The following is a 56,736-nucleotide window of genomic DNA, read 5'->3' as shown; positions in this document are numbered from 1 at the left end:
GGTTTGATGATCAGGGCGCGGGCAATGGCAATACGCTGGCGCTGGCCGCCGGAAAATTCATGAGGGTATTTGAACGCATCATCCGGTGTCAGCCCGACCGAGCGCAAGGCTTCGGCAATCCGGTCCGCACGATCTGACGGTGCGGAATCGAGCAGGTGAAACGGTTCCGTTATGAGCCGGTCCACGCGGTGGCGCGGGTTAAAACTGCCGTAAGGGTCCTGAAACACCACCTGCATCTTGCGCCGCACAGCGCGGTTGGGTTTCTTTCCGGTAAACACAGGTTCGCCGGACAGAAGTATTTCACCGCCCTGAATTTCTTCCAACCCCAGAATGGCCCGTGTCAGGGTGGATTTGCCACAACCGCTTTCGCCCACCAGTCCGAGGCTTTCGCCCTTGCGGATTGTGAAGGACACATCGTTCACAGCACGGAAGCTTTCGGGTTTGGCAAAGAGTTTGGTGCGGGGCAGGGGATAATCCCGCAGCACGTTTCGCACTTCAAGCAGAGGCGTCTCCCCTTGGGGCTGTTCACGGTCCGGTACATGGGACGATGCCGCCAGCAGCGCCTTGGAATAGGGGTGCTGCATGGTCTGGAACAGCCGGTCGGCGGGGCCGTGTTCAACGATCTGTCCCTTTTGCATGATGTGGATGTGATCGGCCATATCCGCCACCACGGCGAGGTCATGGGTGATGATCATCAGTCCCATACCGTCCTCGCGGACAAGGCGGGTCAGAAGGGTCAGGATTTCCGCTTGCGTTGTCACATCAAGGGCGGTGGTCGGCTCATCCGCGATCAGAAGTTTGGGACGCAGGGCTATGGCCATTGCAATAACAACCCTCTGACGCTGACCACCCGACATCTCATGCGGGTATCGGGATAGAGGGAAGCGGCTTTCCGGCAGTTCCACACGGTTAAGCGCATCCCGTGCGCGCTCCAATGCCTCGGACTTGGAAGTTTCCGGTTCATGGATCAAAATGGTTTCCGCGACCTGCTGCCCGATAGTATGCACAGGGTTCAGCGCGGTCATCGGTTCCTGAAAGACCATAGACACCTCGGCGCCACGAATGGCGCACATATCCGCTTCACTGGTTTGCAGGATGTCCTTGCCGTTAAACCGGATGTTCCCTGACGGCTCCAGCCCCTCGGGCAGAAGCTGGGTCACACAATAGGCTGTCATGGATTTGCCCGAACCGCTCTCGCCGATGATACCAACGATCTGGCCTGCATCCACCGTAAGGGACACATCCCGCAGGATCGGCTTCTTGCGGATCGAAAGGTTCAGGTTTGAAATGGACAGTAAGCTCATCGTTTTTCCCGCCGGATACGTGGGTCAAAAATATCCCGCAGCCCGTCACCCATCAGGTTCAATCCCAGAACGGTAAAGACGATGGCAAGGCCGGGCAGCAGGGCCATGTGGGGGGCAAAGGAAATCATGGTCTGGGATTCTGCCAGCATACGCCCCCATGACGGGATCGGCGGCTGCGCGCCAAGGCCCACATAGGACAGACCGGCTTCGGCCAGAATGCCAAGCGAGAACTGGATGGTTCCCTGAACGATCAGCAGGTTGGTGACATTGGGCAGGATGTGTTCAAAGGAAATCCGTGCTGGTCCCTTACCCGCAACTTGTGCTGACAGGACATAATCCCTTTGCCACAGGGAAAGCGCCGCGCCGCGGGTCAGTCGTGCAAAGACCGGTATATTGAAAATTCCGATGGCGATGATTGCATTCACTGCGGAGGGTCCGAAAATCGCGGTAATCAGGATGGCGATCACCAGAGAGGGAAAGGCAAAGACCAGATCGTTGGAGCGCATGATAATCTCGTCCATCAACGATCCTTTTGACGCGGCTGCTGCCAGCCCCAAAGGGACGCCGATAACAATCCCGATCCCAACAGCCACGAAAGCCACAGCAATAGAGGTACGCGCCCCCACCATGATCATCGACAGGATATCCCGCCCGAAATGATCCGTCCCCAGCAGGTATCCCTCGCTCAGCGGTTTCTTCAGTTTGTTGGCAATATCGACGCCGCTGGTGTCATGGGGGGTCCACAGAAAGGAAATCAGCGCGCCGGCCACAAAGACGCAGGTCAGCAGCAGACCGATAGCAAAGTTCCGGTTGGTCAGTAAGGCTCTCATCGGTTGCCCCGCAGTCTAGGGTCCACAATGGCATAGGCAATGTCGACGGCGAAATTCACGATAATCACGGCAAAGACCAGCAGCATCACCACGCTCTCTACTACGATAAGATCCCGCTGGCTGATGGCCTGAAACACCAGCCGCCCGAGACCGGGCAGGAAGAAGACGTTTTCAATAATAATGGCGCCTGCCATCAGGAAAGAGAATTGTAACCCGATGATGGTCAGCACCGGAATCAGCGCGTTGCGCAGCGCGTGGCGCCACAAGGTCTGCCGACGGGTCAGACCTTTGGCGCGTGCCGTGCGTACATAATCTTCGGACAGCGTATCAAGCAGCGCGGAGCGCATGACCCGCGCAAGAATAGAGGCTTGGGGCAAGGCCAGCGCTACTGCGGGAAGCGTCAGCGCCTTCATTGCCAGAAGTGGATTTTCCCAGCCGGGAAACCCGCCCGCAGAGAACCAGCGCAGGTAGATCGCAAAGACAAGAACCATCAGCATGGCAAACCAGAAGTTCGGGATGGCCACGCCAAGCTGGGTGAACCCCATCACGCTGACATCGGCAGCAGACCCGCGCCGCGTTGCCGCCAGAATACCCGCGGGAAAGGCGATCAGCGTGGAGAGGGTAAGCGCATAAATGGCCAGTGGCAGACTGATCCAGAGCCGCTCTGCGATCATTTCTGCAATTGGCGTGCGGTAAGTGTAAGACGTGCCGAAGTCCCCGCCGAGCAGGCCGGTCGCCCAGTGCAGATACCGTTGCCACAGCGGCACATCGAGACCGAGCTGTTCACGTAGCGCGGCGATGGTATCGGGTTGGGCATTCATCCCGAGCATGAAACTTGCCGGATCACCGGGGACGATCTCAACAGTTGCGAAGATCACAATGGATGCAACAATCAGGCTGAGAATAAGAGACTGGAGTCGTGATAATGTATAGCGCAGCATGGGGCGGAGATTAGGCAGGCATGCGTCGCTGGTAAAGAGGATAATGCAAAGGATTTCAACCTCTTGCGATAAAATCCGGAACGACGTTGGCTAGTCCCTTGTTTCTTTGGCAATCCGGCCTGCCAAATGCCGTCGGCTATTCCGTTCGTCTGCGACCTGCGACGCAAAATCAACACATTTAGCGCATAATTTTAAGCGCTTCCTGTACTAATTCTAGGCAACTTTTAACCGCAGGGAGAATCTCACCGACGGTTTTCGGCTAAATGCGGTGTAAGGAGAAACACATGAAGATTCTTGCGGTGGACGACGATTCTCTCGCACTGAGCGTTCTTCAGGCGACACTGGAAGCGGGCGGGTATACCGATGTCACTCCTGCACAGAGTGGCGCAGAGGCGCTGGCCGCGATCGGGGAAACGGATACGCCTTTTGACTGTTTCCTGCTGGATATTCTGATGCCGGATCTGGACGGTGTAGAACTTTGCACGCAAATCCGCAGTATGGAGGCCTATCAAAAGACGCCGGTTCTTATGATCACGGGTCTGAGCGACCAAAGCTCTATGGATCGGGCCTATGGGGCCGGGGCTACGGATTTTGTTACCAAACCTTTTAACGGGCTGGAACTGGGCGCACGTATTCGCGCCGCAAATATCCTGAGCGCGCAGGTCAACCAGCACAAACAGTTCGAAGCCGTGGCAATGCAATGGCGGGAAAAACTGGATGCAATGAACGCGCTGGATCTTTCGGACAAGATTACCCTTCAGGGGTTTGACGGGGCCGTAGATACACTGATGCAGGAAAATATCCTGATGCGGATGCCCGACACCGGATTTTCCGGCTGTCTTTTGGCGGTGCGGCTGGAAAATGTAGCCGAAGTTTTTGAACAGCTTTCCGCTACAGACTTCCGCGCATTCATTAACTCGACAGGGGAAAAGATACGTAATGCAGTTGCGGGACGGGGTGCGCTGATCGCCTACGAAGGAGACGGGCGGTTTCTTGTGATGTCGCCGCGTCCTGTTCCGAAGACGCGCACAGCTTCGTATCAGTTGTCGTTGTCTCCTGTTATTGCCGATCTGGCCGGAAGCTACGGCTTTGACGGACATGCCGAGGTCCGCTTGGGGGAGCCGAAGCCCTTCCAGACCGAGAGCACGGAGGCTCGCATCGACAGTCTGACGGTGGCGCGGGACAGCGTCATGCACAAAGGTTCCGCCCCCTGTGCCGATCATTCAGCCGCAACGCCCCGTCCAAAAGTGAACAGTCTGAAGGCACCGGAACCGGCAGCCTCGGGGCTTCTTGGAGGTGTGTCTCAATTGCTAGCCCGCCCCAAAGCAGTCGGTCGTTCCCGATAAGCTGAGCAAAAACGCCTGATAAAAAAACGCCCCGACCATTGATCGGGGCGTTTGGTTTTGTGAAAGCGAAGTCGCGCTTATTCAGCCCAACCCACAGCTGTCAGATCAACCGCTTGGGTCGGTGCGTCTTTCCACAGTCCCTGTACTCCGGCTTTGGCAATGGTCGGAATGGCCAACTGGAAAAGATAGGCGTTTACATAATCTTCCGAGATCATGTTCTGCGCTTTTTTGATCATTTCGGACCGCTTGTCCGGATCGGCTTCTACGTTCAGATCCTCGATCAGGGCTTGGAAATCCGCGTTGTCATACTGGAAATAGTAATCGGGGCGGGCATAGATACCGATGTCGAACGGTTCTGTATGGGAGACAATTGTCAGACCATAGTCTTTGCCACGGAACACCTGTTCCAGCCATTGCGCCCATTCCAGATTGCTGATTTCGGCTTCGATCCCCACTGCGCGGAGTTGCGCTGCGATGATTTCACCACCGCGACGGGCATAGGAGGGCGGAGGGAGTTTCAGCGTCGTTTTGAACCCGTCGGCAAATCCTGCTTCGGCCAGCAGTTGCTTGGCCAGCTCCGGATCATACTGGCTGTTGCCGGTCAGATCCACGTAGTCAGGATTGTGCGGTGCAAAATGGGACCCGATCGGCGTGCCGAGGCCGAACATGGCACCGTCGATGATCGCCTGACGGTCGATCGCATGGGCAAGCGCCTTGCGCACTTTGACATTGTCAAACGGTGCCTGCTTGTTGTTGGTGCCCAGAATGGTTTCCCCTTCGGTATTGCCAAGGATCACCTGAAAGCGGGGATCAGCTTCGAATTGGGGGATATTTTCGGGGGCAGGGTAGCTGATGAAAACGTCAATGTCTTCGGCCATCATCGCAGCAAAACCCGCGGTCGGGTCGGAGATGAATTTGAAAGTAGCCTTGTCCAGTTTCGCCGGTGTGCCCCAATAGGCTTCATTGCGGGTGAGGTCGATCTTGTCACCCTGTACCCAATTATCAAATTTGAAAGCGCCGGTGCCAACGGGGTTTTGCTTGATACCCTCAATGCTTTCGGGGGCTACAATCACTGCATCGCCCCAGGCGAGGTTGAACAGCAAAGAGCCGTTTGGCGCTTCGAGTGTGATCTTGACGGTTTTCGGATCGACCGCTTCCACTGCAGAAATACCGGCGAACAAGGCTTTCTGGGCGTTTGCACTGTCCTCGGCACGGGCACGGTCAAGCGAGAACACTACATCGCTGGCCTCAAAATCGGTGCCGTCGTGGAACTTCACGCCCTCGCGCAAATGGAAGGTGTAGGTCAGACCGTCTTCGGAAATGTCCCATGATTCTGCTAGTCCCGGATTTACGGACCCGTCCGGACCAAAGCGTGTCAGCCCTTCAAAGATATTGGAATAGACAACGTTATCAATGGCACCTGCGGCTGCGGATGTCGGATCAAGGTGGGGCGGTTCCAACTGCATGGCAAGGGTAAGATCGGTCTTTGCATAGGCGGTTGTCGCAAGCAGGACAGCACCGGCCGTCACTGTAGCTTTGAAAAAGGTCATAAAAGTCTCTCCGTTGATTGGCGCCTGATTTGTGGGTGGCGCTTAAATTTGCCGGTTCAGTTGACGCGGATTGGCGTAAGCGGTCAAGAGCGGCCGCCAGTGGGTTGCGTCAGCAGCAGGGAAAAACCGGCACTTTCCCCTGCTGCAGGCTCAGGCCGGTTTTTCAACCAGCAGGTCGATCAGGCTCTGGCCCATGATCTTTGCGCTATCCATCATGGCGGATACTTCGACGTATTCGTCAGGCTGGTGGGCCAGTTCCAGAATTCCCGGACCATAGGCGATACAGTTTTTCAACTGTCCGATCCGGTCGATATGCTTCTGGTCATAGGATCCGGGTGAAACCACATATTCCGCCGGTTTGCCCAAAACGTTCTGAATCGCACTGGCCACAGAAGTGACCACCGGCGCGTCTTTCGCAGTCATTGTCGGAATAATCCGCTGGATTTCGCGGATGCTGTAGGCAAAGCCTTCCCGTTCCGATTTCACCTTCTCCAGAACATCCGTAATCTCTTTTTGTACGTCCTCTATGTTTTCCTCGATCAGGAAACGGCGGTCGATCACCATGCGCGCGCTGTCGGGCACGCAAGGGCTTGGCAGGCCGGTAAAGCCTTCTTCGGGTTCGCTCTGTCCGCCGTGGAAAGAGTTGATATTCATTGTGGACTGGCGCGCGCCTTTCGGGATTACGGGCATATCGGTACGTTTTTGTGCCAGTGCGGGGTAAAGTTCTGTTTCCATTTCGTTCAGCACCGCACCCATGTGGCGCACGGCACAATCGCCCAGAAATGGCATGGAACCGTGGGCAATCCGTCCCTTGGTTTCGATTTCAGCCCACCACGCGCCGCGGTGGCCAAGACAGATGGAATCAAGCCCGAGCGGCTCGGGGATAATCACATGCTGCACACGGGCCGGTGCAAAATAGCCTTTTTCCGCCAGATAGGCGACGCCGCCAAAACCGCCTGTTTCCTCATCTGCGGTGCCTGAAATTTCAACAGCGCCGGCAAAGTCGGGGAAGGTGTCTACGAAAGCCTCGGCTGCGATTATCGAAGCGGCAAGCCCGCCTTTCATATCGCAAGCACCGCGCCCGTAAATCTTGTCGCCGTCCAGTTCCCCGCCGAAAGGATCGCGGGTCCAGTCCTGGCCCAACTCCACAATGTCCGTGTGGCTGTTAAAGTGAACACATTCGCCACTTCGCGCGCCTTCGCGTCGGGCAACAATGTTCCATCGGGGATATTTTTCGCAATCTCCCGGTGTGTCGTGGGCGCGGATCAGTTCACACTGAAAGTAACGCGGCGCCAGACGGTCGCGGAGATATTCGCAAATCAGGCGATAGTTCTCGCCCGGGGGGTTGAGTGTGGGAATCCGGATCAGGTCCTGCGTCAGCGCGATCAGATCGTCCTTGCGGCGATCCAGTTCCATGTTCAGTCGGTCTATATAGTCTTGATGTGCCATGGCGTCACCTTGCGCCGGAACCATGAGGGTTATCAAGAGGTTAAAATGGGGTTTGCGCAATTTTTACAGTGCCTTATTGTGAGGCAAAACCAATGGAGTTGGCCACGATGACTGGACCGGAATTACGAAGCACCGCAGTGGAATTATTTGACGCGGCGGTGGCGGCTGCGGATCCCGCAGGTGCCGTGCGTCGTGCCCTTGCCAGTGATCCCCTGCCTGAATGCGAAGGACAGTTGGTGGTTCTTGCTGTCGGTAAAGCGGCTTGCGCAATGATGGAGGAAGCGCTGAAACATCTGCCGGTGCCCTCAAAAGCAATCGCTGTGACAAACCGCGAAAACTTACGGGAACTGGACGGTGTGCGAGTGATCTGCGGTGAACATCCGGTTCCAGGCAACGGGAGTGCGATAGCCGGTGAAGCGCTGCTGTCAGCGGTGGAGGGGCTTGGCGCAGGGGATCAGGTTCTTGCACTTGTGTCCGGTGGCGGCTCCGCACTCGCCATTGCGCCTGTTGCGGCAATCTCTTTTGAAGAGAAGCAACAGGCGGGGGCCGTGTTGCTGGGAAGCGGGCTGGATATTAACCGCATGAACCTCGTGCGTCAGTGTCTGAGCCGGATCAAAGGAGGCGGGCTGCTGCGTGCGGCCGCCCCGGCAGAGGTCCACAGCCTGATCCTGTCCGATGTGATCGGAGACGATTTGAGGGTGGTCGCCAGCGGCCCGACTGTATCGCCGGTGGGCAGTTGTGCAGATGCAAGACAGGTTTTGCAGGATGCCGGTGTCTGGGAGGATATGCCCGCTGCCGTGCGCCTGCATCTGGAACAGGCAGAGCCGGTGACGCGGGCATCTGAAGGGGGGGCTGTTAACCGGATTATCGGGTCCAACCGCGTCAGTCTTGAAGCGGTTCTGATGAACTGTCCCGAGGCGCAGATCGTGGAGGACGCTCTGTGCGGGGATGTGTCGGAGGCAGCGGCGATTATTCTGTCCGAGATGGAGAAGTCCGAAGTCGGGCAGGTGCTGGTCTTTGGCGGGGAAACGACCGTTCGGTTAAGGGGCGACGGGCTTGGCGGGCGCAATCAGGAACTGGCCCTGCGGGTTGCGCTTGGCGCTCGCGAAACGGGCGGCGACTGGGTGTTTCTGAGCGGAGGCACGGATGGGCGGGACGGGCCGACCGATGCTGCAGGCGGATTGGTGGACGGCGGCACCATCGCGCGGATTGAAGCGGCTGGACTTGATCCGCATGCCATGCTGGCGCGCAATGACAGCTATCACGCTTTACAAGCTGCCGGCGATTTGTTGGTCACGGGCGGCACAGGTACTAATGTCGCAGATGTGCAGCTGTTTCTGCGCCGTTCTTGACGCCCGCCACACCGCAGGGTTTATTGTGCCGATACACTGGGGACTTCATGTTCAAACGCCGACCTAAAGTGATAATCGAAGCCGAGCATGTGACCCTGCGCATGCCTGTGATGGGGGACCATCTGTCGTGGGTGCATTTGCGGCAGGATGGTGAGGATTTTCTGAAACCGTGGGAGCCGGTCTGGTCCCCCGACCATTTTTCCCGCCGTGCCTTCAGCAACCGCGTGTTCTGGGCCCGCAAGACGTATGAATCCGGCAAGGGCTTGCCTTTGTTCATCATTCGCAGGGACGATCAGGCGCTTTTGGGGGCGATCACGCTGGATAATATCAGGCGCGGACCTGCGATGGCGGGTACGCTTGGTTACTGGATCGGGTCGGATTATGCCCGATCCGGCTATATGACCGATGCGATCGAAGCGTTGGTCTATTACGCATTTCACCAGTTGGACCTCAGCCGGATCGAAGCGGCCACACTTCCGGAAAATGCGGCGTCCCGCGGGTTGCTGGAAAAAACCGGTTTCAAATACGAAGGGGTCGCACAGAGCTATCTGCAAATTGCAGGGCGTTGGCGGACCCATGTGCTCTATGCGAATCTGCGCAGCGACCGGCGCGGGAAAACCGACGCAGGGTAGAGCCCTTTCGCGTTCTGGCGTTTCCAGTTCTCGGCCTCATCGAAGGTTAACAGTGGTGGTTGAACCGGCCTGAAAATGCTGTTCGTTAACTTTATGAAGCTTCATATAAGAAGCTTCATATATGCAGTATGATGATGCGTTTTAGCATTTGGTTTAAATGAGTTGCATGAGGATTGTTCCCTGAAACGTAATCTTTCGCGTCCAAGCCTCGTTAACTTTTCGCGTCTTTGGTGAACCGCCAGCTGCTCAGTTGACAAACTGCCTTCACTCAAACGTTACAGAAAATTTCCCGAAGCCTTTGAACTTCGCGTTAAACTGGCAACAGAATCACCTGAAGGAGTTTAGCCATCCGGCGTTTTCTGATCCTGATAAGTGTCTTTCTTGCCCAGACCGCTGCGGCGCAGACCCGCACGCCGAGCCATTGTCTTGCGTTTGCTGACAACGGCCCGATCGTCCACCGTGCGGCGCTAACCTTTGATCAGGTGCAAATCAGTTACGCCGATCATTCCATGTATGTGATTGATACCTATGGCGGTTTGCGGGTGGTTACAGATTATAACGGCTACATCGGGCAAACCGGAAAAGCCCCTGATGTGGTGACGATGAACAAGGGTCACTCCAGCCATTACACCAGTCATCCGGATCCGCAGATCCCCCACGTCTTGCGGGGCTGGGACCCAGAAGGCGGTGTTGCCGATCACGAGTTGGAACTGGGCGAGATGCTGATCCGCAACGTGACCACGGATATTCGCAGCGCTTACACCGGGCAGGAACCGGACGGAAATTCCATTTTCATCTTCGAGGTTGCGGGCCTGTGCATCGGCCATTTGGGTCACCTTCATCACATACCCACGGATGAACAATTCGCCCGTATCGGGCGGCTCGACGTTGTAATGGCTGCTGTTGATGGCAGCATGACGCTGGACCTGCCGTCCATGGTGACACTCCTGAAACGGCTGCGGGCCTCGGTGGTACTGCCGATGCACTGGTTCAGCCAGTCCACACTCAACCGCTTTGTGGCCGGAATGCGGGATTCTTTTGAAATCGTCACTCTGCCTGACAGCAGCTTTGTCATCAGTCAGGATTTATTGCCGAACCGGCCGACCGTGATGATTGTGCCGCCTCGTTTCGTTACCGAATACGAATAGCCCTGCTTGTAAGCCCCTGATTCATTGGCTAGGTCTTTGACGAGACAGGAGCCCGAACATGCTGAACCCCGCCACTGAAACCCTCCAGAATCAACTGAACGCAGAGTCCGCCGGCCTGGCCGGTCCTGTGCCGCCAACCTATCTTGAAGAACCGCGCGGGATGATGCAGGGCGTTAGCGGCATTCTGGTCCGCCCGCGCAGCGTTGAGGAAGTCTCTCTGGTGCTGCGGATGTGCAACGACGCCCGTGTCGGAGTGGTGCCTTATGGCGGGGGGACCGGATTGGTCGGCGGACAGGTTCTCGGGGAAGGGGCCGCGCCGGTGATCCTGTCGCTGGAGCGCATGAAGGCCCTGCGCCACATTGATCCGGTGGGAAACACGATCACGGTCGAGGCGGGCATGACACTGGCCGAGGTTCAGGCCGCCGCAGCAGACGCAGGCCGGATGTTTCCGCTCTCTCTTGCCTCTGAAGGGTCCTGCCGCATCGGGGGAAATCTTGCCACCAATGCAGGAGGGGTGCAGGTGTTGCGTTATGGAAACACGCGGGAGCTCTGTCTCGGGATTGAAGCTGTGCTGCCGGACGGCACAATCCACCACGGGCTGAAGCGACTGCGTAAAGACAATACCGGCTATGATCTGCGCAACCTTCTGATCGGTTCCGAAGGATCGCTCGGGGTGATCACGGCTGCGGTGCTGAAACTGGTGGCCAAGCCTGTGGAACTGGCCACCTGCTTTGCGGTTGTGCCCGACCCGAAATCTGCCGCGCAACTTCTGGCGCGGATGCAGGACACCCTTGACGGGCTGGTCAGCGCGTTTGAACTGGTCCACGGGACCGGCTTTGATCTTTTGTCAGAAACCATGCCGGATATCCGCTTGCCCTTCGCAGAACGTTCCGAATGGATGGTACTGGCCGAATGCGGCGGCGGAGCCGGTAGTGGTGTGGACAGCCGTTTGATGGCTGTGCTGGAACAGGCGGTTGAGGACGGTTTGGTCGAAGACGTCGTGCTGGCCCAATCTGCAGCGCAGCGGGATGCCTTCTGGACGGTACGCGAAACCATACCCGAAGCCAACAAACGGATCGGTGCCATTTCCAGCCACGATATTTCGATACCGATTGATAGGCTGCCAGCGTTTATCGCGGAAGGGCAAGAGGCGCTCAAGCAGTTCGGCCCCGTTCGTCTGAACAGTTTCGGGCATCTCGGCGATGGCAATCTGCACTACAACGTTTTCCCTCCGAAAGGAGAGAAAAAGGCAGATTGGGTACATCTGAAACCGGATGTCATGCGGGTGATCCACGATCTGGTTCACGCCTATGACGGATCAATTTCGGCAGAGCACGGGATCGGCCGCCTGAAAGCTGCCGATCTTCAACGATATGGTGATCCCGCGAAGCTGACCGTCATGCGCGGAATTAAACAGGTGTTTGATCCTTTAGGGATCATGAACCCCGGAGCGGTGATCAATGTTTAACCGCTTTTAGCGGCTGTGGGGATCACTCCCCCTCATAGGCGCAAAGGGCTGTGACCGGCACGCCAAGATCACGGACCACCTGCGCTCCGCCCAGATCGGGTAAATCAATGATAAAGGCAGCATGTACTACTGTCGCGCCCAAGCGTTCGATCAGTTTGATCCCCGCAGCAGCAGTGCCGCCCGTGGCGATCAGATCATCAATCAGCAGCACCTTGTCGCCTGCTTTCAGCGCATCATCATGCACTTCAATCGTCGCGGTGCCATATTCCAGAGTGTAATCCTCCGACAGGGTTTTTCCGGGTAACTTGCCTTTCTTGCGCAAGGGTACAAACCCTGTGCCGAGCCGTTCAGCCACGGCACCACCGATGATAAATCCGCGTGCTTCCAGACCGGCTACAGCGGTGATTTCGGTATCCTTGAAAGCCTCTACGATCTGTCCCACCGCCATTTTCATGCCTTCGGAGTTGCCAAACAGGGTGGTCACATCGCGGAACATCACGCCCTTTTGGGGGAAGTCAGGGATGGTACGGATAAAATCTGTAATGTCGCGGGTCATTGGGTGTCTCTTTCAGGGTCGTCTTTGTGGGGCGGGGTATCACAGGCAAGACTGCGGGGACCAGCCCGCATTCATGCCTGTTCTCAAGGCGCATATCCTAAAGGTTTGCGGCATCAATCAGGGTTTGCAAGACAGCGCCTTCTTCTGGATAGGATAGCGGCCCTGTCATGGAAAGTTTCTGCAAGATCGACAGCACCGTCGGAGATGTGATGGCAACTGTATGGCTCAGCTTGTCTTCGGAATCGGATACATCGGTCACATTAACGAACTGCACACCGTATCGCCGCAGAATTTCAGTATCTTTCAGTTGTCCTACCCGATTACTCTGGCCGGTCAGAAAGGCGGAGGCCTTCAGGGCAAGGTCCGCTTCGTCTCCGAAAATAACGAAAGGTTCGGGCAGCGGTTTGATCCGGCTCAGCTGCATTTCAAACAGATTGGTATCAATATCAGGCGATATCAGAACCACGCCTGCCAGCTTGCGGGTCACATCCGTTTTCCGCTGTAAATAAATCTGGCGCAAGGTTTCGACCACCAAATTGGAACCGATGGAATGGGCTACAATCACGATTCGGTCGTAGGGTTGTGCCGCCAGGATCTCAAGCAGGGATTGAAAGCCGTCCCGCGCAAACAGAACACTATCCCGATCACGGGTATATTCCAGCGTGTTCTGCGTCGCAGGCCAGGAATAATGGACTGCCGTGCTGGTGCTTTTAAGGTCGTGGGACAGCTGGGCAAGCCGGTAGGTGCCTTCGGCAAAAGTAATATTGAAACCGTGCACGTAGACAATCGCTTCGCGCCGGGCCTTTTGCGCATTTGCCCGCAAGGCAGAACCGAAATCCCGCGCAGTTGCGTAGCGCACAATCTCTCTCGTGGCGAAATCAATTGACGGGTCCGCGCCCTTTTCCGGCTTCTCTGGCCATTCGATCCGCCCGGGTTGATGGGTCGGCGGAATGGAGATGTCAAAACGCGCGAAGGACAAAACCGAGGTGCGCAAGCTGGAAAATACGAGGTTTCCCTCCGCAGGCTGTCGGGTAGTGGCGACAAAGATATTCTCAATCGCGGCGTCCGGTGGCGTGTTCTTGGCCACTGTAATCATACCCCGATCCTCGCAGGCGGCCAGCAACAGCGCCAGAACCATACCGCGCGTAACCAGCGCTACACGTGACAGGATCACAGTACACGCCCCGCAACAGCATCGAGTTTGGCCACCAGGGCCGGGTCGCGGTCAGCCGGTCCGGTTAAAACCGCGAACTCCAAGGCCTTGTCGCAACCGTGCGGGCAATCCTTGCGGGTCGCGCCGAGCAGTTCGGGCAGGCGGGCAACCATACCCTTGGCTTTGGAGGAATTGCCCATCAATGTTGAAATAATCTGCGTGACATCCACTTCGCCGTGGTCGGGATGCCAGCTGTCATAATCGGTGATCATGGCAACAGAGGCATAGCACAGCTCCGCCTCGCGGGCGAGTTTGGCTTCGGGCATATTCGTCATGCCGATAACATCACAGCCCCAGCTTTCCCGGTACATGCGGGATTCTGCCAGAGTAGAGAACTGCGGCCCCTCCATTGCCAGATAAGTGCCGCCGTCATGCACAACGATCCCTTCAGCGCGTGCCGCCTCGTAACAGGCTTTGCCAAGACGGGGGCAGGTGGGATGGGCCACCGAGACATGGGCAACGCAACCCGGACCGAAGAAGGATTTCTCCCGCAGGTAGGTGCGGTCAATGAACTGGTCCACAATCACGAAATCACCCGGTGCCATTTCGTCGCGAAATGACCCGCAGGCTGAAACAGAGATCACATCCGTGACGCCCGCCCGCTTCAGGGCATCGATGTTTGCACGATAGTTGATACTGGAAGGCGTCTGAACATGGCCGCGCCCGTGGCGGGGCAGAAAGACCATCTTCACCCCGTTCAACTGCCCAAGCAGCAGGTCGTCCGACGCTTTTCCAAACGGGCTTTCGACAGGGATCCATTGCGGATTTTCCAATCCCTCAATATCATAAACGCCGCTGCCGCCGATAATTCCGATCACTGTATCCATCTACACTTCCCCTGATTCTCGTGTGCTGTCTCGGGTCTACTTTTGACCGGGTCGGTTCAAAGAAAAAATATCCGTCACAGCGGAATAATCCCGATAGCCGAGCCGTGCCATTGGCTGGTAGCTGGTTACGTCCAGTACGCCGTCCTTAATGTGCTCTTCGCGGATGTGAATGCCCACCACCTCGCCAAGCACCATAACAGCGCCGCCGGGCAGTTCGATTTCCTTGAAAAGTTTACATTCCAGTGCCGCAGGGGCAGCAGCGACAAACGGCGCTTTCACCACGTTGGACGTGCCTTTTTCCAGCCCGGCCATGGTGAATTCATCCTCATCCGGCGCATAATGCCCCGAAGACAGGTTCATCGCGTCTTTCAGATCGTGGGACACGATAGAGACGCAAAATTCGCCGGTTTCGCGGATGTTGGTCAGACTGTCCTTCACCTCGTCCCGCCCGATTTTCTTACCGGTGGTCGAGAACATCACCATCGGAGGATCATCTGCCACGCCGTTAAAGAAAGAATAAGGGGCGAGATTGGCAGTTCCGTCACGGGTGAGCGTTGAAATCCAGCCAATGGGTCGGGGAGAAACAATCGCTTTATAGGGATTGTGGGGCAGGCCGTGGTCGTCATGGCCGGGTCGGTAAAACATTAGGGTTTCCGGTTTTCAATTGCGTTGCCCCTTTTGTAGCGGTCTGCTATCGCGGGTGCCAGCAGTTTTCCCCGCAACGCTCTGTTGCTCTCAAAGGTTTGACTTTCAAGGATGTTTCAACTGACCCCTGAAACAGAGACCGACCGGGACGAGGTCGAGTACCTTTACGACCTGTGTTTTGCGCCGGGACGTGAAGCGCTGAGTTCCTACCGTTTGCGTGAAGGGGTCAAACCGGTGTCAGGCCTTTGTCTGGTGGCGCGGGATGATTACAACGTCGTTGCCGGTGCAATCCGTTACTGGCCTGTGGTGGTTGGTAAGGCCCGCCACGCCTCTTTGCTGCTTGGTCCTGTGGCTGTGCATCCTACCTATCAGGGCGAAGGACTTGGGGGGCTTTTGATCCGCGACAGTCTCGAAAGGGCAACGTCTTCCGGCTGGGAGCGGGTGATCCTTGTCGGGGATGCCCCCTATTACCGCAGGTTCGGCTTTGAAAAGAGCACAACCATGACCTTCCCGCCGCCAACAAACCCCGACCGGCTTTTATGCCTTCCGCTACAGCCTGATGCGTTCGCGGGTGTTGAAGGGCTGATTGACCGCGCGGCATGAAGCGCGATCAATTCCATTTTCGGTAAAATATCCCGGGGGAGCGGGGGCAGCGCCCCCGTCCGCTCGCAGCTTAATTCGCCGAAACGATTTTCCCCGGATTCATGATGCCTGTCGGATCAAAGGCCCGTTTGATATCGGCCATAACGGCCACCGCATCTCCGTGTTCGTCGTCGAGGTATTTCATCTTGCCCATGCCGATCCCGTGCTCTCCTGTAACCGTGCCGCCAAGTTCCAGAGCGCGCATGTTCATGCGATGGGTCAGTTCTTTGGCAAGGGCAAATTCTTCGGCGTTCTGGCGGTCGAACAGGAACAACACGTGGTAGTTGCCATCGCCCACATGGCCTACGATAGGCGCCTGCCAGCCGTGGGCTTCCACATCCGCAATGGTTTCCTCTATCGCCTGTGCCAGCTTGGAGATGGGCACACAGACATCCGTTGAAAGCCCCTGCGCTCCGGGGTTCTGGGATTTCAACGCAAAATATGCGTTGTGGCGCGCATGCCAGAGCTTGTTGCGATCTTCGGCCTTGGTCGCCCATTGGAAACCGCCGCCGCCGAACTCTTCAGCCACTTCTTTCATGCGCTGTACTTCTTCGGCGACGCTTGTTTCGGTGCCGTGAAACTCCATAAATAAATGGGGGCATTCGCGCATGGTCATGTTGGAATAAGCGTTGATCGCACGGATGGACAGCGGGTCAATGAATTCCATTCGCGCCACGGGCAGGCCCATTTGTACTGCCATAATCACGGCATTCACTGCACCTGCGGTGTCTTCGAATTCGCAGACCGCGGCGGACACCGATTCCGGTTGTCCGTGCAGCTTCAGTGTCAGTTCCGTGATAATTCCAAGCGTTCCTTCAGAACCGATGAAAAGCCGTGTCAGGTCGTATCCCGCGCTGCTTTTCTTGGCTTTGGAACCGGTCCGGATGATCCGCCCGTCCGCCAACACCACTTCAAGCGCCATGACATTGTCTTTCATCTTGCCATAACGCACGGTGGTTGTGCCCGATGCCGAAGTTGCGGTCATCCCGCCGATGGTGGCATTTGCACCCGGATCCACCGGAAAGAACAGGCCGGTGGCCCGCAGTTCGGTGTTCAGGGTTTCGCGCGTGATGCCGGGCTGCACCACAGCGTAAAGATCCTCGGGGGAAACGTGCAGCAGTTTGTCCATTGAACCCAGATTGATAGTCACACCGCCGCGCACCGCCAGTGCATGCCCTTCAAGCGAAGTTCCAACACCCCAAGGCACAACCGGACAGCCGTGTTTATAGCAGATTTTCATGATCTGCGAGACTTCCTGCGTGTCTTTCGGGAAAGCCACAGCTTCCGGCGGTGTGTTTTCAAAATAGCTTTCGTTTTCACCGTGTTGGTGCCGGATCGCTTCTGCGGTGGACAACCGCTTTCCGAGTAATGTTTTCAGTTCTTCAATGGCGGCTTTATTGTCAGTCATTCGTCTTCCTCCTGATTGAAGCGCAAGCTAAATCCATGTAGGCCAAGTGGAAAGCGCAAAATCCTGTCAGGGTCAGTCTTCGGAGAAGCCCCATGTCCAGAAATCATCCAGAGAGAAAGCTGCGGCTGTTGGATCGTAAAGGTCTGCCCTCGCTTCGCAAGGACGGGGTAACATCGCTGATGTTCTGGGGACTGGCGCTGGTGATCGGCTGCGCGGCGGGCTGGGCCACTTTGGGGTTTCGTATCGGCATTTCGACGCTGCAAACGTGGATTTACGGCGAGAGCGATGTCCAGCTTGCATCGGCGGCCAGCCAGTTGCCGTGGTTCTGGGTGCTGGTGGTGCCGGTCATTGGCGGGCTGGTCGTAGGGATCATTCTGCAACGCTATACACCGGACGGCCGTGTGCGCACGGTGGCCCATGCGATAGAGGGCGCGGCGCTGAACAATGGCAAGGTTGAAGGCAAGGCAGGTCTGGCCTCGGCAGTTGCATCCTTTATTACCCTGTCCACCGGCGGATCGTCTGGGCGGGAAGGGCCGGTGGTGCATCTGGCGGCTGTGATCTCGTCCAAAGTGTCACGTCTGATAAAGGCCAACGGGATAACGGCTCGGGATTTGCTGGGCTGCGCTGTGGCCAGTGCTGTCGCTGCCTCTTTCAACGCGCCGATTGCCGGTACGATTTTTGCGATGGAGGTGGTTCTGCGCCACTATGCGGTGCATTCCTTCGGCCCGATTGTGCTTGCATCGGTGTGTGGTGCCCTGATCAGCCGGTTCGGTTTTGGTGACATTACGGAATTTACCCTGCCAGCGCACGAGCTGGAATTCTATGTAGAGCTTCCGGCATTTGTCCTTCTTGGGATCGTCAGCGGAATAGTCGCTGTGATCATGATGAAATCCATCTTTCTGGCTGAAGACTGGGGTGATGACTGGCAACAACGGTTTCGCATTCCGGGCTGGTTGCGTCCGGCGATTGCGGGTTTGTTACTGGGGGCGATGGCGATCTGGGTGCCCAATATCATCGGCGTTGGATACGAGACAACCTCTCTGGCGCTGACAGGACAGATCACCTTCTGGGGAGCGATCGGGTTGGCTGTGGTCAAGGTCGCCGCTGTTGCCGTGACGATGGCAGGGCGTATGGGGGGCGGTGCCTTTTCGCCAGCGCTGATGCTGGGCGCGCTGACCGGACTGGCCTTCGGCTGGATTGCTACAGCGGTTTTCCCAACGGTTTCAGGGACTTTGTCGCTTTATGCGCTGGCAGGGATGGGGGCGGTGGGCGCGGCCGTGCTCGGTGCGCCGATTTCCACAACGCTGATCGTGTTTGAAATGACGGGGGACTGGCAGACCGGGCTGGCCGTAATGCTGGCAGTTGCCCTTTCAACCTCTGTCGCAGGCAAGTTTGTCGCGCGATCCTTCTTTCTGGAACAGCTGGAGCGCCGCGGTGTCCGCCTTGCTGCGGGGCCGCAGGCCTATCTGCTGGCAACCCTGCCGGTGGCCGGTCTGATGCGGGGGCTTGATCATCCGCGCATGGGCAGCCGAGAATTGTGCGAGAGCCTCATCGCCGAAGGGGCTTATGTCAATGAAACCAGTTCTCTGGAAGCGGCGCTGCCCCTTTTTGACGGGGCAACACATCAGTTTCTTCCTGTCGTCTCTACCAATGATCAGGGAGAGGTGGAGGCGCTTCTCGGCACCCTCTTTCAGGTGGATGCCTTGCGGGCCTACAGCGAAGCTATGGCGGAAACCGTACGCGAGCACCACGCCTGATTCCGCCTGAAAGCCACGCCGCTGGAGGCTTAGCTCACTAGATCGATGGTGACCGCGCCTTTGTTAAACGCCAGATATCCGGCAATTTCGGATACGCCGTCCAGTGGGGCTTCGTACGACCATGCCACATTCTCGTCGCGGCGGTTCTTGCCTGCCAGATGGTAATAGGTTGCATCGCCCTTATGGGGGCAGTGAGTGGTTTTGTCGGATTTATCGAAAAACACCATTTGCAGGTCTTCGCGCGGGATATACAGCACCGGATCATATCCGTCTTCGCGCAGCAGAAGCGCGCGGCTGGTATCCCCGATAACAGCCCCTTGGGCGCGGATGCTCCAGTTGCCAGGTGCTGCTTCAATCTCGATTGCGGTTTTCGTCCCCATATATTCTCTCCCAGATACAGTCATTTGTATGTCTATTACGCCACAGCACGCCGTCCCCGAGGCGCGCCATCAAGATAGCGCAGGTCACAAGGGGCGGTCAGGTGGCCGTTGATGGGGCCAATCTGCCATAGCTTTGTAACGTAGTGTTATACTGCCGCGCAGGCCTGTGCCAGCCAGTTCGTTGTCGCAGGGCCGCAGCGTCCTGCCATCTTTTCCAGAACTTCAGCGTGATAGGCGTTCAGCCACTGGCGTTCTGCAGCAGTCAGCAGCTCTACGTCGATCATGTTGCGGTCGATCGGTGCAAAGGTCAGGGTGCGGAAATTCAGCATCTCGCGATCATCGGCCCCGTCCAGTGGCGGGGCAGTCTGCACAACGATCAGGTTTTCGATACGGATGCCAAAGGCGCCGGGCTTGTAATAGCCGGGCTCGTTCGAAAGGATCATACCTTCCTGCAAGGCTACTTCGGACGCGCGGGAAATCCGCTGCGGGCCTTCATGCACCGACAGATAAACGCCAACGCCGTGACCGGTGCCGTGATCGAAATCCAGACCCGCCTGCCACAGCGCGTTGCGCGCCAGTGCGTCGATGTCCCGTCCGCTGACGCCTTTGGGGAAACGGGCCATAGACTGGGTGATCATCCCTTTAAGGACCAGCGTAAAAGCGCGGACTGCTTCGGGGGGCGGTGTCCCGATGGCAAGGGTGCGTGTGATATCCGTTGTACCGTCAAGATATTGCGCCCCGCTGTCCACCAGCAGCAGGTTGTCCGGCTCGATCTGCCGGTTGGTCTGTTCGGTGACGCGGTAGTGCATGATTGCACCATTCGCACCAGTACCGCAGATGGTGTCAAAACTGATATGGCGCAGCTTTCCGGTTTCAGCGCGGAAGGCCTCAAGCTTTTTCACTACGTCAATTTCGGTCAGGTCGGGGGCTGGGCCAAGGCTGTCGATCCACGCCAGGAAATTACAGATCGCAGCGCCATCGCGCAGATGGGCCTCTGTGGTGCCGGAGAGTTCCACTTCGTTCTTGCAGGCTTTGGCCAGCAGGATCGGATCATCACCATAGGCCACCGGCGTTCCGGCCTTTTGCAGGCGTGTATCCAGCCAGACCGGCGCTGTGGATTTATCCACCAGAACCGGACCCTGCAGCCGGTCGATTGCAGCCCCCAGTTCGGCAGGGTCCGCGATGGCCACGTCGTTGCCAAGATGGGCGCGCAAGGGGTCATCCACTTTGGCTGGATCGATGAACAGTTCGGCGTGGCCGGTATCATCAAGCGTGGCAAAGGCCAGCGCAACAGGGGTATGCCCCAGATCGCTGCCCCGTGTATTCAGCAGCCATGCGATAGAATCCGGTTGCGTCAGCACAGTCGCTTTGTGACCGGACTGGCGCAGTTTCTCGGCCATCCTGCCGCGTTTGTCTGCACTCGTTTCCCCTGAAAGCGCCAGATCGTAGGGCACCATCAGGTCTTTAGGCGGGGCAGGGCGGTCCTGCCAGATCACGTCCACCAGATTGTCACAGGGGCGCAGGGTGATGCCGCTGCCCTCCAGCCGCGCCTTGGCCGCGTCGATCTCGCCTTTGGTGTGCAGCCACGGGTCAAAGCCGATAACGCTGCCCTTGGGGGCGTTGGCCACCAGCCAGTCGCCCAGCTTGGTCTTTGGCCAGTCCACTGGCGTGAAATGATCCAGATCCACCTGTTCCCGCACCGCAAGACGGTAACGTCCGTCGATGAAAACAGCCGCGCGGTCCTGCAAGGCAACACAAAAACCGGCAGACCCCGTAAAGCCGGTCAGCCACGCCAGCCGCATATCGGCTTCGGCGACATACTCCCCCTGATGGGCATCAGCGCGGGGGATGATGAACCCGTCAAGCGCCCTGTCCGTTAGCACTTCGCGCAGGCGGGCCAGCCGTAGTCCGCCGGCTTCCGGTGTTGTGGTGGCTTCAAAGCTTTGGAACATACGTGTCTTTGCCTTTTGAAGTGTCAGGATGCGCAAGGAGGGCAGGGGCCGTGTGGCCCCCGCAGGGCAAGTTGAGTCAGGCGCTGCGGCGCAGCACCATTTTCGGACCGGAATTTCCGGTCGGATCGAACAGTCCGGCCAGTTGTTCCGTAATGGCACCGGCAAGCTGTTCTGCATCGGTGATGGTCACGGCCCGTTCATAGTAGCGGGTCACGTCATGGCCGATCCCGATAGCGATCAGTTCCACCTGTTTGCGCTTCTCGATCATCTCGATCACATCGCGCAGGTGTTTCTCCAGATAGCTGGCAGAGTTCACCGACAGGGTGCTGTCATCCACTGGCGCACCGTCGGAAATCACCATCAGGATACGGCGTTGTTCGGGACGGTTGATCATCCGCTTGTGTGCCCATTCCAGCGCCTCGCCGTCGATGTTTTCCTTCAGCAGCCCTTCTTTCATCATCAGGCCCAGATTGGGCCGTGCGCGCCGCCACGGGGCATCGGCCCCTTTGTAGATGATGTGGCGCAGGTCGTTCAGACGGCCCGGCGTCTGTTCACGCCCGCCTTTAAGCCAGTTTTCGCGGCTCTGCCCGCCCTTCCACGCCCGCGTGGTAAAGCCGAGGATTTCGCATTTCACCTGACAGCGTTCCAGCGTGCGTGCCAGAACATCCGCACAGATCGCGGCAATGGAAATCGGGCGTCCGCGCATGGAACCGGAATTGTCCAGCAGTAGCGTAACCACGGTGTCCTTGAACTCTGTGTCGTTTTCCACCTTGAAGGACAGGGGCGTGGTCGGGTTGGAAATCACCCGCGCCAGACGTCCTGCATCCAGAATGCCTTCTTCCATATCGAACTGCCAGCTGCGGTTCTGCTGGGCTTGCAGGCGGCGCTGCAATTTGTTGGCCAGCCGCGAAACGGCACCTTTCAGCGGATCAAGCTGCTGGTCCAGATAGGCGCGCAGACGTTCCAGTTCTGCCGGTTCCGCCAGTTCCTCGGCCAGAACTTCTTCGTCGAATTCGGTCGTGTAGACGCGATAGTTCGGGTCCGCATCGGAATGGGCGGCAGGGGGTGGCGGGTCCAGCGGGGGTTGCCCGTCCGGTGCTTCCATTTCCTCGGCATCGTCCAACTCGTCCCGTTCCTCCATAGAGGTCTGGGCCTGTTGCTGTTCGTCCGTGGCCTGCTGGTCCTGCGAGGCTTCGCTCTCATCGTCTTCGTCAGACTGGTCGCCGCTGTCGGTATCAGGATTTTCGTCTTCCTGATTGTCCTCTTCGGCTTCTTCCTGACGATCGGGGTTTTCCTCGTCAGGATCATCGCCCAATTGTTCGCCGTAACCCAGATCATCAATCATCTGGCGGGCGAATTTGGAAAAGGCTACCTGATCGTCCAGCACATCATCCAGATTGCCGAGCGTGTCGGCAGCCTGTGATTCAATAAACCCTCGCCAGAGTTCCATCACATGGGCCGCAGCAGGGGGCAGATCGCGCCCCGTTGCCAGATGGCGTACCAGATAGCCCGCAGCCGTAGCCAGCGGCGCACCGGCGGCGTCCTGTATCTGGGCGAATCCCATCTTGGCGGCTTCGTTGCTGATCTTGGCGTCAATGTTGCTGGCTGTGCCGGGCATAGCGCGGGCGCCCATCGCTTCACAACGTGCAGTTTCCATTGCTTCGTACAAAGACCGCGCCATTTCACCCTGCGGCGCATAGCGGTTGTGGGTCGCTTCGTTGTGAAACCGGTGGCGCATGGCGTAGGCATCCGCCGTGCCCCGCGCCAGCAGAACCTCGTCCCGCGTCATCCTCCGCGTGACCTGCGGCAAACGCATGGCATCATTTGATTGTCCCGGAGGATCAACCGTATAGGTGACATTCAGCTCCGGCTCGTTCGCCATCGCCTTGGTCGCCTCCGCCAACGCCTTTTTGAACGGATCAGCGGGATTGTCGTTTGGTTTGTTCATATTTACTCCGCTCCAGCCTCTTGGAGGCTGATCTGTCCAGTTGCAAGGCGCGCGAGAACGTCAACGTGGACGTCAAGGGCGTCTATCACCGGATAATCGGTTGTTTGGCCGTCGAAGGCAAGGTTGAGGTCGGTTCCCGCCAGCACAATCGCATCCGCACCTGCTGTTTTGACCAGCCGTGTCGCGGCATCCATAAAAATGCTGCGCTGCTCGGGGGTGCAATGACCTGATACGGCCATGTCCTGATAGGTCTGGCCCAGAAAGTCGTTTTCTTCGATCAGTTCTACAGCCCGTGTTTCAACAAGCTGCCCGTAGAGCCCTGTTTTCATCACAACGCGTGTGCCAAGAAGCCCGACCGTCCGGAAACCTTGCGCCGCAAAATGGGCATCAAGCGGCTTTACGGCCGAAACAAGCGGCAATTCGGAGAGCGCGACAGTTTCTTCAAAGCAGAAATGACCGCCAAGGGATGTAATGGCCACGCAATCACAACCGGCTGCTTTCAGCCGTTTGATATGCTTCGCATAAGTACGGGCCTGTGTATCGCGGTCATCAGCAAGGTTGGTTTTTATCAACTGGTGAACATCGGCGTGTTCAATGGTCAGATCCATCTGTTTACCGGTCCTGCCAACCGCAGCAGCAAGACGCTGGTAGTATACAACCGTCGCGGCAACGCCGATGCCTCCGATAAGACCTATATGCATTGGGAAACGCTGCTGATCCGGTTTTTAACTGTCACTTTGAACCTCGTGAAATGCCCTCGTGATGATACTCCGTCGCTGACAGACCGAACCGGCGCGGCTGCACCGGTACGGCCCGAAGCGGTGTTTACCCCAAGCTGACGCTTGCAGCACTTTCCGGCAGTTCCTCGTCGAAACAGCGCTGGTAGAACTCGGCCACGGTCTGGCGCTCCAGTTCGTCACATTTGTTCAGGAAGGTCAGGCGGAAGGCAAAGCCGATGTCTTTGAAAATGCGAGCGTTTTCAGCCCACGCAATCACGGTACGCGGCGACATAACTGTGGAAATATCGCCGTTCATGAACGCAGTACGCGACAGGTCGGCAACAGTCACCATCTGCGCGATGTCCTTGCGGCCTTTTTCCGTGTTCCAGTGCGGGTTCTTGGACAGAACAATAGCCGCTTCCGCGTCATGGGACAGGTAGTTCAGCGTTGCCACCAGAGACCAGCGGTCCATCTGGCCCTGGTTGATCTGCTGGGTGCCGTGATAAAGTCCGGTGGTATCCCCAAGACCAACAGTGTTCGCCGTTGCAAACAGGCGGAAGGCAGGGTTCGGGGTGATGATTTCATTCTGGTCCAGCAAGGTCAGCTTACCGTCTGTTTCCAGAACACGCTGGATCACAAACATAACATCCGCACGGCCCGCATCGTATTCGTCAAAGACGATGGCAACAGGATTGCGCAGAGCCCAAGGCAGGATGCCTTCGTGGAATTCCGTAACCTGTTTGCCGTCTTTCAGTTTGATCGCATCCTTACCGATCAGGTCGATACGGGAAATGTGGCTGTCGAGGTTTACACGCACGGAAGGCCAGTTCAGACGGGCAGCAACCTGTTCAATGTGGGTTGACTTGCCGGTGCCGTGATAGCCTTGGATCATGACGCGGCGGTTGTACTGGAACCCTGCCAGAATAGCGAGCGTGGTGTCGGGGTCGAATTTATAGGTGCTGTCCGTTTCTGGAACGCGGTCTGTGCGCTCGGCAAAACCTTTGACGGTCATATCGCTGTCGAGCCCGAAAACCTCCCGTACAGAAATTTCCTCGGTTGGTTTAGCGTTCTTATCCAGAAAATTATCGGCCATGTATATTGTCCTGCGTCATCGAAAGAAGAACCCAAAGAATGGGTGGTCCCTGCTTAGTGGAATATATTCAAACAGGGCGCAAGGGGGGCGGGGTATTTTGACCAGCTCAAACCCGCCTGACATAGCGTAGGAAACCGGGCTGGCCGCAGGGAGCACGGCGGGAACAGTCGTTACAGGGTCGCTGGAAACGCTTTTCTTGGTAGCGGTGGATTGTAAAGTAAATGTAAATTTTTTGTAAAAACCGTTTTGATCGAGGCCGTTTAAATGCTTCAGAAAATGCTGATGTTTGCAAAGTTTCTGGTCGTGGTTCTTCCGGCGATATTAACGCTGTTTCTGGTGTTGCGGGCCATTTTCGACGCGAATGTATCCGATTATCGTTATGCATTCGCGCTGCTGGTTATTTTTGCGCTTAGCCTGCTGGTGGCTCCGCCTTGCGAGGCGGATGAAGCCCGCCGGCGCAAACGCTGGGGGCGATTGCTGGTTATCCTGCTTCCTGTAGTTGCATTGATCCCTGCGACTTTTGTTGTGCTGGTCTTTGGAAAAATGGATATGGCGGCTTTTGTGTTCCATCTCGTTTTCGGGATGGACGGAACACCCATGGCGAATTTTGTCCCTTACGGGTTCACCGTACTGGTTTATTGGCTGGTGTTCCTGGCCAGTCTGTTTCGTGCGCAATACTGGCTGGAACGGGTGCCTCTCAGCACCTCTGCGATTGCGTTGATGTTGCTGGCGGTTAATCCTGTGGTTTGGGATCTGGCGACCCATTCGCTGGCCGATACATACAGAGAACGCCCGTCCTTTGTCTCGGATTTCAAACATCCCGAACTGAAAAAGGATGCGCACACCCCCAACCTTGTAGTCATCTATCTGGAGGGGCTGGAGCGCAGCTACGGTGCCTTGCCGCCAGCGTTAGCCGAAGCCTATGCGCCGCTGGCGGCGCTGGCGCTTGAAGGGGTCAGTTTAACCGGCGTTGATCAGTTGCACGGCACAGCCTGGAGCCTTGCGGGAACAGTGGCCAGCCGCTGTGGTGTCCCAGTTCTGCCCAACGGACTGATTTCGGCGCGGGATTATGGTGATGTAAAACTGATTGCCCCGAACCTGACCTGTCTTGACGATATCCTGCATGCCAAAGGGTATGATGTCAGCTATATTTCGACGACCCGAATAATCGGGAACAAGATGGGATTTTACGGTTTTGACAATTTCTTCACCACCCATGGAACCCACCAGATTTATGATCTGGGGAATATAGAATACGAAATGACAGCAGATGTGGCCAAGAGCTTTGCAAATGACTGGGGCTTGCGGGATGCACATGCCTTTGCAAAAGCAGAGAAGCTGATCACAGCGGCACTGGATGCGAAAAGACCCTTTGCCGTCACTGTCGCAACTATGGACACGCATGGTCCTGTCGCCCTTATGTCAGAGAGCTGTACCGGTGGCATTTACAAGTTTAAATCTCCCAACATCATAGATGCAGTCCATTGCACCGCGAGGCTGACCAGCGCATTCGTAGAAACCGTGCGTAAACTGACCGAAGGCACAGACACACGGATTGTTATCCTGAGCGATCATCTGGCGCACCATAATAACCTTTACCACCTTCTGGAAAAGGGGCCGCGGCGAAACACTGCAATCCTTCTTGGCGGGCCGGAAACGCCCCGCGTGATCGACACACACGCAGCAATGTTTGACATATTCCCGACCCTGTTGCATTGGTTCGGCTGGTTAGTGGGCAAACGGGCCGGTATCGGAGTGTCGTTGCTAAGCGATGAGCCGACACTGGTGCAGACCCACGGCGTCGACGAAGTCAATGCACGGTTAAAGGTGGATCTGGCGCTCTCTCGGGTGATCTGGAGCAAGGACGCAAGAACAGAATGACACAGAAAAAACGGGCGGAATTCGAACTTGGCGGCGTTTCGGTCAAGGCGGGGAGCCGTCAAACTGTCGACCTTCCGGTCAGCGTTCTGGCAGACCACACTCCGGTGTCTCTTTCCGCTCATGTGATCCACGGTGCCAAGGACGGTCCGACGGTTTTTGCCAGCGCAGGCGTCCACGGGGATGAGGTGATCGGCGTGGAAATCCTGCGCCGCCTGTTGCAGTTTGAAGGATTGAACCGCCTTCGGGGTACGCTGATCGTTGTGCCGATTGTGAACACCTACGGATTTCTAATGCACTCCCGGTATTTGCCGGACCGGCGGGATCTCAACCGCTCGTTTCCGGGAACCAGCAAGGGGTCACTGGCCTCGCGGCTGGCGAATATTTTTCTGGAAGATCTGGTCTCGCGCTGTGATTTCGGGATTGATCTGCATTCCGCTGCAATCCATCGCACCAACCTGCCTCAAATCCGCGTTTCCAAAGGATCAAAGCGGCTGATGGAGCTGGCAGAGGTCTTCGGTCCTCCAGTGATCCTGACCTCCGGCCTGCGCGAGGGGAGCTTGCGGCAGGCTGCACAGGAGAAAGGCGTTGAGGTGCTGCTCTATGAAGCCGGGGAAGGGCTGCGCTTTGACGAAATGGCCGTGCGGGCCGGTGTCGCCGGTATCCTGCGGGTCTTGCGCCATCTTAATATGGTGCCTGCAAAAGGCATCGCCAAACCGAAAGAGAAGCCGGTTTTCTGTTCGGGCAGCCGCTGGGTGCGTGCACCTGCCGGCGGGTTGATCCGCATCTTCAAACGCGAAGGGGATGTGGTGGAGAAAGGGGAAACCCTTGCCATGGTTTCCGACCCGTTCGGGGAGGCAGAGGCAGAGCTGGGCGCCCCGATGAGCGGTGTGATTATCGGGCGGGCCGTTTTGCCGGTGGTGAACGAGGGGGACGCGATTTTTCACATCGCCAGCGTCAGTTCTACGCAAGAAACGGAAGATACCGTTGAAGGGTTGGCCCAGCAGTTGGAGCTGGACCCGCTGTTTGATGAAGACGAGATTATCTGAAACCGGGTGCGGGGGCTGTCTGCCCCCATGCTTGCCGGCATTCCCCCGAGGATAATTTGACCAAAAAGAGCCAGATGCCGCGCCACTGCGGGCGCGGCGCAGGGCTTATTTGAAGACCTTGCTGACCTTGATCTGGTCCCAAGCCCAGACCACCTGTTGCAGGCGGTCTTCGTCGGCGCGGTTGCCGCCGTTCAGATCGGGGTGCAGTTCCTTGATCAGCTTTTTATACTGTTTGCGCAGTTCTGCCTTGGTCCAGTTGTCCCGTGCCTCAAGAATGTCCACGGCCTTACGCTCGGCAGGGGGCAGGCGGCGGGTGCCTGCGGCAGGATCTGCCTTGCCCGGATTGCGGGTGGCATTCTGGCCGAGAACCTCGTGGGGATCTTCAATGCCAAGGCGGGCCCATGCCTTTTGCTCTACAGTCGGGCGCGCTGTTTCACCTTTCTTGCCAAAAGGTTTGGTATCCCGTTCCCAAACACGATCCGCAGCGAACTGCTTGTCCATTTCTTCTTCGGAGTGGTTCTCAAAGAAGTTCCATTTCGAATTGAATTCGCGAATGTGGGTCAGGCAGAACCAATAGAATTCTTCCAGATTGTCGGGGTGTTTGGGGGCGCGGTACTTGCCCGGTTCACTGCAACCGGCGTGTTCGCACTGGCGCGAGGAGGTCTCAAACGCGCCGGACATGCCCCGCCGCCCCTTGGCGCGGCGTTTTTTGTCTGCAGAGACGGAGATATCAAAGTTAAACGGCGAACGTTCGGCCATGTGTGTCTTCCTTTAGCAATGCGTTCCTGTCCGGCCCGAAATCTTCGGGCGACCGCTGGTCCGGATCCTCGTGCTGGCATAATTTACACAAACTGCGTAAAGAGCTCTCGACTCGGACAGGGGACTTTAGCCTATTGTGGCAGAGCGCCAAGAGGCATTTTAGGTTTTGGGGGAAAAAGATGGTGATGAAACAGCGGATGGAAGAAAAGTTGCAGGCAGAGTTTGCGCCGCAACTTCTTGAGATTATTGACGAAAGCGAGCAGCACCGCGGCCATGGTGGCTACCGTGAAGGGGGAGAGACACATTTTCGTATAGTGATGCGCTCCGAGCGGCTCGCAGGGATGAGCCGCGTCGCCCGCCAGCGCGCTGTGATGGCCTGCGTCAAGGCCGAGCTGGAAGAGCGGGTGCATGCGCTGGCCCTTGACGTCAGTGCACCGGCTCCGGCATCGGAATAGGAAAACCCGAGGGAGAGATCGGCTAGCTGTCGATCTCTTTGTCTTTATCTGACGGTTCGGCGAAAGGGCTGTCGTCCTTTTTACCCCGTATCGGGGGATCTTTGGGGTGCCGGTCCTCGCGGCCCTCTCCCCAGCCTTTGGACAGACGCGGTTCGTCTTCCTGTGCTTTGGGTTTTGCCGGCGCACGATCATCTGCGCTGTCCTGTGCAACAGGGGCTGGCGGCGTGACAGAAGCCGGAGGCGCGGCCACTTCCGCGTCCGTGTCATCTGCCGGCGCGGCAGGAACAACAGCTGCAACCTGTGCGGTTTCAGTGACCAGTGCACGACGGAATACCAGAATGGTCTGATAGGTTTCGACACGGGATTTTAGCAGGCCCGGTTTTTCTTCTACAGGCATGCTGTCAGAGCGCAGATATTCCCAGCCCTCTTTCGCCAGATCATTGATTGTATCGGTCAGAACTGCCGCAAAACGGCCGGCCGTTGTTTTGACACCCTTAACCTTTTTGGGGCGGTTCGGGGCGGGAACGGCTTTGTATTCGTAGCGTTGCATGTGCTGGCATCCTTCGTCGTAGCGACTTGGGTTTTGCCCGATTGGCGCGCACAGGGCAAGTGCCTTCCTGTGCGCCGATCTTTGGTTGGCTAAAGCGTGCCTACTTGCGTTTGATCCCGATAGAGCGGTTCAGCCGTTCCGGCGTGCCAAGTGTGTTGTGGGCTTTCAGGATCTCGGCCATGCGGGTCTGGATATTCGCGGGCATTGGGGCGACGCGGGGTCCGGACATGTCCACGTGCAGGGTCAATGCTTCGGCGGTGGCGGCAAGCCAGCCGTCCGCGTGGTAGAGTTCCTGATAGGTGTGAAAGCGTTTCTCGTCATAATCAACCAGCTGGGTGGTCACATACACGTTGTCCCCTTCGTGCAATTCGCGAACATAGCAAATGTGAAACTCCGCCACGTAGGTCGTGTGCCGGTGATCGCGTGCGTAATCCGGTCCAAAGCCGATTTGTTCATAGGCTTCATCCACCGAGGTATCAAACAGTACGCTGTAATAGGCCATGTTCAGATGGCCGTTAAAGTCGATCCATTCGGGCAGTACGGTTTTCGGGGAAGCGCGGAAAGGGGTTTGCATGGGATGTCTCTTGGTCATTGGAATTGCGCGCAGACTAGCGGGGGCAGGGATCGGCCTGCAAGGGGTTTGGCCAAGTGGCGCAGCGTGCCTTTTTTCCGTTTGACCTGAAGTTTGGTTGAGGTCGTAAGGTCTGATTCGATTTCAGACAAGGAGCCAAACCTATGACACAATTAAACAAACCTGCCATCACTGGCGTTTACGAAACCCATCTTCCGGTGCGAAACCTGGAAACTTCCATCGCGTTTTACCGCGATGTAATGGGGTTGGAGCTCGCCCACAGGAATACAGAGCGAAACATCGCGTTTTTCTGGGTGGGCGGCAAAAACCGCAGTATGCTCGGGCTTTGGGGCGCGGGGAGTGCGCCGCTTGGCATGGTGCTGCATTTCGCGTTTCAGGTGGACCGTGACACCATCCTGAACAGCTATGACTTTGTGAAAGAGGCGGGGCTTGCGCCCCTTGGCCTTGACGGTGAGCCGGTGCAAGAGCCTGTTGTGATCGGCTGGATGCCCGCGGTTTCGATCTATTTCAAAGACCCCGACGGCCATTCGATCGAGATGATCCATATACTGGATGAACCATCCCGACCGGATTTTGGCGTACAACCGCTGTCTGCGTGGCTGGCGGGGGATTAACCCGCCAGTTTAGCTGCGATGATCTCGTTTACGGCTTTCGGGTTGGCCTTGCCGCCCGTTGCCTTCATCACCTGACCGACGAACCAGCCTGCGAGTTTCGGGTTCTCTTTGGCTTTTTCCACCTGCGCGGGGTTTGCGGCCATGATCTCGTCCACGGCGGCTTCAATCGCGCCGGTGTCCGTGACCTGTTTCATGCCGCGCTCTTCCACGATCTGCGCCGGATCACCGCCTTCGGTGTAGACGATCTCAAACAGGTCTTTGGCGATCTTGCCGGAAATATCGCCCTTGGTGATCAATTTGATGATCCCGCCCAACTGGTCCGGAGACACAGGGCTGGTAGAGATGTCCTTGTCGTCCTTTTTCAGTCGGCCGAACAGCTCGTTGATCACCCAGTTTGCCGCCAGCTTGCCGTCATTGCCTTCGGCCACTTTTTCAAAGAAGTCGGCGTTTTCCACGTCAGCGGTCAGAACGGATGCGTCATATTCGGACAGGCCGAAGTCCGCCATGAAGCGCGCGCGTTTGGCGTCTGGCAGTTCGGGCAGGCCGGCTTTGATGTCATCCACCCACTCTTGATCAATCTCAAGGGGCAGCAGATCGGGGCAGGGGAAGTAGCGGTAATCGTGGGCTTCTTCCTTGGAACGCATGGAGCGGGTTTCATTCTTATCCGCGTCGTACAGGCGGGTTTCCTGATCAATGGTGCCACCGTCTTCCAGAATGGCGATCTGGCGGCGGGCTTCATAATCAATGGCCAATTGCATGAACCGCATGGAGTTCATGTTCTTGATCTCGCACCGGGTGCCTAGCACGCTGAAATCCATTGTTTCAGCAAATTTTTCATAATCACCGGGGCGACAGACCGACACGTTCACATCCGCGCGCATGTTGCCGTTCTGCATGTTGCCGTCACAGGTGCCCAGATAGCGCAGGATCTGGCGCAGTTTGGTCACATAGGCGGCGGCTTCTTCGGGGCCGCGAATGTCAGGACGCGAGACGATTTCCATCAGCGCAACGCCGGTGCGGTTCAGGTCCACAAACGACATGTTCGGGTCCATATCGTGGACGGATTTGCCTGCGTCCTGTTCAAGGTGGATCCGTTCAATCCGCACCAGACGGCCCACGCCCGGTTCCATATCCACCAGCACTTCGCCTTCGCCCACAATCGGGTGGTACAACTGGCTGATCTGATAGCCTTGGGGCAGGTCGGGGTAGAAATAGTTCTTACGGTCGAAGGCGGAAAACAGGTTGATGTCCGCATTGATGCCAAGGCCGGTGCGCACGGCCTGTTCCACGCAGTATTCGTTGATCACGGGCAGCATGCCGGGCATGGCCGCATCCACGAAAGAGACGTTAGAGTTCGGCTCTGCGCCGAACTCGGTCGAGGCGCCGGAGAACAGTTTGGCGTTCGAGGCCACCTGCGCGTGGATTTCCATGCCGATCACAAGTTCCCAATCGCCGGTCGCACCGGAGATGACTTTGGGTTTCGGGGCGGTATAGGTCAGATCGAGCATGTGCAGGGCCTTTGCGCAGCGTTGTGGAATACGGACTGCGTTCTAGGCCCATGTGAGCCGTAGTGCAAGCCGCTTGGCGTGTCAGGATTGGCGAAACCGTCAGTTCAGGATTTTACCGACGATTTCTGCCGTATCTTTGGACAGATCGGGCAAATCAGCGATCCGCTGTAACTGCGCCTGCATCAACTGCTGGCGGCTGGCATCATAACGCCGCCATGTTTCAAACCCGCCGCACATCCGCGCAGTGGTTTGCGGGTTCACAGGGTCCAGTTTGATCAGCCAGTCGGCAAAGAATTCATAGCCTGCGCCGTCCTTGCGGTGGAAACCTGCGGGATTCATCATGGCAAATCCGGCAATCAGGCTGCGATAGCGGTTCGGGTTCTTCCAGTCGAAATCCTTATGCTGTGTCAGGGCGCGGGCCACATCGACGGCTTTGTCCGCAGGGGCACTGGCCACCTGTACGGTGAACCATTTGTCGATCACCAGACGGTCGGCCTGCCATTGATCGTAAAACGCCTGCACCTCTGCGTCGCCCTGACCGTGGCGGATCAGCGTAGACAGCGCGGAAAGTTGCTCGGTCATATTGTCCGCAGCCGCAAACTGGGCCTTGGCGGTGGCGCAATCGTCCTCAAGATGGCTGATCAGGGACAGAACCGCCCCGCGCAAGCTGCGTTTGCCCGCGGCTTCGGCGTCTGGTGTGTAAGGGCCGGGGGTGGCCAATTCAGTGTAGAGGCCTTGCAGGTCGTCTGAGAGTTCAGTCGCCACCGCTTTGGCCAATGTTTGACGGGCCGCATAAATCGCATCAGGATCAGGGGCGGTACCCTGTTCGAAAATCGCCTGCGCCAGCGCGTCCTCAGAGGGCAGCGACAGAACCAGCGCGCGGAAGGCAGGGTCGAGCGCTTCGTTCACAGCCACCGCCCGCATCGCTTTGGCGAAGGCCGGATCGACCTCTGCACTGTTCAGGATCATGTCCTGTAACAGGTCGAGAGCATAATCGCGGCCCGCTTCCCACTGGTTAAACGGATCGCTGTCATAGGTCAGCAGAAATGCCCGTTCTGCATTGGTGGTCTGGCGTTCCAGTACCACAGGGGCAGAAAACCCGCGCAGCAGCGACAGAGTTGGTTTGTCTACCAGCCCGTTGATCTCGAACGATTTCAGCGCCTCGTCCAGCACCAGCAGTTGCTCAGGTGCGGCCTCTGATCCGTCCGCTGCAAGAAACCCTGTACGGATCGGAACCACTTGGGGTTTCTTGTTGGTCTGGCCCGGCGTGTCGGGATTTGTCTGGGTAAAGGTCAGGGTTAGCGTGTCACCGGAAAAATCCTCCGTCACGGTGATGCGCGGCGTGCCGGCCTGAGAATACCACAGGGCGAACTGGGACAGGTCGGTGTTGCAGGCGTCCTCGAACACTTTGATCCAGTCCTCGATCGTGCAGGCTTGCCCGTCGTGGCGCTCGAAATACAGATCCAGTGCGCGGCGGTAATTGTCTGCGCCCACAAGTGTACGCAGCATCCCGATTACCTCGGCGCCTTTTTCATAAACGGTCGCGGTATAGAAGTTGTTGATTTCGATGTATTCTTCAGGGCGCACCGGATGGGCCAGCGGGCCTGCATCCTCGCGGAACTGGCGCGCACGCAGTTGCAGGACGTTTTCGATCCGGTTCACCGCATGGGACCGCGCATCGCCGCTGAACTGCTGGTCGCGGAATACTGTCAGACCCTCTTTCAGGCACAACTGGAACCAGTCGCGGCAGGTGATGCGGTTGCCGGTCCAGTTGTGGAAATACTCGTGCGCAATGATGCCCTCGATCAATTCATAATCGCGGTCGGTTGCGGTTTTGGGGCTGGCCAGAACGTATTTAGAGTTGAAGATGTTCAACCCCTTGTTCTCCATTGCGCCCATGTTGAAATCATCCACGGCGACGATCATGAACAGGTTAAGATCATATTCGCGCCCGTATTCTGTTTCATCCCAACGCATCGAACGTTTCAGCGCGTCCATCGCATAGGCGCATTTGCCTTCATCGCCGGGGCGGACAAAGATTTGCAGGTCCACCTCGCGCCCGTTCATCGTAGTGAAATGATCGTCGTAAGACACCAGATCACCGGCCACCAGCGCGAACAGATAGGCGGGTTTGGGCCACGGGTCATGCCATTTACCATTTCCCAGATTATTGCCGTTGGACAGAAGGACCGGCACATCGCCTTCGATCTCCACCGTAAAGACGGCCATCACATCGGGGCGGTCCAGATAATAGGTGATCTTGCGAAAGCCTTCGGCCTCGCATTGGGTGCAATACATGCCTTTCGACATATATAGCCCGTTGAGCGAAGTATTGGCCTGCGGGTTGGTCTGCACCTCGGCCTCCCAGATGAAACCGTCCTGCGGCACCAGATCGCCCGGAATGGTCAGCCCTTCGGCGTCGATCAGGATTTCATCGTCTTTCAGGGGGGTGCCGTTGATGCTGGCGCTGATCAGCTTCAGGTCCTGACCGTGCAGGCGCAGGTCATGGGGGCCATCGGTGCGCTCTGTATTTCCTTTGAACACAATTCTGGAACGGACCCGTGTTTCTGTCGGGTGCAATTTGAAATGCAGATCAACGGTTTCGATCCAGAATTCCGGTTGCTTGTAGTCGGACAGACGGATGGTCGGCGGGGTCGTGGTAGGGCGCATGGATAATCTCCTGAGTTGCGTGCAAACTGCATGGGAACAGTGGGCAGGTTCAAGAGCGTTTTTTGCGGCAGGTTGGCGGTATGCGAAAAAACGCGGTTTTGCCCCTGACATGCGCCGGAAGTGTGCCAAGTCAATTTGACTCGTGTTTCGCAGTGGCTTAGTTAATCCGGTGAAACTTTAAGAGGTATACTATGGTACGCAAAGACAGACACGGGCTCCAGGTTGACGCAGAACTGGCCGAGTTTATTGAAACGCGTGCCCTACCGGACACCGGCGTATCGGCGGACCGCTTCTGGAGCGGCCTGTCCGCACTGGTCCATAACCTCGGCCCGAAAAACCGCGCGCTGCTGGAAAAGCGCAAAGAGATTAAGGCCCAGATTGACGGCTGGCACATTGAGCGGCGCGGGCAGGACCACGATGCGGCCGAATATAAGGCCTTCCTGCAAGAGATCGGGTATCTGGTTCCCAAGGGGCCGGACTTCCAGATCGAAACTACGAACGTTGATCCGGAAATCGCGGCCGTGCCGGGACCGCAACTTGTGGTGCCGATCATGAATGCCCGCTATGCGCTGAACGCGGCAAACGCCCGTTGGGGCAGCCTTTACGATGCGCTTTACGGTACGGACGCTATGGGCAGCACGGCGCCAAAGGGTGGCTATTCTGCGGATCGGGGCGCGGAAGTAATCGCTTGGGCAAAAGCCTATCTTGATGAAACCTTCCCATTGGCCAGCGGATCTCACGCGGATGTGGGACAATATGCTGTCGTGGACGGGGCTTTGCAGGCAGACGGTGTGGCGCTGGCCAAACCGTCGCAATTCGCAGGCTACCGTGGCGATGCAGCAATCCCGAGCGCGGTTCTTCTGAAAACCAACGGCTTGCACGCGGAACTGACGATTGACCGCGATCACCAGATCGGCAGCGTGGACAAGGCGGGTATCGCGGATATCCTGCTGGAATCTGCCATGTCGTCGATCATGGACTGCGAAGATTCTGTGGCCGCTGTGGATGCGGAAGACAAGGTTCTGGCCTATTCCAACTGGCTGGGATTGATGAAGGGCGATCTGTCAGAGAGCGTTACTAAAGGGGACAAGACGTTTACCCGTGCGCTCAACCCCGACCGCGAATACACGGCACCTGATGGCAGCACGCTGGCCCTGAAGGGCCGCGCCCTGATGCTGGTGCGCAATGTGGGCCATCTGATGACAAACCCTGCCATTCTGGACCGTGACGGTTTGGAAGTGGGAGAGGGGATCATGGACGCCATGTGCACCACGCTTTGCGCCATGCACGACTTGCAGCGCGAGAGCGGCAATTCGGTCAAAGGCTCTGTCTATGTGGTGAAACCCAAGATGCACGGCCCCGAAGAAGTGGCTTTTGCGGATGAAATCTTTACCCGCGTGGAACAGGCGCTGGGCCTGCCGCAATACACGGTGAAGCTGGGCATCATGGATGAAGAACGCCGCACCACGGTAAACCTTGGCGAATGTATCCGCGCGGCCAAGAACCGTGTCGCCTTTATCAACACAGGTTTTCTGGACCGCACCGGCGATGAAATCCACACCTCGATGGAGGCCGGCCCCTTCCTGCGCAAGGATGACATCAAGGGCGAACCGTGGATCGCAGCCTATGAGGATCACAACGTGGATGTCGGACTGGCCTGCGGGTTGCAGGGTAAGGCGCAGATCGGCAAGGGCATGTGGGCCATGCCGGATCAGATGGCCGATATGCTGGCCGCCAAGATTGCTCATCCGCAGGCAGGCGCAAACTGTGCGTGGGTGCCAAGCCCGACCGCTGCGACCTTGCACGCCATGCACTATCACAAGGTAGATGTGCTGGAGCGGCAGAAGGAAATCGCCGCAGGCGGGGCGCGGGCATCTGTGGATACGATCCTGCAAATTCCGGTGGCGCGGGGACAGAACTGGTCCGATGCGGAAATCACCCGCGAAGTTGAGAACAACGCGCAAGGTATTCTGGGTTATGTAGTGCGCTGGATTGATCAGGGCGTGGGCTGTTCCAAAGTGCCCGACATCAACAATGTGGGCCTGATGGAAGACCGCGCCACCTGCCGGATTTCAAGCCAGCACATTGCAAACTGGTTGTATCACGGTGTAGTGCATCGGGATCAGGTGATGGAGATCATGCGCCGCATGGCCTTGGTCGTGGATGAACAGAACGCCGGTGATCCGACCTATGATCCTATGGGACCGGATTTCAACGGCTTGGCTTTTCAGGCCGCCTGTGATTTGGTCTTCCGCGGGACCGTGCAACCCTCGGGTTATACCGAGCCGATCCTGCATGCACGGCGTCTGGAGCTGAAAGGAACCCGTTAAATGGCTGGTTTGAATCTGGCGAAATGCCGCAAGATTGTCCGCGCGGCCTTTGCAAAAGGCAAGGAGATGGGGTTGCAACCCCTGTCAGTGGTGGTGCTAGATCAGGGCGGCAATGTGCTGGCCTTTGAACGTCAGGACGGCGCCTCTGCGGGGCGCTTCCAGATCGCCGACGGCAAGGCCAACGCAGCGGTCATGCTGGGGATGCCCAGTTCCCGTGCGATGGAGCGGGCCGAAACGCAGGCCTATGCCATGAATGCCATGAACGGTGCTTATGGCGGGCGGTTTGTACCCCTTTCCGGTGGCGTATTGGTCAAGGACAAGAAGGGTACGATTATGGGCGCTGTCGGCGTAACCGGTGACACATCGGAAAACGATGCCATCTGTGCCGTTGCAGGGATCGAGGCTGCGGCGTTTACTGCCGAAGCCTGAACTTTTGCCACTGCATTCCGTGATCTGAGTATTTTTTGAACATTGAAGCCGGTTCCGTAGTGTCCCGGCCCTGTTCTTTGCGCAGGGCTTGCAATCCGCTGCGGCTTCGGACTAATCCTTTAGCATGCAAAAACAAACGAGAGTGACATGGTGCGCCCAGTAGTCGGAATAAGTGGCAATGCTCATATGATTAACGAAGAGTATGCAGTGCAGGCCTGTGGTTTGCATAACCTGTATGCTGTCTCTGAAGTCTGCGAGGCCACTGCACTTGTGGTGCCCGCCTTACCGGATCTGAACCATATTGACGATCTGTGTTCGGTGTTTGACGGGTTCGTTTTTACCGGTGCGCGGCCGAATATCCATCCAGAGGAATACGGTGAGACAGCAACTCCCGCCCATGGTGATTTCGATCGGGATCGTGACCGGCTGACCCTGCCTCTGATCCGCGCCTGCGTTGAACGGGGTGTGCCGATCCTCGGGATTTGCCGCGGGTTTCAGGAATTCAACGTGGCCTTCGGCGGCACGCTCTACCCCGAGATTCGTGATCTGCCCGGACGGATGAACCACCGGATGCCGCCCGATGGCACCATTGAAGAGAAATTCGCCCATCGTCATGACATTACCCTGACCAAAGGTGGTGTGTTTGAAGGAATTTTCGGCAGTGATGTCGTGCTGACCAATTCCCTTCACGGACAGGGGATCAAGGAAGCCGGTGAACGGGTGGTGGTCGAAGGCCACGCACCGGACGGTACGCCCGAAGCAATCCGCATTGAAGGTGCGCCGGGGTTTGCGCTGGCCGTGCAATGGCATCCGGAATGGAACGCGGCGAATGATCCGGTTTCACGTCCGCTGTTTGAGGCTTTCGGGCAGGCCATGCGCGATTGCGCAGCCCAACGCCGTGCAGCCTGACCGGTTGGCGCGCCTGTGACAGACAGAATTGTGATCATGGGCGTTTCGGGCTGCGGAAAGTCCACTGTCGGGGCGGCGCTTGCCAAACGTCTTGGCGGGATGTTCCAGGACGGGGATGATTTTCACCCCGGCGCCAATATCCGGAAAATGTCCAATGGAGAGCCGCTGACAGACGCGGACCGCTGGCCCTGGCTTGATCGTGTCGGGCAGGAGCTGGGCGGGCCGGATCACGGGTGTCTGGTGATGGCTTGCTCGGCTTTGAAAACTGCCTACCGGGACAGATTGCGCCAGCAAGCTGGACGGGAAGTTGTGTTTGTTCTGCTTCAGGGATCACAAGAATTTATCGCGCAACGGATGCAGGCGCGCAGCGGGCATTTCATGCCGCCGGACCTGCTCCAGAGTCAGTTTGACGCATTGGAAGCCTTCGGGCCGCAGGAAACAGCCGTTACGGTTGATATCGTTGAAAGTGTCGATGATATCGTCGAACAGATTTGTCAGGGGCTGAAACGGCTCTGACGACGGGTGGAACCGCCCCCGTTTATCAGGGGCGGTGGCCGTTTAACTGTCCGCCTTGACTGCCTGTTTTTGGGTGCCAAGCCCGGCGATGTTCAGCTCCATCACGTCACCGTCTTTCAGGAAGGTGGGCGGCTTCATTCCCAGACCGACGCCCGGAGGTGTTCCTGTTGCAATCACATCGCCGGGATGCAGGGTGAAAAGATGGGACAGATGCTCGATAATTTCGGCTACGGTAAAGATCATCGTGCCGGTATTGCCGGTCTGCATCCGTTTGCCGTTCACATCCAGCGTCATGTCGAGCGCTTGGGGATCGGGGATTTCGTCCCGTGTTACCAGCCACGGGCCGGTAGGCCCGAATGTGTCGCAGGATTTGCCTTTGGTCCAGTTGCCGGACATGTGCTTTTGAAAGTGACGCTCTGAAACATCGTTGACGATACAATATCCGGCCACATGCTCGAGCGCGTCTTCCTTTTTGACGTATTTTGCAGTCTTGCCAATGACAACGCCCAGTTCGACTTCCCAATCGGTCTTGGTTGAACCTCGCGGCATGACCACTGTGTCATTGGGCCCGACTATGGCAGAGTTCGCTTTCATGAACAGGATCGGGTGTTCGGGAATACTTGCGCCGGTTTCTGCGGCGTGATCGGAGTAGTTCAACCCGATGCACATGAACTTTCCGATGTTGGCCACACAAGGCCCGATACGGGGGGAGCCTTCGACCGCAGGCAGGCTGGCGGGATCAAGTGCTGCCAGTTTCGCAAGCGCCTCGTCCGACAGTTGCGACCCGTCCAGATCGCTAATGTGTCCCGACAGGTCCCGCAGCGTACCGTTCTCGTCCATCATTGCGGGTTTCTCGGCACCCGGGGCGCCGTATCGGAGAAGTTTCATAGGGTCTTCCTTGTTCCTGCTGAATAAAACGGCCCAAAGCGCTTGCGCATTGGACCTGTTCGTTTACCGACGCAGTTTCACCTGATGAGGGGCAAACCACAAGGGTGCGCTGTGCAAAGTTTTACGCCACGGTATTGCAACAGGATTTTGATTAAACAGCGCCAATTGGCTTGTTCGCAGCAGCCAAGTTTGTATGACTTGGGAGTGTAGCAGGTTTTGGAGTCCGTCACATGCTAATCCCCATTTGGTCCGGCATGAAAGCCCGTGTTTTCAACTTGTTCACAGGGGCGCGCAAATGATCCGGTTCCTGCATTCTTCCGACCTGCATCTGGGCAAACCCTTTGGCCGCTTTCCCGAAGAGGTCCGGGGCCGTTTGCGGGAAGCCCGCAATGGTGTGATTGCCAGACTGGCCGCCACTGCGCGCGAAGGCGGCGCAGGGGTAATCCTGCTGGCAGGTGACACGTTTGACGCGGAAACGCCCACGCCTTCGCTGGTGCGCCAGACGCTGAACGCCATCGCACAGGATACCGGATTGCGCTGGGTGATGATGCCGGGCAATCACGATTCCCTCGCGGCGAGCGAGCTGTGGCGGGTTATCGCCAAGGACAAGCCGGATAATCTGACACTCGTACTGGAGAGCAGGCCGTTGGAACTGGGCGAAGGGGCGGTTCTGCTGCCCGCGCCCTGTACCGCGCGCAATCCCGGGCGTGATCTGACCGAGGCAATGGGGCAGGCTACGCCGGAAGGATCAATCCGCATCGGGCTTGGGCACGGCGGGATCAAAGATTTTAGCGGTGGCGAAAAGAGCATCTCTGAAGACGGTTCGGCGGCGATTATTCCACCGGATCGGGCCGAACGCTCCGGTCTGGCCTATCTTGCGCTGGGTGACTGGCACGGGCAGATCGAAGTTGGCAAACGCACATGGTTTTCCGGCACGCCGGAGCGGGACAGTTTCAAGCATAAAATGCAGGCGAGCGCCAATCTCGTGACCGTGCAGGGCAGCAATGCACTGCCGGACGTTAAAACCGTGCCGACGGGTGTGATCCAGTGGCTAGACCTCGGGTTGGAACTGATGCCGGACGGGGATTGTGTCGGGCAGTTCCATCAGGGGTTGCCGGAAGTGTCCCTTCGCCGCGATGTGCTGACCCGTTTGCGAGCGGAAGGGCGGATCGGACTGGCGGAAAAGACCGCACTGGTGCAGGCGGTGGCGCAGGTCGCGCCGGATTTCTTGTGGTTTGATGCGGATCTGGACCGGCTGCGACTGACCCATGATACCTCTGATCTGGACAGTGTGGATACGGCAGGGGCGTTGCGGATGGCGGCGCAAAGTCTGGCGGAACGGTCCGACGATGCCAACCTGTCGGCCGAGGACCGCGAAGTTGCGGAAAACGCCTTGTCGATGTTGTTCACTTTCGCATCGGAGTCCCCATGAAGCTGCGTTCGCTAAGCCTGACAAATGTGCGCAAATTCGGCGGCAGGACAGCCTCCCTGCGCGATATTGGCGATGGTGTGACGGTAATCTCCGAAGCCAACGAATTTGGCAAATCCACTTTTTTCGACGCGCTCCATGCGTTGTTTTTTGCCAAATACAGCAGCATGGGGAAGGACGTAAAATCCCTTCAGCCCCATTCCGGCGGCGCGGTGAAGATCAGCGCAGAGATCGAAATCCCGAGTGGGCGTTTTGTGATCGAAAAGTCGTTTCTGGCGCAAAAACGCGCGAGCGTCAGCAAGGCGGGTGGTGCACTGGTGGCGCAGGACGACGAGGCCGAAAGCTGGATCGCGGCGCTGATGGACAACGGGCTGGAAGGTCCGGCGGGTCTGCTTTGGGTAAAGCAGGGCACAACGGGGCTGGAGCCTGCGGGCACGGTTGGTGCCGAAAAGGAACGTCTGCTCGGGGCGCGGCGGGATTTGCTGTCCTCGGTTGCGGGCGAGATTGACAAGGTGACGGGCGGGCGGCGCATGGATCGTGTGCTGGCGCGGTGTCAGGAGGAACTGTCAAAACTAGCCATTGCGAGCGGTAAAGCCAAAAAGAACGGACCTTGGGGGCAGATACAAGCAGAAATTGCGGAGCTTGAAACTCGGGAGGTAGAACTTTCAGCGCTGAAGAAGGATCTTTCAGAAAACCTTGCAGGGCGGAAAAGCTGCGAAGCCGAGCTGTCGCGGATGAACGAGCCTGAGGCATGGAAGAAGCGCAAGGATGCGCTGACCGCCGCAGAATTACGGTTCAAAGAAGCAGAGTCCCATGCAGAGAAATCCAGACAGGCGGCGAAAGATCTGGACCTGAAAACCCTTCAGTCCGAGGCGGCGCAAACCAGACTGAACAATTTGTTGCAGGCGGCGGCAAAGCTGGAACAGGTTCGGCAGGAAGATACCGGTCTTCAGTCGGAATTACAGGCGGCCCGTCAGACATTGGCAGAGGCCGGCACGCAGGAACAGCAAGCTGCGGCCCGACTGGAACAGGCGCAAGCGGCGGTTAAGTCATTTCGGGAACAGGAAAAAGCCGCGCAACAGGCGGCGCAGTCCCGTCAGGCACGGGATCAGGTCAAGCAATTGTCAGAACGGCTGGAAAAGGCCGAAACCCAACAACGCGCCTTGGAGGATGCCAAGGCACAGCTGGACGGTATCACTATAACGCCTGTATTGATGCAGGCGGTAACAGACGCGCAAAACCGTCTGCATCAGGCCAAGGCACGGGCAGAGGCCCAGTCCGTCACCGTCACGCTACACTACGACGGCGCGGCGCGGGTGTCTTTGGACGGGAAGGACGTGAATGCCGGTGAAGCGGTGGCGATTTCCTCCCGACAGAGCTTTGATCTGCCCGGCATCGGGGCGCTGGTGGTTGATCCCGGCCAACGGGAAGACGGGGATCGGGCGGCAGAGGACTTCAAGCAGGCGCTGTCCGGTTTCGAGGCGGCGTTGCGCAAGGCAAATGTCAGCTCGGTTGAAGAGGCCCACGCTGCCCTTGCCGCACTGCAGGAGGCTGCACAGCGCAAGGAACTGGCGGAAGGGGTGATCGCGTCACTGGTGCCTGAAGGGCTGGACACGCTGCGCGGATTGCTCGCCAAGGCGCGGGTGGAAGCGGATGCGGTGCCTGCGGGGGAGGTGTCCGTGCAGGATCCCGTCGCGCTGGCTGCGGCGTTGGAAACTGGTGAAGCGGATGAACGGGAAGCCCGCGCCGTTTACGAACGCTGTCGCGAGGTGCTGTCCCGCGCAAGAGAGGCTGAGGGCGTATTGCGTGAAAAGTGTAACCGCGCCGCTGCCGCGCTGGCTGAAGCCAAAGCCGCCTATGGTGAAGCGGACAGTTTCGAGGATCGCAAAGCCACCGCCGCGCGGCAGGCCAGCATCGCAGAAACCGCTGTAAAGGACGCAAGCGCATCACTTTTGGCGCTGCAAGAGAACGCGCCGGATCTCGAAACTGCGGCTGCTGATCTGAAGCGGGCGAAAACTGTGGTAGAGCAGGCAGATAAGCGGATTGGCCAGTTGAAGGAGCAGCTTGTGGGATATAACGCCCGCATTCAGGCCCGCGCAGAGGACGGTGTCGAAGAAGAACTGGCTGAAGTGCAAGGCAAGTTGGAAACCGCCCGCACGCGCGAAGCCCGATACAGCCGCGAGGTGGCCTCGCTGAACCTGCTGGTGTCAGAACTGGAAGGCCGCAGGACGCAGGCGCGGGATGTGTATTTTGAACCGGTTCAAAAGGAATTGCAGCCGCTTTTGTCGATCCTGCACGATGATGCCGCACTTGAATTTGACAGCAGCCGCCTGTTGCCAAACGGTCTGGAACGGGGCGGCCAGCATGAAGAACTCGACGTGCTGAGCGGTGGCACGCAGGAACAGATTGCGATCCTGACTCGGCTGGCCTTTGCCCGTCTTTTTGCCCGTCAGGGATACCCGATGCCGATCATTCTGGATGACGCGCTGGTGTATTCCGATGACGACCGGATCGTGAAAATGTTCACCGCATTGCATCGTGTTGCCACCGATTTACAGGTGATCGTTTTCTCGTGCCGCCAGATGGCTTTTGCCCAACTCGGCGGGGAACAGCCCGAACTGGTGATTGAACAACCGGCCTGACCCTGTGACGGATCAGGCCACCACGGTTACAGATCCTTGACCAGACGCAGCGCGTCATAAATCGCCGCGTGGGTGTTGCGTGCCGACACCGCATCGCCAATGCGGAACAGTTGAAAGCGGCCCTGAGTGTTGCGCATCACAGTCTGCGGTCTGCCCGCAATCAGCGCATCGTGATCCACCGCCCCGCCATTGCTGCTGAGCGGTTTGAGGTCATGGTAAAGTTCATCAAGGGGCAGGGTGCCATAGTTCACCACGACCTGGTCATAGTCTTTCGTTTCGGTGTATTCGCTATAGTCAGTTCCAATGGTGGCGCGCAGTTTGTTGCCCTCCCGCACAACCCCAAGCAGGCGGCGGGTGACGGTGAAGGTGACATCCTTGTCCTGCAAGGAGCGCATATAAGGCACAAGGTTCATGGCCATCACCTCTGGCGAGAAGGTCCGGTCCGGAGTCATGATTTCCACGCTCGATCCGGCAAAAGCTGCGGTTTCGGCTGCTTGCAGGGCAGGGTGGTCGCCGCTTTCGTCATAGATCAGGATATTTTGCGCCGGTTTCACATCCCCTGCGATCATGTCCCAAGCCGAGACTACATGTTCAGCCTCGGTGCCGGTTTCAAACAGTTCCAGATTTGGCATCCCGCCGGTTGCCACGATGACCACATCCGGGTTCAGCGCAGTCACATCTGCGGGTTCGGCCCATGTGTTAAAGTGGAAGGCCACGTCCCGCGCGGCACATTGGGACATGCGCCAGTCGATGATGGACAGCATCTCGCGGCGGCGCGGGTTGAGTGCGGTCAGGCGGATCTGGCCGCCTGGATCAGGCTGTGCCTCAAATACGGTAACATCGTGCCCACGCTCTGCCGCAACGCGAGCCGCCTCCAGCCCCGCAGGACCGGCGCCGACGATCACGACTTTGCGCTGGGTTTCGGCAGGGGGGATGTCATGGGGCATGGTCAATTCCCGCCCTGTGGCTGCGTTATGGATGCACAGCGCATCTCCCGCCTGATAAATCCTGTCAAGACAGTAGGTTGCACCGACACAGGGGCGGATGTCGTCCTCGCGTCCTTCCATGATCTTGCGCACCACATGAGGATCCGCCATATGCGCGCGGGTCATGCCGACCATATCCAAAAGCCCTGCGTCGATGGCATGGCGGGCGGTGGCTACATCGGGGATTTTAGCGGCGTGAAAGGTAGGCATGCCTGTGCGCTTTTTCACCTCTCCGGCAAAATCCAGATGGGGGGCGTTTGCCATGCCCTGCACAGGAATAACATCCGTCATCGCGGGGTCGGTGTGGATACGACCACGAATGACGTTCAAGAAATCGAGCTGTCCTGACTCTGCCAGCTTTTCCGAGATCACCAGCCCTTCTTCGGCGCTGATCCCGCCCCTTTGTGCCTCGTCAGCGGTATAGCGGAACCCGATGATGAACTCTTCGCCCACACGCTTGCGCACGGCGGCCAGCACGTCCATCGGGAACCGCATCCGGTTTTCCAGCGTGCCCGCCCCGTAAGGCCCGGCAAGATCATTGGTCAGGGGGGACCAGAACTGGTCCAGCAGATGGCCGTAAACCTGAAGCTCTATCCCGTCCATGCCGCCCGCTTTCATCCGCTCGGCAGCATCGGCAAAATCATTTATGATCCGCTCTATATCCCAGTCTTCAATCAGCTTTGGAAAGGCGCGGTGTGCGGGTTCACGATGTTTGGAAGAGGAAACCGAGGGCAGCCAGTCCCCCTTGTTCCAAGCGGTGCGCCGCCCCAGATGGGTCAACTGGATCATCACTGCACAGCCGTGTTCATGGCATCCGTCGGTAAGTTGCTGAATCCAGGGAACAACTTCGTCCTTATAGGCGAGGATGTTGTTAAAGACCGGCGGGCTGTCGCGTGATACAGCGGCAGACCCTGCGGTCATGGCCAGCGCGACACCTGCTTTGGCCCGCTCCGCGTGATAGGCGGCGTACCGCGCTTTTGGCATGCCGTCCTCGGGGTAGGCGGGTTCGTGACTGGTGGTCATGATCCGGTTGCGCAGTGTCAGATGTTTAAGCTGATAGGGCTGGAGCAAGGGGTCTTTGGTCATGGCGTAGGCTTTGCTGCTGGAGGAACATGAGGTTCGGCCACAGCAGAGCAACTTGACCTTAGTGTCAAGACTTCTGTAACGCCTTCAGCACCCCCCGTTTCCGGAGGGCGCATTTTTGTGCAGTGCGGTGACAGATCAGTTATAAGCGCCGGCGGAATAAGTCAGTTCGTAACTGTGGCTGTAAAGCTCGAACACGATACCGAACGGGTCTTCTACGTAAACCATACGGTAAGGTTTCTCATCCGGAAAATACTCTCGTACGGGCATCCGCTGCTTGCCACCGGCAGCAACGATTTTGGCCAAAAGGTCTTCGAGGTTCGGGTCCTGAATGGCAAAATGGAAAGTACCGTGCTGGCGGAAGTTAAGGTTTTCCTGCGGCGGGTGGTTGCCATCCATTTCGAACAATTCGATGCCCACACGATCCGCAGTCGCCAGATGCGCAATCCGCAAGCGGGTCCAGCCCTTGCCGAACACATCCGTGCACATCTGCCCGATGTCGCTGTCATCCTCGGTAATCTCGGTCGGTTCCATAATCACGTAAAAGCCCAGAACCTTACTGTAGAATTCGACAGCTTTGTCGAGGTCGGGCACAGAAAGGCCGATGTGGGAAAACGTGCGGGGGGTAGGTGTCTTAGTCATTTGGATGTCCTTCTATGACGTTTGAACCGGATATAGCTGGACCGAAAGAGAATAAAAAATTATGATTTGATATACAAATCATTACGGATTGTAACTCATGTTAAATGCTACATGGCTCGAAACTTTTACGACCCTGTGTGAGACGGGCCATTTTACCCGTGCTGCTGACAGGCTGGCCATGACCCAACCGGGTGTGTCCCAGCATTTGCGCAAGCTGGAATCGCAAATCGGTGCTGCCTTGATCGCACAGGACGGCAAGACTTTCACACTGACACCGGCGGGTGAGGCTGTCTTTGCGCTGGGGCAGGACAGGCGGCGGCAGGAGGCGGCGTTGCGGGACAATGTTGCACGAGATGATCCTGACAAGGGGGTGGTGACGCTGGGCTGTTCGGGCAGCTTTGCCGTTTGGGTTTACCCCCGACTGATTGCGCGTATGGCCAAAGCGCCGGAACTGGTTCTGCGCCTTACAGCAGCGCCGCAGCGCCAGATAGTAGAAACCACGCTGAACGGAGAAGTGGACATCGGCGTGGTCTCAGAGAAAGTTGCACACCCGAGACTGGAGACAGCCCGTTTAGCCAAAGAAGAACTCTGTCTGGTGGTCCCATCCGGATTTTCGTCCGAACCCCTGACCTTAAAAGCGCTGGATGACCTTGGCTTCATTGCGCATCCTGACGGCTACGCTTATGCGGATGATCTGCTGGGGGCCAATTTCCCGCAGGAATATTCGGGTGCCGACAGGCTGCGATTGCGCAGTTTTGTAAACCAGATCGGCCAAATCCCTCTGCCAGTGTCGCAAGGGGTCGGCTATACGATCCTGCCAAAATCAGGTGTGGATGCTTTTGCACAAAAGCAGGCGGTAAAGGTTTATAATCTGCCACAGCGCCGGTATCAGGCGCTGTGGTTGATTTCGCGTAAGGGACGAGCGGGTTTTGCGCGCATCAAGGCGGTAAAAGACGTTGTCGAAGGGGCTGCGCAGGACTTGGCCGCGCCGCTCTGAGTGAACGCTCCCCGTTCTTCAGGCGTGTTTAATCAGCCGATATGTCCCGGTGCGACCGTTGAAGTAAATATAGCGGTGACAAACAGGATCACGACGAAAGCAGCCATCTCCCACCGGATCGAACGCCGCAAAGGGGCGCCATTCCCTGTTTTCGCCAGCGCAGGTGTCAGTCTTAACTTGTTGAGAGCCGCTAGGCTTAATAGCAGGGCAACCACTGCAAGTTTCAGCGACAGAAACTGGCCCCATGGCTGGGTTAGAACCGCGATCGGGTCTCCCGCCAGAATCACTAGGATAATTGCGCCTGCACCGACAAGCAGACCCACCATCACCAGCGCCGCTTGCCCGAACCGTTCTACGGTGTGAACTGCAGCAATATTGCCGCGACCGGCCATGTCATAAAGGGGGAAGAAACCCCCGACCCAGAAACTGGCGGCTAGGATGTGAACGGTGAAAAGCGTCGATAGGGCCAACCTCGGATCAGAGGTCGCGTGTCCACGCAATGCGAAACTGAACGCCACGAGTATAACGCCAAAGAGTGCAATGAAACGGGCCCAGCGCCGGCTAATCAAAACGACAGTTATAGCGACAAGGCCCGTTACAGCCACGCCGACCGAACGCCCGAGCGGGCTCGACAACGCAACTTCAAGCATCGCAGGGTCAAGGAAACCTTCAAACCCACCGAAAAAGAATGCTGCACGTAGCGGGATGTTCAAGGTGCTGAACGCGATGCCTGCCAGCGCAGCGTAGGCTGCAAGCCGTCTGAGGCGACGGCTTGCAACTGTGTCCAGCTCCGAAAGGAGCTGGAGATTAATGACGGAGCCCGCCGCGAGCAGGGCACTGACATACATCCCCGCCTTGACGAGGATCGAAGCGATCTGCACCGGATCCAGTGCGGCAAGAACTCCGCCCATGATCAATTCGCGACTTTAAATGCGAAGTCGCCATTCATCGGGTGACCGTCCGGCGACATGCCCCGCCAGTCGATCTTGTAATTGCCGGGGGCAAGTTTGGGCAGCTTACCTTCCCAGGTCTTCACGGCCTTGTTCGCGGCCGGACCACTGATTTTATAAGTCTTTCCGTCCGGTGACTTCATGGTGACGGTGGTGATCTGCATGGGTTCCTTGAACATCAGATGCATCACCTTGGTGTCTGTGCCGACAGTCTGGCCGTTACCTGGCATGGTCATCATGCCTTTGCCATGGGCCAGTGCGGCACCGGCACCCATGACAAGGCCGGCAGAAAGGATTGCAGAGGAGAAGATTGTTCGGAGTTTCATTGTATTTCCTTTGGTTGGTGGAGGTTGCAAGGCTGTGCCCCCTTCGAACCGCTTTTGTAGTTGCACCGGAGGAGACACAGTAGAATCAGAACGTGAAGTTGACGCCGATTACGCCGGTCAGTTCCTCGGTCGCTTCGCCGGAATTGCGACGCAGGTCTGCCGTCCCGCCGAAGACGCGCTCGTAGTTCACTCCGATGTAGGGAGAGACATTTCGCCCGATAAGATCGTAACCAAGACGCAGCCCCAGGCCGAGGCTGGCGCCCCCCGCAGCGGTGTCGCGCTCGGGGTCATCTACCAGAGGCACGCTAAGTTCAATCGAAGGTGTCAGGATCAGCCGGTTGGTCAGCAAACCTTCGTATTCGACCTCTGCCCCGACATAGGAGAAATCAGAGACATAAACTGCCGCTTCGACCTCAAACCATTGTGGCGCAAGTCCGGTAACGCCGAAGGTGCCATAATAGCGTTCGGGCACACCGTCCGGAGTTGATGCGGCAAGTCCGACGAAGCCGTCAAAGAAATCTGTGACCGGCTTTTGAAGACGGATCTGGTGTTCCATCTCTTCAAAATCGCCGCCTTCGATCTTCACGCCCTCGCTCAGAAAAACGAGCCGCAGTTCGTCGTTGCCAGCCCAGGCCTGAAGCTCCCAGGCGAGCGATTTGTTATCATCACCAACCCTGTATTCCAGCTTATCGGTGCGCACCCCCCAAACCGTCGGAGAGACACCGACCTCGGCTACAGCGGCAGAAGCAAAAGGCAATGCCAGCAAAGGCCCGAAAGCCATCCCAAGAAGCAGTTTGTTCATGATCTTGTTTTCCTTGAAATACGCGCCCATCAGGAAGGGCCGCCTTCGACGATGACCTTGCGGAACATACCGCCTGCCATGTGGTAAGAGAGGTGGCAGTGAAAGGCCCACTGGCCCGCTGCATCGACCTCGGTTTCTGTGTAAAGGGTCGTACCCGGAGCTACGCTGACCGTATGTTTTACAGGGTCATAGGCGCCTTTTCCGGTGTCGATGATCGTCCACATGCCGTGTAGATGCATCGGGTGTGCCATCATGGTTTCATTCACGAATTTGAAGCGGACCCGTTCGCCGTATTGCAGGCGGATTGGGTCCGAGTCCTCATACTTCACGCCGTCAATCGACCAGATGTACCGCTCCATATTGCCGGTCAGCCGGATTTCGATCTCTCGCGTGGCGGGGCGATCGCGGTAAAGCGGTTTGCGCGCGGCCAGATCTTCGTAGCCCAGAAACTTGCCACCGTTGGCTGCTGTGGGAATAAGCCCGCTTCCCGGAGCGTAGAAGGACGCACCCGCCGCGCCTTTGGCCGGAACGACAGGCAAATCGCCGCCCATGTCCATGCCTGAATGGTCCATTCCGGACATATCCATTGCGCTCATGTCATGGCCGGAGTGATCCATGCCGGACATATCAAAGCCGCTCATATCCTTTTCGGAATGATCGCTGCCGGACATGTCCATGCCGGAGTGGTCCATACCAGACATCATCCCGCCCATATCGGCCATGGTCAAAAGCGGTTTGGGGCGCATTTTGTAAAACGGGCCAACCAGATCGGGGGACGGGGCCAGAGTACCACGCACCATTGCGGTACGCCCTGCGCTCTCACCGATGATGGAATAGGCTTTCGCCTCGCGCGGTTGTACAATCACGTCATAGGTTTCGGCCACTGCGATGCGCAATTCGTCTACCACAACCGGTTTAACGTCATTACCGTCAGCCTGCACCACGGTCATTTTCAGTCCGGGTACGCGCACATCAAAGTAGGTGGTGGCTGACGAATTGATCAGGCGCAGGCGGACTTTTTCGCCCGGTTTGAAGATGCCGGTCCAGTTCTGAACAGTACTCTCACCGTTGATCAGTGGCGTGAAGCCCTGCACATCCTCTATGTCTGTGGGCATCATGCGCATTGCACCCCACATCTTGCGATCCTGAAGTGCGGCTTTCAAACCTTTGGCACCTGCATCCTCGATAAGATCCTGCGCTGTACGCTGTGCGCGGTTATAATAATCCGCCGAGCCTTTGAGATTTCGGAAAATCCGCGAACCGCTGTGGGGATGTTTGTCCGTCAGTTGGACGACGTAATCGCGCTGGGTCGGAACCGCTTCTCCGCCTTTCGGTGCAATAACAATTGCACCATATGCACCGTCGGGCTCCTGAAAACCCGAGTGGCTGTGAAACCAGTAGGTGCCTGCCTGCTCGATCGGAAAGCGGTAGGTGAATGTCTCGCCCGGCTTGATGCCGTTAAAACTGATGCCCGGAACGCCGTCCTGCTGGAACGGCAGGATCAGGCCGTGCCAGTGAATCGAAGTGCTTTCGCGCAGGTTGTTCTTGACGCGGATAACTACGTCTTCGCCTTCCTGAAACTTCAGGATGGTCGGGGTCTGGCTGCCGTTATAGCCGATCCCTTTCTTTTTGAAGGTGCCGGTATCAATCCGGATCCTGTCTACAGTGATGTCATAGGTGTCCGCTTGCGCGGGTATGCTCAGGGCAAGCCCCAGCATGACGGCCAGAGGCCGCAGAATATTCGTGTGTTTCATGTCTTATCCATAGACGCGGGCCGTGGGTGGCCCCGTATTCAGAAGGTCACTGCCAGAACAGTGAAGGGAGGATGGATGGGTCGCATATGCCTTTGCTTCGAATGGAAGCAGGCCACAAATGACCGGATTGCTGCACGTGCCTGATCAGGTCACGGGGCAATCAACGCCGGACTGGCGTATTCAGGCCAGAGGAGGCCGGAATTGCGAAATTATGACGGATTGCAGGGCCATCCGTGGCTCCGCAGGGGAAAGTTCTGCAGCCCGAAGGTCCATTTCCTGAACGGGGGAAAGGTAACCGGCCACTGGCTCGGTGCAGGTAACACTGGCACAATGAAGCAGTCCGGAAGGGGCCGTATTGTGATGCGAATCCATATCCGGTTTGCCGCTTTGGTCCTGTAGGTCGGTTGACCCTTCGCAGTGCATTTGCTCTGCTACAGGCCCAGCGCAATCTTCACTCATCGGCAATACATGCGCAAACGCGCTCGCAACAACGAGCTGGAATGCAACAAGAATGATGAAGATACGACCGAGCACAGATTTTCCTTTTGTCTGCTGCTTTTAGACACAGGGGCGCTTTACCGGTCAAGAGAGGAATCGGGTTCCACCAGGGGGAAGCTCACGGAATTGTGTAGTCGGAATGCCAAGCGGTCTTCCCGTTTTGCAGCCTGTCGCAAAGAAAGCGCGGTTTGGGTTTGCCTGCATCCCTTTTTTCGCAAAATAAACTGTACGGAACAAATCTGCGTGACCTGCGGTTACCCTCCGTTTAGTCAGAGCCCTTCACTTGGGGATGCAGCCGCCGAAAAAAACTGCTATTCGGTGCAAAAGTCCCCGGGAAAGCACCAAGTGCCGGGGCAGGCCAATAGCCCAGAGAAACAGTAACGAACTTCGGAATCCCAAGTATGACCCTGACCGCAAACGTAATCCCAGCGTCCCGCCTGTCCGTGGCTCCGATGATGGATTGGACGGACCGGCATTGTCGTTATTTGCACAGATTGTTGTCCAAACGCACGCTGCTTTATACCGAGATGGTGACAGCGCCGGCTGTGATTCACGGGGATGTGGATCGTTTGCTCGGGTTTGATCCGGCAGAGCATCCGGTAGCCTTGCAGTTGGGGGGCTCTGATCCTGCACAACTGGCACAGGCAACACGGGTGGGGTGTGACTTCGGCTATGGAGAGGTGAACCTGAATGTCGGTTGCCCGTCGGATCGCGTCCAGTCTGGGAAGTTCGGCGCATGTTTGATGAAGGAACCTGCTTTGGTGGCCGATTGTGTGCAGGCCATGATTGAGGCGTCTACCGGCGCCAAGATCACGGTGAAATGCCGCATCGGCGTGGATGATCAAATCCCGTCAGAAATTCTGCCGGAATTCCTGGATACTCTCGCAGGGCGGGGAATCAATTCTTTCACAATTCATGCAAGAATGGCGTGGCTTGATGGGTTAAGCCCGAAAGAAAATAGAGATATCCCACCACTGGACTACGAACTGGTGCACCGGATGAAAGCCGATTTTCCTGAGCTGGAAATCATCCTAAACGGTGGAATTGCGGATCTGGATACCGCCCTTGAGCATATTAACCGAGGACTGGACGGGGCGATGATCGGGCGTGCCGCCTATCACACGCCCACGGATATTCTTGCAACAGCAGACCGCCGCGTGTTCGGAGATGTTGCCGACACTACGGCAGAGGATGCCGTGGCCGGTATGCTGCCCTATATCGAGGATCACCTTGCCAGAGGCGGGCGGCTTAACCAGATTACGCGGCACATGTTGGGGCTGTTTGCAGGGCGGGCCGGCGCACGGCAGTGGCGGCGCACCCTGTCCGAGCAGGCCCACAAGCCGGGGGCCGGACCGGAGGTGGTCGAGCAGGCGCTATCGCATCTGACGCAATCGGCTGCGTGAAAACGCTTTAATCCGGACAGGAACGGCGCTATCCAAAGTCGACCTGACTGGAAAGCGAGAATATGCCCGAACTGTCCACCCTGCTGCCGATGATCGTACTACTCATGGGAATCGGCGGTTTCGCCGGAGTTCTGGCCGGACTTCTCGGGGTGGGGGGCGGCATTATTCTTGTGCCGGCCTTCTATTATGCTTTTTCGGGGCTCGGGTATGACAACGCGCATCTGATGCAGATTTGTCTGGCGACCTCTCTGGCCACAATCGTCTTTACGTCCATACGCTCGGTTCAATCCCACAACAAAAAAGGCGCTGTGGACTGGAGCATTTTGCGAGGATGGGCGCCCGGCATTGCTGTGGGGGCTGTGATCGGTGTCTTGGTCGCGACCGGTTTGCGGTCGACCCAGTTGATGGTGATATTCGGTTGCCTTGGCATCGTGATCGGTCTCTATCTCGCGTTCGGCAAGGCGCACTGGCGGCTGGGCGAGCAAATGCCACGCGGTATTGTCCAAAGCCTGCTGTCTGCAACTATGGGCTTTATGTCAGTGCTGATGGGGATCGGCGGGGGCAGCTTTGGTGTGCCGACGATGACTTTGTTTGGTGTGCCGATCCACCGTGCAGTGGCCACAGCGGCGGGCTTCGGTCTGGTCATTGCTGTGCCTTCGGTTATCGGCTTTCTGCTTGGCCATCCCGATCCGGTAAATTTACCGCCCTACACAATTGGTTACGTTAATATTCCGGCATTTCTGCTGATCATTTGCATGACCCTGCTGACTGCACCTTTGGGGGTAAAGATAGCCCATGCGATGGATCCGAAACCACTGAAACGGGTCTTCGCTTTCTTCCTGCTGCTGGTTGCGCTTAACATGCTGCGCAAAGTCTATTTCGGCTAATCAGGCCCCCACGGTTTTCCGCAAGCCAGTCGTCAGACTAGCGGTGCGTTTGGGTGAGGATCATCTTGTCCTTCCGCACAACGGTTTCATCCAGTTTGGACAGGAAACTGCTGCCGATCAGATTGGAATGGCGTAATCCTTCAGGCGTGACGGCAGCTTCTACCTTGCGCACGCGGATCGTATCCCCGACCCGAACTTCGTCTAGCGTCACCAATGCGATATCAAGCGGACCGGAAGCGGTTGTGACCCGTGTGTCAAACACCAGCGCTTCCATGTCGATACCAGCCGCCTGTGCCGTCTTAAAATTGACCAGCACCAGCGACGCACCAGTGTCAATCAGGGCTTCGGACGCCGCCCCATTGAATGAGACGGGTGTAGAATAAAGCCCGTTTTGCGCGGTGATGTAATGTTGCGAAACAGTTTCCAGAGAGGCGGCTGACAGGATGATCGTCTCGTTTCGTGCCAGTAGGGTCTCCCGTTGCCATTCTACCGAATACTCCAGCAATCCAAGGAAAATGGTTACGAACAATCCCCAACCCGCATAGCGCAGCGTGTTTCCTTTTGAAGGTTTGTTGCGCAGGATCTGACCGATCACCAGCCCGATCAGGAAAATCAAAGCTATAGCGGACCACTTCAGGTTGGTGTCCAGTATCAGGTCCACCAACTGCACATCCGTTCTGAGGAACACGATGCCCAATATGACCAAAATGGCCAGATATACCCACCGCATAGTGTATGCCCTTAATCAATGCACTCAATATGTGGAATGTTAGGTTAATTTTAACAGTTTGTCACCTTAAGGTTTAACAAGAGGGACGGCGGGTGGTCATTCCCGTTTGCGCCCGCGTCTTTTACCCCGCAGTTGGGACGCGCGCGCCGGCAGTTCCGCTTTCACCCGGGTGCGGTCTTCGTCACTCATTTTTGACCACTGGGCAATTTCGTCGATTGTCCGGTGGCAGCCAATGCACAGACGGGCTTCGGGGTGGACGACGCAGATTTTGACGCAGGGACTGTCGATCTCGTTGCGTTTCCAGACTTCATCCATCAACCGGCCCTCCGGATATGGGAAAACCGGTCGAGTGCGCCTTGCAGGATATAACCGGCGGCGACGTGGTCAATCAATCCGGCCCGTTTGGCACGGGATGTATCGGCTTCTATCAGGGCGCGTTCAGCGGCAACGCTTGAAAGACGCTCGTCCCAAAGCAGGATCGGCAGATCGCGGCGGGCCAGAAAATTGCGTGCGAAGGCCCGCGTGGACTGGCAGCGGGGGCCTTCGGTTCCGTCCATGTTGCGTGGCAGGCCCAGAACAAGACCGATCGCACTGGTGCTGTCGATGATCGCCTCCAACGCTGTCGCATCAACCCCGAATTTCTTGCGCCGGATGGTGTCGCGCGGGGTGGAGATGGACCAGAAAACATCGGAGACCGCCACGCCGATGGTCTTATCACCAAGGTCCAGCCCCAGCAGCGGTGCATTTGGCCTGACCTGTTCCAGAAACGCTTCGGCGGTTTCATAAGGGTTACTCATTGGGAGACCTCTGCATCCTGTGCCGCAGCGCGCAACAGATCGAGCGATTCAGGGCTGTTGGCAAATGTGGTTTGCGCCTCTTTCCAGATCGCACTGGCCTGTGCAGTTTCGCCAAGCACGCCGTAAGCGCGGATCAGACGTGCCCATTCCGCTGCTGTTCCCCCTTCAGTCGCCAGCCGCTCTGCCAAGCCTGAAACCATACCCGCAATCATTGCATTACGGTCTTCCTCGCTCAGGTTCTGTGCGTCTTCAATCGTTTGCGCATCCGGCCCCGGCGCATCCAGATCGGGTGGTGCAATACCGGCAGCACGGGCCACATCGTAGATCTGCCCGCGGATCAGAGGCACCCACGGCGCATCCGGCGGGCTTTCCTGTAACAGGCCCATCCACATCCGGTAGGCCACATCGGGGCGGCCGGTTTGAGCAAGCGACAGGCCGGAATAATACCGCGCCCGCTGGTCGGTGGGGTTGGCATTCAGCGCCTGTACCAGCGCCTGTTCGGC

Annotated in this window: 51 protein-coding genes (2 of these 51 only partly in view); 20 read left to right on the top strand and 31 right to left on the bottom strand. The window is 57.4% G+C overall.

Features of this window, described 5'->3' with window-relative positions:
• The 3 genes in view from C0U40_RS08340 to C0U40_RS08330 are tightly spaced (each overlapping or abutting the next) and all read right to left on the bottom strand, a layout consistent with a single transcriptional unit that may run on beyond the window.
• Positions 1-1,304, bottom strand: the 5' portion of a protein-coding gene (locus C0U40_RS08340; protein ID WP_101655292.1) for an ABC transporter ATP-binding protein. It extends 289 nt beyond the left edge of the window; 1,304 of the gene's 1,593 nt are visible here — the first part of the coding sequence; the start codon lies at positions 1,302-1,304; its stop codon lies off the left edge, out of view.
• Positions 1,301-2,134 carry an ABC transporter permease gene (locus C0U40_RS08335; protein ID WP_101655291.1) on the bottom strand — a complete coding sequence of 278 codons (834 nt, stop codon included), beginning with the start codon at positions 2,132-2,134 and terminating at the stop codon, positions 1,301-1,303. The genes C0U40_RS08340 and C0U40_RS08335 overlap by 4 nt, the downstream gene beginning before the upstream one ends.
• Positions 2,131-3,075 (bottom strand): ABC transporter permease, encoded by a 945-nt coding sequence (locus C0U40_RS08330; RefSeq protein WP_101655290.1) that lies wholly within the window; start codon positions 3,073-3,075, stop codon positions 2,131-2,133. Before C0U40_RS08330 ends, C0U40_RS08335 begins: the two co-directional genes overlap by 4 nt.
• A gap of 284 nt (positions 3,076-3,359) precedes the next feature.
• On the opposite strand from C0U40_RS08330, the gene C0U40_RS08325 reads away from it, so the two are divergent.
• Complete coding sequence (locus C0U40_RS08325; protein ID WP_180957657.1) at positions 3,360-4,421, top strand: response regulator; 1,062 nt, start codon at positions 3,360-3,362, stop codon at positions 4,419-4,421.
• Positions 4,422-4,498: 77 nt separating this feature from the next.
• On the opposite strand, the gene C0U40_RS08320 is transcribed toward C0U40_RS08325, so the two are convergent.
• Entirely contained in the window at positions 4,499-5,971 is a 1,473-nt protein-coding gene (locus C0U40_RS08320) for an ABC transporter substrate-binding protein (protein ID WP_101655288.1), read from the bottom strand.
• A gap of 150 nt (positions 5,972-6,121) precedes the next feature.
• On the bottom strand, positions 6,122-7,420 hold the full coding sequence (locus C0U40_RS08315; protein WP_101655287.1) for an acetylornithine deacetylase/succinyl-diaminopimelate desuccinylase family protein: 1,299 nt from the start codon (positions 7,418-7,420) through the stop codon (positions 6,122-6,124).
• Positions 7,421-7,527: 107 nt separating this feature from the next.
• On the opposite strand from C0U40_RS08315, the gene C0U40_RS08310 reads away from it, so the two are divergent.
• From C0U40_RS08310 to C0U40_RS08295, 4 genes are all read left to right on the top strand, one after another.
• Positions 7,528-8,772: a glycerate kinase type-2 family protein gene (locus tag C0U40_RS08310; protein ID WP_101655436.1), complete on the top strand. Its 1,245-nt coding sequence runs from the start codon at positions 7,528-7,530 to the stop codon at positions 8,770-8,772.
• A gap of 47 nt (positions 8,773-8,819) precedes the next feature.
• Complete coding sequence (locus tag C0U40_RS08305) at positions 8,820-9,404, top strand: GNAT family N-acetyltransferase (protein WP_101655286.1); 585 nt, start codon at positions 8,820-8,822, stop codon at positions 9,402-9,404.
• A gap of 347 nt (positions 9,405-9,751) precedes the next feature.
• Positions 9,752-10,552, top strand: a complete 801-nt coding sequence (locus tag C0U40_RS08300; protein WP_353616039.1) for an MBL fold metallo-hydrolase — start codon at positions 9,752-9,754, stop codon at positions 10,550-10,552.
• A 58-nt stretch (positions 10,553-10,610) separates the two neighbouring features.
• Positions 10,611-12,020, top strand: a complete 1,410-nt coding sequence (locus tag C0U40_RS08295; protein WP_101655284.1) for an FAD-binding oxidoreductase — start codon at positions 10,611-10,613, stop codon at positions 12,018-12,020.
• 22 nt (positions 12,021-12,042) lie between these two features.
• On the opposite strand, the gene C0U40_RS08290 is transcribed toward C0U40_RS08295, so the two are convergent.
• The 4 genes from C0U40_RS08290 to C0U40_RS08275 all read right to left on the bottom strand — a co-directional run bounded on the left by C0U40_RS08290 (position 12,043) and on the right by C0U40_RS08275 (position 15,261).
• A complete protein-coding gene (locus C0U40_RS08290) occupies positions 12,043-12,576 on the bottom strand; it encodes an adenine phosphoribosyltransferase (RefSeq protein WP_101655283.1) in 534 nt (177 codons plus the stop codon).
• 97 nt (positions 12,577-12,673) lie between these two features.
• Complete coding sequence (locus C0U40_RS08285; RefSeq protein ID WP_101655282.1) at positions 12,674-13,750, bottom strand: alpha/beta hydrolase; 1,077 nt, start codon at positions 13,748-13,750, stop codon at positions 12,674-12,676.
• The gene (locus C0U40_RS08280; RefSeq protein ID WP_101655281.1) at positions 13,747-14,616 is read right to left on the bottom strand and encodes an S-methyl-5'-thioadenosine phosphorylase; all 870 of its coding nucleotides are present in this window, start codon (positions 14,614-14,616) and stop codon (positions 13,747-13,749) included. The genes C0U40_RS08285 and C0U40_RS08280 overlap by 4 nt, the downstream gene beginning before the upstream one ends.
• A gap of 36 nt (positions 14,617-14,652) precedes the next feature.
• Complete coding sequence (locus tag C0U40_RS08275; RefSeq protein WP_101655280.1) at positions 14,653-15,261, bottom strand: flavin reductase family protein; 609 nt, start codon at positions 15,259-15,261, stop codon at positions 14,653-14,655.
• Between the two features lie 111 nt (positions 15,262-15,372).
• On the opposite strand from C0U40_RS08275, the gene C0U40_RS08270 reads away from it, so the two are divergent.
• A complete protein-coding gene (locus C0U40_RS08270) occupies positions 15,373-15,864 on the top strand; it encodes a GNAT family N-acetyltransferase (protein WP_101655279.1) in 492 nt (163 codons plus the stop codon).
• Between the two features lie 70 nt (positions 15,865-15,934).
• Here the strand turns inward: C0U40_RS08270 and C0U40_RS08265 are convergent, their stop codons facing one another.
• Positions 15,935-17,311 (bottom strand): FAD-binding oxidoreductase, encoded by a 1,377-nt coding sequence (locus C0U40_RS08265; RefSeq protein ID WP_101655278.1) that lies wholly within the window; start codon positions 17,309-17,311, stop codon positions 15,935-15,937.
• Between the two features lie 92 nt (positions 17,312-17,403).
• Here C0U40_RS08265 and C0U40_RS08260 point away from each other — a divergent pair, with 92 nt between their 5' ends.
• Entirely contained in the window at positions 17,404-19,068 is a 1,665-nt protein-coding gene (locus tag C0U40_RS08260; protein ID WP_101655277.1) for a chloride channel protein, read from the top strand.
• 29 nt (positions 19,069-19,097) lie between these two features.
• On the opposite strand, the gene C0U40_RS08255 is transcribed toward C0U40_RS08260, so the two are convergent.
• The 5 genes from C0U40_RS08255 to cobS form a co-directional block, all read right to left on the bottom strand.
• Positions 19,098-19,448: a DUF427 domain-containing protein gene (locus C0U40_RS08255; RefSeq protein ID WP_101655276.1), complete on the bottom strand. Its 351-nt coding sequence runs from the start codon at positions 19,446-19,448 to the stop codon at positions 19,098-19,100.
• A gap of 146 nt (positions 19,449-19,594) precedes the next feature.
• On the bottom strand, positions 19,595-21,400 hold the full coding sequence (locus C0U40_RS08250; protein ID WP_101655275.1) for an aminopeptidase P family protein: 1,806 nt from the start codon (positions 21,398-21,400) through the stop codon (positions 19,595-19,597).
• A 76-nt stretch (positions 21,401-21,476) separates the two neighbouring features.
• Positions 21,477-23,348: a cobaltochelatase subunit CobT gene (gene cobT, locus C0U40_RS08245; RefSeq protein WP_101655274.1), complete on the bottom strand. Its 1,872-nt coding sequence runs from the start codon at positions 23,346-23,348 to the stop codon at positions 21,477-21,479.
• A gap of 2 nt (positions 23,349-23,350) precedes the next feature.
• The gene (locus C0U40_RS08240; protein ID WP_101655273.1) at positions 23,351-24,049 is read right to left on the bottom strand and encodes an aspartate/glutamate racemase family protein; all 699 of its coding nucleotides are present in this window, start codon (positions 24,047-24,049) and stop codon (positions 23,351-23,353) included.
• 124 nt (positions 24,050-24,173) lie between these two features.
• Positions 24,174-25,160, bottom strand: coding sequence for a cobaltochelatase subunit CobS (gene cobS / locus C0U40_RS08235; RefSeq protein ID WP_101655272.1), 987 nt, complete (start codon positions 25,158-25,160; stop codon positions 24,174-24,176).
• A gap of 264 nt (positions 25,161-25,424) precedes the next feature.
• Here cobS and C0U40_RS08230 point away from each other — a divergent pair, with 264 nt between their 5' ends.
• Entirely contained in the window at positions 25,425-27,041 is a 1,617-nt protein-coding gene (locus C0U40_RS08230; protein ID WP_101655271.1) for a sulfatase-like hydrolase/transferase, read from the top strand.
• Positions 27,038-28,087 (top strand): succinylglutamate desuccinylase/aspartoacylase family protein, encoded by a 1,050-nt coding sequence (locus tag C0U40_RS08225; protein WP_101655270.1) that lies wholly within the window; start codon positions 27,038-27,040, stop codon positions 28,085-28,087. Before C0U40_RS08230 ends, C0U40_RS08225 begins: the two co-directional genes overlap by 4 nt.
• Positions 28,088-28,192: 105 nt before the next feature.
• On the opposite strand, the gene C0U40_RS08220 is transcribed toward C0U40_RS08225, so the two are convergent.
• The gene (locus C0U40_RS08220) at positions 28,193-28,846 is read right to left on the bottom strand and encodes a J domain-containing protein (RefSeq protein ID WP_101655269.1); all 654 of its coding nucleotides are present in this window, start codon (positions 28,844-28,846) and stop codon (positions 28,193-28,195) included.
• A gap of 179 nt (positions 28,847-29,025) precedes the next feature.
• On the opposite strand from C0U40_RS08220, the gene C0U40_RS08215 reads away from it, so the two are divergent.
• Positions 29,026-29,301, top strand: a complete 276-nt coding sequence (locus tag C0U40_RS08215) for a BolA family protein (RefSeq protein ID WP_101655268.1) — start codon at positions 29,026-29,028, stop codon at positions 29,299-29,301.
• Positions 29,302-29,323: 22 nt separating this feature from the next.
• On the opposite strand, the gene C0U40_RS08210 is transcribed toward C0U40_RS08215, so the two are convergent.
• Together C0U40_RS08210 and C0U40_RS08205 are read right to left on the bottom strand one after the other, a co-directional pair.
• Positions 29,324-29,851, bottom strand: coding sequence for a DUF4177 domain-containing protein (locus C0U40_RS08210; RefSeq protein ID WP_180957656.1), 528 nt, complete (start codon positions 29,849-29,851; stop codon positions 29,324-29,326).
• Positions 29,852-29,951: 100 nt separating this feature from the next.
• Positions 29,952-30,425, bottom strand: coding sequence for a thioesterase family protein (locus C0U40_RS08205; protein ID WP_101655267.1), 474 nt, complete (start codon positions 30,423-30,425; stop codon positions 29,952-29,954).
• Positions 30,426-30,586: 161 nt separating this feature from the next.
• Between C0U40_RS08205 and C0U40_RS08200 the strand changes: the two genes are divergently transcribed.
• Complete coding sequence (locus C0U40_RS08200; protein ID WP_101655266.1) at positions 30,587-31,057, top strand: VOC family protein; 471 nt, start codon at positions 30,587-30,589, stop codon at positions 31,055-31,057.
• On the opposite strand, the gene gatB is transcribed toward C0U40_RS08200, so the two are convergent.
• Together gatB and pepN are read right to left on the bottom strand one after the other, a co-directional pair.
• Positions 31,054-32,565, bottom strand: coding sequence for an Asp-tRNA(Asn)/Glu-tRNA(Gln) amidotransferase subunit GatB (gene gatB, locus C0U40_RS08195; protein WP_101655265.1), 1,512 nt, complete (start codon positions 32,563-32,565; stop codon positions 31,054-31,056). The genes C0U40_RS08200 and gatB overlap by 4 nt on opposite strands.
• Positions 32,566-32,664: 99 nt before the next feature.
• Positions 32,665-35,235 carry an aminopeptidase N gene (pepN, locus tag C0U40_RS08190; RefSeq protein WP_101655264.1) on the bottom strand — a complete coding sequence of 857 codons (2,571 nt, stop codon included), beginning with the start codon at positions 35,233-35,235 and terminating at the stop codon, positions 32,665-32,667.
• A 191-nt stretch (positions 35,236-35,426) separates the two neighbouring features.
• Between pepN and C0U40_RS08185 the strand changes: the two genes are divergently transcribed.
• The 4 genes from C0U40_RS08185 to C0U40_RS08170 all read left to right on the top strand — a co-directional run bounded on the left by C0U40_RS08185 (position 35,427) and on the right by C0U40_RS08170 (position 39,419).
• Positions 35,427-37,565, top strand: coding sequence for a malate synthase G (locus C0U40_RS08185; protein WP_101655263.1), 2,139 nt, complete (start codon positions 35,427-35,429; stop codon positions 37,563-37,565).
• The gene (locus tag C0U40_RS08180; protein WP_101655262.1) at positions 37,566-37,994 is read left to right on the top strand and encodes a GlcG/HbpS family heme-binding protein; all 429 of its coding nucleotides are present in this window, start codon (positions 37,566-37,568) and stop codon (positions 37,992-37,994) included.
• A 147-nt stretch (positions 37,995-38,141) separates the two neighbouring features.
• Positions 38,142-38,903, top strand: a complete 762-nt coding sequence (locus tag C0U40_RS08175; protein ID WP_101655261.1) for a gamma-glutamyl-gamma-aminobutyrate hydrolase family protein — start codon at positions 38,142-38,144, stop codon at positions 38,901-38,903.
• 15 nt (positions 38,904-38,918) lie between these two features.
• A complete protein-coding gene (locus C0U40_RS08170; RefSeq protein ID WP_286134852.1) occupies positions 38,919-39,419 on the top strand; it encodes a gluconokinase in 501 nt (166 codons plus the stop codon).
• A 42-nt stretch (positions 39,420-39,461) separates the two neighbouring features.
• Here C0U40_RS08170 and C0U40_RS08165 read toward each other — a convergent pair whose 3' ends face one another.
• Positions 39,462-40,307, bottom strand: a complete 846-nt coding sequence (locus C0U40_RS08165; protein WP_101655259.1) for a fumarylacetoacetate hydrolase family protein — start codon at positions 40,305-40,307, stop codon at positions 39,462-39,464.
• Positions 40,308-40,602: 295 nt separating this feature from the next.
• On the opposite strand from C0U40_RS08165, the gene C0U40_RS08160 reads away from it, so the two are divergent.
• Together C0U40_RS08160 and C0U40_RS08155 are read left to right on the top strand one after the other, a co-directional pair.
• The gene (locus C0U40_RS08160; protein WP_101655258.1) at positions 40,603-41,739 is read left to right on the top strand and encodes a metallophosphoesterase family protein; all 1,137 of its coding nucleotides are present in this window, start codon (positions 40,603-40,605) and stop codon (positions 41,737-41,739) included.
• A complete protein-coding gene (locus tag C0U40_RS08155) occupies positions 41,736-44,378 on the top strand; it encodes an AAA family ATPase (protein ID WP_101655257.1) in 2,643 nt (880 codons plus the stop codon). The genes C0U40_RS08160 and C0U40_RS08155 overlap by 4 nt, the downstream gene beginning before the upstream one ends.
• A gap of 26 nt (positions 44,379-44,404) precedes the next feature.
• Here C0U40_RS08155 and C0U40_RS08150 read toward each other — a convergent pair whose 3' ends face one another.
• Both C0U40_RS08150 and C0U40_RS08145 read right to left on the bottom strand, forming a co-directional pair.
• Entirely contained in the window at positions 44,405-46,450 is a 2,046-nt protein-coding gene (locus C0U40_RS08150) for an NADH:flavin oxidoreductase (protein WP_101655256.1), read from the bottom strand.
• Between the two features lie 135 nt (positions 46,451-46,585).
• Positions 46,586-47,089 (bottom strand): lactoylglutathione lyase family protein, encoded by a 504-nt coding sequence (locus C0U40_RS08145; RefSeq protein ID WP_101655255.1) that lies wholly within the window; start codon positions 47,087-47,089, stop codon positions 46,586-46,588.
• A 97-nt stretch (positions 47,090-47,186) separates the two neighbouring features.
• Between C0U40_RS08145 and C0U40_RS08140 the strand changes: the two genes are divergently transcribed.
• Complete coding sequence (locus C0U40_RS08140) at positions 47,187-48,086, top strand: LysR family transcriptional regulator (protein ID WP_101655254.1); 900 nt, start codon at positions 47,187-47,189, stop codon at positions 48,084-48,086.
• Positions 48,087-48,118: 32 nt separating this feature from the next.
• On the opposite strand, the gene C0U40_RS08135 is transcribed toward C0U40_RS08140, so the two are convergent.
• The 4 genes from C0U40_RS08135 to C0U40_RS08120 form a co-directional block, all read right to left on the bottom strand.
• Positions 48,119-48,997, bottom strand: a complete 879-nt coding sequence (locus C0U40_RS08135) for a copper resistance D family protein (RefSeq protein WP_101655253.1) — start codon at positions 48,995-48,997, stop codon at positions 48,119-48,121.
• A 2-nt stretch (positions 48,998-48,999) separates the two neighbouring features.
• Positions 49,000-49,362 (bottom strand): copper resistance CopC family protein, encoded by a 363-nt coding sequence (locus C0U40_RS08130; protein ID WP_101655252.1) that lies wholly within the window; start codon positions 49,360-49,362, stop codon positions 49,000-49,002.
• Positions 49,363-49,447: 85 nt separating this feature from the next.
• On the bottom strand, positions 49,448-50,164 hold the full coding sequence (locus tag C0U40_RS08125) for a copper resistance protein B (RefSeq protein WP_286134850.1): 717 nt from the start codon (positions 50,162-50,164) through the stop codon (positions 49,448-49,450).
• Positions 50,165-50,193: 29 nt separating this feature from the next.
• Positions 50,194-51,918 carry a copper resistance system multicopper oxidase gene (locus C0U40_RS08120; protein ID WP_101655250.1) on the bottom strand — a complete coding sequence of 575 codons (1,725 nt, stop codon included), beginning with the start codon at positions 51,916-51,918 and terminating at the stop codon, positions 50,194-50,196.
• An 899-nt stretch (positions 51,919-52,817) separates the two neighbouring features.
• Between C0U40_RS08120 and dusA the strand changes: the two genes are divergently transcribed.
• Together dusA and C0U40_RS08105 are read left to right on the top strand one after the other, a co-directional pair.
• Entirely contained in the window at positions 52,818-53,819 is a 1,002-nt protein-coding gene (gene dusA / locus C0U40_RS08110) for a tRNA dihydrouridine(20/20a) synthase DusA (RefSeq protein WP_101655248.1), read from the top strand.
• Positions 53,820-53,881: 62 nt separating this feature from the next.
• The gene (locus C0U40_RS08105) at positions 53,882-54,706 is read left to right on the top strand and encodes a sulfite exporter TauE/SafE family protein (RefSeq protein WP_101655247.1); all 825 of its coding nucleotides are present in this window, start codon (positions 53,882-53,884) and stop codon (positions 54,704-54,706) included.
• 37 nt (positions 54,707-54,743) lie between these two features.
• Here C0U40_RS08105 and C0U40_RS08100 read toward each other — a convergent pair whose 3' ends face one another.
• The 4 genes from C0U40_RS08100 to ccmI all read right to left on the bottom strand — a co-directional run.
• Positions 54,744-55,436, bottom strand: coding sequence for a retropepsin-like aspartic protease family protein (locus C0U40_RS08100; RefSeq protein WP_101655246.1), 693 nt, complete (start codon positions 55,434-55,436; stop codon positions 54,744-54,746).
• Positions 55,437-55,532: 96 nt separating this feature from the next.
• Positions 55,533-55,754 (bottom strand): DUF1289 domain-containing protein, encoded by a 222-nt coding sequence (locus C0U40_RS08095; RefSeq protein WP_101655245.1) that lies wholly within the window; start codon positions 55,752-55,754, stop codon positions 55,533-55,535.
• Positions 55,751-56,233: a Holliday junction resolvase RuvX gene (ruvX, locus tag C0U40_RS08090; RefSeq protein WP_101655244.1), complete on the bottom strand. Its 483-nt coding sequence runs from the start codon at positions 56,231-56,233 to the stop codon at positions 55,751-55,753. Before ruvX ends, C0U40_RS08095 begins: the two co-directional genes overlap by 4 nt.
• Positions 56,230-56,736: the 3' end of a c-type cytochrome biogenesis protein CcmI gene (ccmI, locus tag C0U40_RS08085; RefSeq protein ID WP_101655243.1), read on the bottom strand. The gene runs 699 nt beyond the window's last position; the window shows 507 of its 1,206 coding nt (coding positions 700-1,206); its start codon lies off the right edge, out of view; its stop codon occupies positions 56,230-56,232. The genes ruvX and ccmI overlap by 4 nt, the downstream gene beginning before the upstream one ends.

This window comes from Neptunicoccus cionae (assembly GCF_002860325.1).
Classification (GTDB): domain Bacteria; phylum Pseudomonadota; class Alphaproteobacteria; order Rhodobacterales; family Rhodobacteraceae; genus Amylibacter; species Amylibacter lutimaris.
Note: the sequence above shows the minus strand (reverse complement) of the source record. Positions and strands in the feature narration are given on the sequence as shown.

What these genes read in the sequence shown, in the direction of transcription:
- C0U40_RS08335 (WP_101655291.1), bottom strand. Translation starts at nt 2,134, where the DNA reads ATGAGAGCCTTACTGACCAACCGGAACTTTGCTATCGGTCTGCTGCTG.
- C0U40_RS08330 (WP_101655290.1), bottom strand. Translation starts at nt 3,075, where the DNA reads ATGCTGCGCTATACATTATCACGACTCCAGTCTCTTATTCTCAGCCTG.
- C0U40_RS08325 (WP_180957657.1), top strand. Translation starts at nt 3,360, where the DNA reads ATGAAGATTCTTGCGGTGGACGACGATTCTCTCGCACTGAGCGTTCTT.
- C0U40_RS08320 (WP_101655288.1), bottom strand. Translation starts at nt 5,971, where the DNA reads ATGACCTTTTTCAAAGCTACAGTGACGGCCGGTGCTGTCCTGCTTGCG.
- C0U40_RS08315 (WP_101655287.1), bottom strand. Translation starts at nt 7,420, where the DNA reads ATGGCACATCAAGACTATATAGACCGACTGAACATGGAACTGGATCGC.
- C0U40_RS08310 (WP_101655436.1), top strand. Translation starts at nt 7,528, where the DNA reads ATGACTGGACCGGAATTACGAAGCACCGCAGTGGAATTATTTGACGCG.
- C0U40_RS08305 (WP_101655286.1), top strand. Translation starts at nt 8,820, where the DNA reads ATGTTCAAACGCCGACCTAAAGTGATAATCGAAGCCGAGCATGTGACC.
- C0U40_RS08295 (WP_101655284.1), top strand. Translation starts at nt 10,611, where the DNA reads ATGCTGAACCCCGCCACTGAAACCCTCCAGAATCAACTGAACGCAGAG.
- C0U40_RS08290 (WP_101655283.1), bottom strand. Translation starts at nt 12,576, where the DNA reads ATGACCCGCGACATTACAGATTTTATCCGTACCATCCCTGACTTCCCC.
- C0U40_RS08280 (WP_101655281.1), bottom strand. Translation starts at nt 14,616, where the DNA reads ATGGATACAGTGATCGGAATTATCGGCGGCAGCGGCGTTTATGATATT.
- C0U40_RS08275 (WP_101655280.1), bottom strand. Translation starts at nt 15,261, where the DNA reads ATGTTTTACCGACCCGGCCATGACGACCACGGCCTGCCCCACAATCCC.
- C0U40_RS08270 (WP_101655279.1), top strand. Translation starts at nt 15,373, where the DNA reads ATGTTTCAACTGACCCCTGAAACAGAGACCGACCGGGACGAGGTCGAG.
- C0U40_RS08265 (WP_101655278.1), bottom strand. Translation starts at nt 17,311, where the DNA reads ATGACTGACAATAAAGCCGCCATTGAAGAACTGAAAACATTACTCGGA.
- C0U40_RS08260 (WP_101655277.1), top strand. Translation starts at nt 17,404, where the DNA reads ATGTCCAGAAATCATCCAGAGAGAAAGCTGCGGCTGTTGGATCGTAAA.
- C0U40_RS08255 (WP_101655276.1), bottom strand. Translation starts at nt 19,448, where the DNA reads ATGGGGACGAAAACCGCAATCGAGATTGAAGCAGCACCTGGCAACTGG.
- C0U40_RS08250 (WP_101655275.1), bottom strand. Translation starts at nt 21,400, where the DNA reads ATGTTCCAAAGCTTTGAAGCCACCACAACACCGGAAGCCGGCGGACTA.
- cobT (WP_101655274.1), bottom strand. Translation starts at nt 23,348, where the DNA reads ATGAACAAACCAAACGACAATCCCGCTGATCCGTTCAAAAAGGCGTTG.
- C0U40_RS08240 (WP_101655273.1), bottom strand. Translation starts at nt 24,049, where the DNA reads ATGCATATAGGTCTTATCGGAGGCATCGGCGTTGCCGCGACGGTTGTA.
- cobS (WP_101655272.1), bottom strand. Translation starts at nt 25,160, where the DNA reads ATGGCCGATAATTTTCTGGATAAGAACGCTAAACCAACCGAGGAAATT.
- C0U40_RS08230 (WP_101655271.1), top strand. Translation starts at nt 25,425, where the DNA reads ATGCTTCAGAAAATGCTGATGTTTGCAAAGTTTCTGGTCGTGGTTCTT.
- C0U40_RS08225 (WP_101655270.1), top strand. Translation starts at nt 27,038, where the DNA reads ATGACACAGAAAAAACGGGCGGAATTCGAACTTGGCGGCGTTTCGGTC.
- C0U40_RS08220 (WP_101655269.1), bottom strand. Translation starts at nt 28,846, where the DNA reads ATGGCCGAACGTTCGCCGTTTAACTTTGATATCTCCGTCTCTGCAGAC.
- C0U40_RS08215 (WP_101655268.1), top strand. Translation starts at nt 29,026, where the DNA reads ATGGTGATGAAACAGCGGATGGAAGAAAAGTTGCAGGCAGAGTTTGCG.
- C0U40_RS08210 (WP_180957656.1), bottom strand. Translation starts at nt 29,851, where the DNA reads ATGCAACGCTACGAATACAAAGCCGTTCCCGCCCCGAACCGCCCCAAA.
- C0U40_RS08205 (WP_101655267.1), bottom strand. Translation starts at nt 30,425, where the DNA reads ATGCAAACCCCTTTCCGCGCTTCCCCGAAAACCGTACTGCCCGAATGG.
- C0U40_RS08200 (WP_101655266.1), top strand. Translation starts at nt 30,587, where the DNA reads ATGACACAATTAAACAAACCTGCCATCACTGGCGTTTACGAAACCCAT.
- gatB (WP_101655265.1), bottom strand. Translation starts at nt 32,565, where the DNA reads ATGCTCGATCTGACCTATACCGCCCCGAAACCCAAAGTCATCTCCGGT.
- pepN (WP_101655264.1), bottom strand. Translation starts at nt 35,235, where the DNA reads ATGCGCCCTACCACGACCCCGCCGACCATCCGTCTGTCCGACTACAAG.
- C0U40_RS08185 (WP_101655263.1), top strand. Translation starts at nt 35,427, where the DNA reads ATGGTACGCAAAGACAGACACGGGCTCCAGGTTGACGCAGAACTGGCC.
- C0U40_RS08180 (WP_101655262.1), top strand. Translation starts at nt 37,566, where the DNA reads ATGGCTGGTTTGAATCTGGCGAAATGCCGCAAGATTGTCCGCGCGGCC.
- C0U40_RS08175 (WP_101655261.1), top strand. Translation starts at nt 38,142, where the DNA reads ATGGTGCGCCCAGTAGTCGGAATAAGTGGCAATGCTCATATGATTAAC.
- C0U40_RS08165 (WP_101655259.1), bottom strand. Translation starts at nt 40,307, where the DNA reads ATGAAACTTCTCCGATACGGCGCCCCGGGTGCCGAGAAACCCGCAATG.
- C0U40_RS08160 (WP_101655258.1), top strand. Translation starts at nt 40,603, where the DNA reads ATGATCCGGTTCCTGCATTCTTCCGACCTGCATCTGGGCAAACCCTTT.
- C0U40_RS08155 (WP_101655257.1), top strand. Translation starts at nt 41,736, where the DNA reads ATGAAGCTGCGTTCGCTAAGCCTGACAAATGTGCGCAAATTCGGCGGC.
- C0U40_RS08150 (WP_101655256.1), bottom strand. Translation starts at nt 46,450, where the DNA reads ATGACCAAAGACCCCTTGCTCCAGCCCTATCAGCTTAAACATCTGACA.
- C0U40_RS08145 (WP_101655255.1), bottom strand. Translation starts at nt 47,089, where the DNA reads ATGACTAAGACACCTACCCCCCGCACGTTTTCCCACATCGGCCTTTCT.
- C0U40_RS08140 (WP_101655254.1), top strand. Translation starts at nt 47,187, where the DNA reads ATGTTAAATGCTACATGGCTCGAAACTTTTACGACCCTGTGTGAGACG.
- C0U40_RS08135 (WP_101655253.1), bottom strand. Translation starts at nt 48,997, where the DNA reads ATGGGCGGAGTTCTTGCCGCACTGGATCCGGTGCAGATCGCTTCGATC.
- C0U40_RS08130 (WP_101655252.1), bottom strand. Translation starts at nt 49,362, where the DNA reads ATGAAACTCCGAACAATCTTCTCCTCTGCAATCCTTTCTGCCGGCCTT.
- C0U40_RS08125 (WP_286134850.1), bottom strand. Translation starts at nt 50,164, where the DNA reads ATGAACAAACTGCTTCTTGGGATGGCTTTCGGGCCTTTGCTGGCATTG.
- C0U40_RS08120 (WP_101655250.1), bottom strand. Translation starts at nt 51,918, where the DNA reads ATGAAACACACGAATATTCTGCGGCCTCTGGCCGTCATGCTGGGGCTT.
- dusA (WP_101655248.1), top strand. Translation starts at nt 52,818, where the DNA reads ATGACCCTGACCGCAAACGTAATCCCAGCGTCCCGCCTGTCCGTGGCT.
- C0U40_RS08105 (WP_101655247.1), top strand. Translation starts at nt 53,882, where the DNA reads ATGCCCGAACTGTCCACCCTGCTGCCGATGATCGTACTACTCATGGGA.
- C0U40_RS08100 (WP_101655246.1), bottom strand. Translation starts at nt 55,436, where the DNA reads ATGCGGTGGGTATATCTGGCCATTTTGGTCATATTGGGCATCGTGTTC.
- ruvX (WP_101655244.1), bottom strand. Translation starts at nt 56,233, where the DNA reads ATGAGTAACCCTTATGAAACCGCCGAAGCGTTTCTGGAACAGGTCAGG.